Origin of the sequence: Gemmobacter aquaticus (assembly GCF_007859075.1) — a bacterium.
Lineage (GTDB): Bacteria > Pseudomonadota > Alphaproteobacteria > Rhodobacterales > Rhodobacteraceae > Gemmobacter > Gemmobacter aquaticus.
Window position 1 is genome coordinate 1 of sequence record NZ_VOAK01000004.1, and the last position, 55,735, is coordinate 55,735.

Consider the following 55,735-nt stretch of genomic DNA (forward strand, 5'->3'; position numbering starts at 1 on the left):
ATGCTCGGCACCGGCATGCCGGCAATCGAAAGGAACTGGTCATGGGGCATCACAGGACTGGGCATGCGAAAGCCCTCCTCTTCATTGGGTATGTCGATGTGGGGAAAGTCGTCAGCTGCCGGCGCGGGAAGAGGCGGGGGCAGGGCGGGCGCGGGTCAGGCGTCGAAAGGTTGGGGCGCCGCAAACTCGGCGGGCAGGGGCGCCGGAACATGGTCCGGCGCATAGTCCGGCAGCGTCAGAAGCCGGAGGAACTGCTTGCGGAACGCCCGCAGCAGCGCGCGCGACCGCTCGGCCCGCGGCCCCGGACCCGGCACAGTCCAGAACAGGCGCTCACGCAGCAAGCCGAGCGCGAGCCGGTTGTAGCGACCGCCGTCATCCGTCAGCAGCAGCGCCTCGAAATTGAGCGCGACACCGCGAAAGCGCAGATCCGCAGGCGTCTCCGTCCAGGCGAGGATCACCGCCTCTGCCGCCGCCATGGCCGCCTCCCGCGCCAGCTCAGCCTCGGAAAGCCAGGCATCAAACGCAGGATCGCCATCCGGCAGCCCCACCACGTCCCGCTCCGCCGCACAGAGTTCACCAAGGCGCGCGAGGAGGACGGTGAAGGCGGCTTCGGCAGGGCTGTGCCCTTCCGAAACAAAGATCGAGATGCTATCTCCGAAATTAGTCATGCCGGTCTCCCTGTAGATTGGCGTGATAGACCGGGGTGAGAGTTGCAGCTCTTGCCCCGGTTGCCCCAATGTAGTTTAATGCCATTACGATGTCAACATCATAATGGTAAATTGCAGATGGCACCCCCCAAGAAAGATACAGAAGCGCTTACACTGAGGCTATCGCGCGACCTCATAGATGCAATCGATCAGCGGCGCCGCGAGGCCGCCGACTTGCCCACTAGACCTGAAATGATACGCCGAGCGCTCGTCGAATGGCTCAAACTGACGAAGAAAGGCTGAACCCAGCAGCTCGGTGAGCATGCCATTGGCTCCGCTCGGAGTGAAGTGACGGGTCACATCTCTGGTCGAAGATCAAGCTTCGGAGACAGCCAGGAAGTCTGCTGGCTGCGACGAACCCGAACGTCGATGCGGGCCCTGAGCGGCCGGTCAGCAGCCCGAAGTGCTGGATGGCCGCATTCTGCAAAGCTGTCATCCAGGCGCAGTGCGGCGCGCGGTCGGGCTCGATCATTATCCTGCCACTCTACGTCTAGCCGCTATTCACTCCCCTGTCAGACCCCACACAAACCAGCTAACAAGTATCTGTTCAGGCACGGGAAGGGCATGGAATGCGCAAGGCTGTTGTGCTGGGGGGATACGGGCTGATCGGTGCAGCCTGTATGCGGGCTCTGGCTGCGGATGGCTTTGCCGTTAGCGGCATCGGACGGTCGCGACGCTCGGCGCTTGCTTCGAACCCGGAAGCTAACTGGGTGATCCGCGACATTCCCCTGATCGACGTTGCCGAATGGAAAGAGCTGCTTGCCGATGCGGATGTTGTCGTGAATGCCGCAGGCGCCTTGCAAGACGGCGGGCGCGACGATCTGGAGGCGATCCATGTCACAGTGTTGTCCCGGCTTGTTGAGGCGACAAGGGACTTGCCGATGCGCATCGTGCAGATCTCGGCGGCAGGGGTTAGTCCCGGGGCATCTACGGAATTCTTCCGATCCAAAGCCCGTGGCGATGCGATTCTGTCGGAGGGCGCGCAGAACTGGGTGATCCTTCGGCCGGTGCTGGTTCTCTCGCCTGAGGCCTATGGCGGCACGGCGCTGCTGCGAGGAGTGGCGGGTCTGCCGTTGATCCTGCCGCGCGTTCTGCCCGAGGCGCAGGTGCAGACTGTCCATATCGACGATCTTGCCGCGGCCGTCGTCGCGGCGGCGAGAGGGGAGGTGCCGTCCGGCCTTGTCGCCGATCTTTGCGAGCCGGATGAGCAGAGTTTCGCAATGCTCCTTGACCGGATCAGACTTTGGCAAGGTTTCCCGGCACCGTGTTTCCGCCCGGCATTCCCCGATGCGATGCTGCGTTTGGTTGGATGGTGTGCCGATGTCCTGGGGCATCTGGGGTGGCGCTCGCCGCTGCGCAGTACAGCCCTGCGAGCGCTGTCGGACGGGGTCCGGGGTGATCCTGCCGCTTGGCATGGGGCTGGGGGTAAGCCCTGCCGGCCTCTTGCGGCGACATTGGAAAGCCTGCCTGCAAACCGCCAAGAGAGGCTCTTCGCCCGGTTCTATTTCCTTTTGCCGCTGGCCATTGCCATGCTGGCCCTGTTCTGGTGCGCCTCGGGGGCGATCACCTTGATAGACCCGGCCCGCGCCATGATGATCCTTGGGGGGCGAGATATCCAGGCATGGATCGCGGTACCGACGGTGCTCGGCGGGGCGCTGGCCGATATCCTGCTTGGGGTGATGATCCTGTGGCGCCCGAGCGCAAGGATGGCGGCGATTGGGATGATCGGGCTGTCGGTGGTCTATCTTATCGGTAGCCTGATGGTGGCACCCGATCTCTGGCTGGACCCGCTGGGACCGATGGTGAAGGTGATCCCCAGCGTGGTGCTGGCGGCCATGGTCGCGCTTACGCTGGAGGAGCGATGAGCTATTACGAGATCCTGCGCTTCCTGCACGTGATCGGGGCGACGGTGCTTCTGGGCACTGGCGCGGGCATCGCATTTTTCATGGTCATCTCGAACCGCTCGGGCGATCCGCGCCTGATCGCGCATGTTGCAGGCATCGTGGTTCTGGCCGACACGGTCTTTACCGCGACCGCCGCGACCATCCAACCGATTACCGGCTATCTGCTGGCGCGTGATGTGGGCTGGCCGTTGCTGTCCGGCTGGGTTTCATTGTCGCTGACCCTCTATGTCTTTGTTGGGCTGTTCTGGCTACCCGTGGTCTGGATGCAGATCCGTCTGCGCGATATGGCGCGCCTCGCCGCCGCGCAGCGCGAGCCACTGCCAGAGGCCTATCACCGGCTTTATCGCTGGTGGTTGACCTTCGGCTTTCCGGCCTTCGCCGCAGTGCTGGCAATCATCTGGTTGATGCTGACAAAGCCGTCATTCTGATGACGTGAGCGGCCCTTTGCAGTCGGTCGGCCACGCTCCATGCTACACGGCAGCGTCGCCTAAATCTGACATTCGGCTGGCATCGCAGCAAAGCACCGGTAACCACTGCACCGTCCTGATTAGTCAGATGGGGTATTCGGCTTGTGCCCCGTTCACTGCGATGGCGTTCATGCAGGTGCTGCGCTTCGAACTGATGGCAAACGTGGTCTGCGTTGAATCTGCCACAAGTATCAGGGAGGAAGTGTGGGCCATGAAACACTATGACGGGTTGGATGTTTCGGTGAAAGAGACGGCCATCTGCATCGTCGAAGAGAGGGGGCGGATTTGCCGGGAGCCCCGTTACTGAAGTCCTGATCCCAGCGTAACGGCATGCTTGGGAATACTGCGATACTACCCATCAGTCACCAAAATGCTTAGATTTTCTAAGTGTTCATAGTGATATTCTAAATTGAGCTAATCAATCCCTCGCCGTAACCTTCATCAAGGCCGCATGGGAGGCGGCCGCGAGAGGTCGCAGCCGGGCTGCGGACCCTGGGGGAACAAAGGACAGCTACATGCCACAGACCTACGGAGCGATCCGTGGGGCGGAGGCGGACTGTTCCGGTGTGACCCGGGCCGCAATGACGGATGCCAGGTCAAGGATACGAAACATGAACCTTTACACCCTACTGCAAAAGCGCGCCGAGCAGGGGCGGCCCGTCCGCGTCGGGTTGATCGGGGCCGGGAAATTCGGCTCTATGGTGCTGGCACAGGCGCAGCGCATTCACGGGATGCATATGGTCGGCGTGGCCGACCTGAATATCGGCAAGGCGCGCGAGTCGCTGAACCGCGTGGGTTGGCCCGCCGAACGCTACTCGGCCCGCAACTGCGGCGAGGCGTTGAAGCAGGGCACCACCTTTGTCACCGGCAGCGCACAGGATCTGTTCGACTGCGACGAGATCGACTGCATCATCGAGGCGACGGGACACCCGCTGTTCGGCACCCGCCACGCGCTTGGCGCGCTGGACAGCAACAAGCATGTGATCATGGTCAACGTCGAGGCTGACGTGATGGTCGGCCCGCTCCTGGCGCAGATGGCGCGGGAAAAGGGGCTGATCTATTCGATGGCTTACGGCGACCAACCCGCGCTGATCTGCGAACTTGTGGATTGGGCGCGCGCGTCCGGGTTTGAGGTGACGTCAGCGGGCAAAGGCATGAACTTCGAGCCGCGCTATCGCTACTCAACTCCGGATACCGTATGGGGCTTTTTCGGCTGGAGCGAAGAGTTCGTGGCCAAGGGCGACTTCAATCCCAAGATGTATAACTCCTTCACCGATGGCACCAAGGCCGCGATCGAGATGGCGGCTGTTGCCAACGGTACCGGCCTTGATTGCCCCGATGATGGTCTGGCCTTCCCTCCCGCCGGTCTGCACGATCTGGCCCGCGTGTTCCGCCCGGCCGCGGATGGCGGGCGGATGTCGCGCAGCGGTCTGGTCGACATTGCCGCCAGCCAGGAACCCGATGGCCGTGAGGTGGTCAACAACATCAGATATGGTGTGTTCGTCACCTTCAAGGCGCACAATGACTATGCCCGCGAATGCTTCAAACAATATGGACTGCTGACAGATCCGTCGGGTTGGTATGCTTCGATGTGGCGGCCGTTCCATATCATCGGCCTGGAAACCTCGGTCAGTGTATTGTCGGCGGTGCTGCGCAACGAACCCACCGGCACATCCAAGGAATTCCGCGGCGATGCGGTGGCGGTCGCCAAGAAGGATATGCAGCCGGGCGAGATGCTGGACGGTGAGGGTGGTTATGCTGTTTGGGCCAATGCGATCCCAGCCTCGCGAAGCCTCGAACTGCGCGCTCTGCCGATGGGGCTGGCGCATAACGTGAAGCTGAAACGTGCGATCAAGAAGGACCAGATCGTCAGCTATGACGATGTTGAGATGGTCGACGATCTGGATGTGCTGGCGGTGCGACGCAAGATGGAAGACACCTTCCGTCCCGCCTCCATCGTTGCGGCCTGACCGAGGGCGCCATGACCAGCCCCGCCTTTGTTGTCATCGCGGAATTCCGCGTAAAGCCCGACCGCATCGAGGCTTTCCTTGCCGCCGCGCAGGATGATGCCGCCCATTCCGTCGCGGATGAACCGGGCTGCCGTCAGTTCGATGTCATCCGCCCGGATGCCGAAGCCAATGTCGTGGTGTTCTATGAGGTGTATGACAGCCGCGCTGCCTTTGACGCGCATCTGGAGACGCCCCATCTGGCCCGGTTCCGTGCCGCCTTTCCGGCACTGATTACGGAGGAGCGGCCTGTCCGCTTCTTTTCTCGGGTCTGCCCATGACGGAGGGCGCGCGTGTCACCGTCCTTGGCACCGGCATCATGGGGGCGCCGATGGCGGCCCGGCTGGCCGATGCAGGGATGACGGTCACCACATGGAACCGTACGGCCGCCAAGGCTGCCGTTCCGGGCACCATCTCGGCGTCGGACGCGATTGCCGCCGTCCGAGTTGCCGATGTGGTGGTCTGCATGCTTAGTTCCGGTCCGGTCTGCGATGCGGTCCTGCTGGGGAATGCGGGCGTCATCGCCGCCATGCAATCAGGCGCGGTTCTGGTGGTGATGAGCTCGATCCCCGTCGAAACCGCCCGCGCCCAGGCCGAAGCAGCCCGTGCCTGCGGCGTCGATTACGTCGATGCTCCGGTTTCGGGCGGCGAGGCGGGGGCCAAGGCCGGAACCCTGTCGATCATGGCGGGGGGCGATACGGCGGTGGTGGAACGCTTGATGCCGGTGTTCACGGCCTTGGGGCGCCCCACCCATGTCGGCCCGGTCGGCTGCGGACAATTGGCCAAGCTGGCCAATCAGTTGATTGTGGCCACCACAATCTGCGCCGTGGCCGAGGCTTTGACCCTGGCTGCCGCAGGCGGTGCCGATCCGGGCAAAGTGCGGGAGGCACTTCTGGGCGGATTTGCAGATTCAACCATCCTTAAACTGCATGGTTTGCGGATGGTTGAGCGACGGTTTGCGCCGGGTGGTCCGGCGCGATATCAGCTGAAGGACACGTCAACCGCCCTGGGCCTTGCCCGGGATCTGGGATTGACGCTGCCCGTCGCTGCGCAGGTCGATCAGCTCTTCGGGGCCATGGTCGAATACGGGGATGGCGACCTGGATCACAGCGCCGTCATCCTGGAGCTTGCCCGGCTCAACCAGCGCGTTGAGGAGCGCGCCTGAGCCGGAACGACAACGAAATCAAGGGAGGATGAAATGAATCAATATTCCATGCGCGGCCTGATCGCAGCAGCTGCAATGATAACAACCAGCCTTGTTGGCAGCCTTGTGGTTGCCGAGACACTGACCCTGTCCACCCCCGATCCGGACAATTCCGAAATCACCGTGGCAGCCAACCACTTTGCCGAACTGGTGGCGGAAAAAACGGGGGGCGAACTGGAGATCAAAGTATTCCCGAACGGCACGCTTTATGGTGGCGACCCCTCGGGCGCGGTCAAGCAGCTGGCGGGAGGATCGATGGACATGCTGGTGCTTGCAACCTCGCTCTATGCCAACTTCAACCCGAAATTCTCGGCCATCTCGGTGCCTTACCTGTTCGACGATACCGAACAACTGCGTAGCTATCTGGCGGGTGAGCCGGGGCAGGAACTGATCGCCGATCTGGATGGCATCGGGGTGAAGGGGCTGTCACTGTGGCCGCGTCCGTTCCGGCAGATGACCAACTCCAAGCTGGCGATCGAGAAGCCTGCCGACCTTCAGGGCCTGAAGTTCCGCGTGCCGAACAACCCCCTTTGGGTGGAATTCTTCGGCAAGATGGGCGCCGCCCCCACCCCGATGGCTTTTGCCGAGGTGTATAACGCCCTGCAACTGAAGGTGGTCGATGGTCAAGAAAACCCGATCAATGTTCCCCTCAGCGCAAAGTTCTACGAGGTACAAAGCCACGTCTCGATCACCAACCACATGGCCGACGGCTGGGTGGTGGGGATCAACCCGGCCAGATTCGCCGGTCTGAGCGAGGCACACCAGAAGGCGCTGACCGAAGCTGCGGTCGAGACCGAAGCGTGGAAGGCCGAGAATGATGCGGCGTCGGCCGAGGCGACCATTGCCGAACTGGAGAAGAACGGCATGAAGGTGAACCGCCTGACGCCCGAACAGCAGGCAGCCTTCGTTGCGGTGTCGAAAGAGCTTTACGGCGTCTTTGCCGGGCTGGTGAAGGATCAGGAATTCTTTGACAAGACGGTTGCCTTCGTCGGCAAGCAGTAAATCCTGCCATGGGGGCGGCCCCGGATGGTCCGCCCCTGTGCCTGCCGGAAAGGGAATGCCATGAAACCCCACGATACGATCTTGGACCGGATCGCTCGCCTGTTCACCGATGTGGCCGCCGGGCTAGCTGCCTTTGCCATCCTCGTGGTCGTCCTTTTGCAGGTCAGCAGCCGCCTTCTGGGCCACCCTGTCCCCTGGACCGAGGAAGCCACGCGCTATCTGTTCGTCTGGATGATCTTCTTAGGCCTTGCGGGAGGCTTCCGCAACGCCGAGGCCGCGCGCGTCACCGTGATGATTTCGGCGCTGCCCGAGGTTCTGCGGCGGCTGGCACTGGGGGTCTATGTGCTATCCTCGGTGCTGTTCTTCGCGCTGATGGGCTGGACCGGCCTTGGCCTTGTGCGCCTGCAGTTCATGATGAACGAGACCGCCGCCACGCTGATCGTTCCCATGTGGGTGATGGGCACCATCATGCCACTAAGTGCGGCACTGGCGATCCTGTGCGTCTTTCTGTCGCTGCGCACACACCGCGACGTGATCTCCCCCTCTTATCCCGTGGCCGCGCCGCATGAGGCGCCAGAGCCTTGGAGCCCTAAATGAGCCTGACCCTTCTTGCCTTGTTCCTGATCCTGGGGGCCATCGGTGTGCCGCTGGCGGCCGCCCTTGGTCTGGCCAGCGTGGCGGCAATCGTACTCTACACCTCGACACCCATCGACCTGCTGGCGCAAAGCATGTTCTCCGCCATGAACTCGTTCCTTCTGGTGGCGGTGCCGCTGTTCATCCTTGTCGGTGTTCTGATGGAGCGCGGGAAGGTTGCCGAAAAGCTGTTCGACTTTGCCGAGGCGATGGTGGGCTGGCTGCCCGGCGGTCTGGGCCACGTGAACGTCGCCTCCTCGGTGATCTTCGGCGGCGTTTCGGGATCGTCGGTCGCCGACATCGCCTCCATCGGGGCCATCGAGATCAAGGCGATGGAGCGACATGGTTTCCCCAAGGGCTACGCAGTGGGAATGACGCTTTGCACATCCACGCTGTCGTCAATCATCCCGCCGTCGATCCTGATCGTGATCGCCGGGTCCATCGCCAGTGCCTCGATCGGGACGCTTCTGGTGGCGGGGCTGGTGCCGGGGCTGTTCATCGCCTTCCTGTTCATGGTGTTCAACCACTTCTACGCCGTGCATTATGGCTTCAACCCACCCACGCCGATCAACCTTCGCCGCATCGTCACCACCGGTCTGGCTGCCATCCTGCCGATGTTGACGCCGGTAATCATGCTGATCGGGATCGTCGACGGCTTCTTTACACCGACCGAGGCTGCTGGGATTGCGGTGCTGTATACCCTGTTCCTGTCGGTGATCCTGTATCGCACGATCCGGCCCGGCGAACTGCCGGGCATCTTCATCGAAACCGCCCGCACCTCCGGCACCATCCTGTTCATCGCAGCCACGGCCAAGCTGGCGGCATGGGTTTTTACCTATGACGGGCTGCCTACCCAGGTGGCGGAGTTTCTGGGCGCGATTGCCACAGGGCCGACGATGGTCCTTCTGTTGATCTTCTTCTTCCTGATCATCGTCGGCATGTTCATGGATGCGATTGCCGCCATGTTCATCCTGATCCCGGTGCTGCTGCCGCCTGCCGTCTCGCTGGGTGTGGATCCGATCCACTTCCTGATCGTGCTGGTCATCACCCTGACCCTCGGCCTGATCACGCCGCCCGTCGGTATCTGCCTGTTTGCCGTGGCACAGGTGGCGAAAATGCCCATCGAGCAAGTGATCCGCGGATCTCTGGTCCCCATGACCATCCTTGTGCTGGCCATCCTTGCGCTGGTGCTGTTCCCCGTGCTGACGCTAGGCCCGGTGCGCCTGCTGGGGATGTATTGATGCCTAGCCGCTGCGTTCTGGTGATGGGGGTGGCAGGCAGTGGGAAGTCTGCGGTGGCCGGGCGTTTGGCGCAGGCAATCGGCGGCAGCTTTGTCGAGGCGGATGACCATCACCCCGCTGCCAACGTCGCCCGGATGGCGGCGGGCCTACCGCTGACCGACGAAATGCGCTGGCCATGGTTGGAAGCCGTGGCCAGCGCTGCCCTTGCCGCCCCGCCGGGTCCTGTGGTGGTGGCCTGCTCGGCCCTGCGTCGCAGCTACCGCGACCTGCTGCGCGAAAGGCTTGGCGCCCTGCCTATCCTGCACCTGCACGGCACCTCCGCGTTGCTTGCCGAACGACTGCAATCCCGCCAGGGCCATTTCGCCGGGGTGGGTCTGCTGGACAGCCAGCTCGCCACACTGGAGCCGCCCGGTGTGGATGAAAAGGCGTTGGTTCTGGACATTGCCTTGCACCCTGACACGCTTTGCCATCTGGCCCATTCGCATCTGCAAACACTCGCCACGGCAGGGCAGGCGATGCTATGACCAAGGGCAGGCGGCCCGAGGATGATCAGCGAAACCCGGCGTCCGCCGTTCAGGAAGCGCGCGCCATGCAACTGCCGATCAAGGCGATCTGGGTCTTTCACACCGCCGCCCGCGCTGGCAGCGTTGCCCGTGCCGCCGAACAACTCAGCGTCACGCCCTCCGCCGTCAGCCAGCAGATTCAGGCGCTTGAGGTGCAGCTGGGTGTCACATTGGTCAACCGCGTCGGCCGAGGCCTTGCTCTGACCGAGGCAGGAGAGCGGTATTTCGCCATGATCGGCGATGAGCTGGAGCGGGTGGCCGAGGCCACCAGCATCATCCGCGGCCAGCGCGCGATCACCAGCCTGAAGGTGCGGGCGACGCCTACCCTTTCGAACAAATGGCTGCTGCCCCGGCTGGGCCGCTTCCTTGACACCCATCCCGAACTGGAGGTGCGGCTGGACGGGACTAACGAGCCCACCGATTTCAACCGCGAACTGGTCGATGTCGAGATCCGCCACGGCGATGGCCGTTGGCCCGGCCTGTTCGTCGAGGGGCTGGGGCCGGAGAACTTCGTGCCGGTCTGTGCCCCGTCACTGGCCGCCCCGGCCAGCCTGACGCCTGAGCAGGTGATGCAGTTCCGCCTGATCCGGTCCGTCAAGTCACAGGCGCAATGGCCGCGCTGGCTGTCGGACGCCGGGGTGCAGCATGATTTCGACTGGAAGGCAGTGCTGTTCGACCGCAGTCACATGGCCATCGACGCCGCCTGCGACGGCATGGGCATCGCGCTGGAAAGCAACCTAATGATGTGGCGCGAACTGCGCGACGGCCTGCTGGTGAACCCGGTCCGGGGCGCGCCCGGCATCCGGCTGACGACACAGTGGATCGTCTGCCCCACCGACCATCTACGGCTGAAACGGGTGCGCGTCTTCTTGGACTGGTTGCGCGAGGAATACCGTCGCTGGTCCGAGACCGAAGCAATCCTGCCCTGAGACGAACATCCTCAGCGTCCTGCGATGGTGGGGCGGATCGGCACGCAGGGACGCTCCGTGATCGAAACCGGCAAGGCGGTCTGGATGCGGAACGGCGGTCCGCCCGAAGAGTGCCCACGAAGCTACGGCGGGGTTTTTTACCGGTAGGATGTTCGGGTGCCTACGGCGGCCTGCGTGTCGATGATGCTATCGAGGAGGCATTGCTGCGGGTGGTCGAACCCGGAGCTATCGCTGCCGCCACGGAGGCCGAGGCGCAGGCTGCCAGCCGCCGAGATCAAGTTCGCGAAGCCCTGATGCGCGATCTCGAGGCTACCCGCTACCATGCCGATCGGGCATTCCGGTAATACGATGCCGCCGATCCTGCGAACAGGCTGGTGGCCGGAGAGTTGGAGACGCGGTGGAACCGTGCCCTCACGCAAGCTGCAACGGTCGAGGCCAGGATTGCGGAGCACGATGCCGCCGCCCCAGGATCATCTTCCCTGGCGGCACTCGACACCACCAAAATTGGGACGAACCTACGGGCGGTCTGGGCTGCACCGACGACGGATGCCCGGCTCAAGAAGCGAATCGTCCGCACCGTTATCCAGGAGGTGGTTGCCGATCTCGACGACACAGCCTCCGAGATCGTTCTGCTGGTCCACTGGATCGGCGGTGCGCATACAGAGCTTCGCCTGACGAAGCGACGCCGGGGTCAGCGTAACAGCACCGCTTCCGAGACCATCGCCGCGGTGCGCCAGCTGGTGCTCATTGCCTCCGACGATCTGATTGCCGGCATCCTCAACCGAAACGGCCTGCTGACAGGCCATGGCAACCGCTGGACACGCGAGCGGGTCACGTCCCTCCGCTCGCATCACAAGATCCCGGTCTTCCGCCCGGCTCCCGATGGTATCGAACCGTGGCTCAATCTAACCGACGCTGCGCGCCTGCTCGGCGTATCGGCGAAGAACTTGAGGATCGCGGCCGAGACCCGAGTGGTCAAAGGCGATCATCCCCTTCCTGACGGACCGTGGCTCTTCAGTCGGTCCGAACTTGCCCCACCACAGGCACAACACGTCGCTTTCGAGGCCAAGCAAAGGGCAAAACACCCCGCAGGACCGTATCCCGACCAGAAGAGCCTATTCCCCTCAACAACACAGAGAGATGGGTGTTATGCAGCAGCGTTGTAGTTGCGGCGCCATTTCTCGATGAGGATTTGGGCTTTGCGCAAGGAGTAGAAGACTTCGCTGTCGAGGAGCTCATCGCGGGAGCGGGCGTTGAAGCTTTCGCAGTAGCCATTCTCCCAGGGTGAGCCGGGCTCGAAGAAGGCAGTCCTTGAACTGATGGGGTGGATAGCGGAACACGGGGACACTGGCCACGATGAGAGCAGGGCAGCGGCTGATGTAAGTGCCGATCCAGGGGGAGGGACCTTTGATCGGCGCGATATGATCGACGCACCCGGCCCTATGCGGACACTCGCCGGTCTGACTTGCTGCAGAGCAGCGGCTGGCGAAGCGGCCGCTGATCCTCAGCGCAGCATTTCCTTCCAACGACGGTAGAAGGGTGCCTCACTCCGCTTATTCAGTTTGACGCTTCAAGAGCCACGGTTGCATCGAAGCACTCGGGCCGACTAGTATCTTACCGCCAGTTGAACTGCTGCGAGGGACCATGAGCGACGATGTATTGATCAAGAGTATTCTGGGTAAGAATAAGCCCCGCTATGGTGCCAACCTCAGCGATGCCGATGCGTTCGAATATTTTTGCGCCGAGACGGTACTGAGGAGGTTTGCGCTGACATTCGACCAGATCGACAAGGGCGTGGTCGACGGGAAGAACGACGGCGGCATAGACAGCGTGTATTTCTTCGTAAACCGCTCGCTGATCGAGATCGACACCGAGATGGACACGTTTAAGTCGCCAGTGATCGTCGACCTGTTCATCATCCAGTCGAAGATCGAAGGCGGATTCTCCGAGACCGCCATGACGAAGCTGCTGACCTCAGTTCCGGAGTTGATCAGGCTCGATGCCGACACCGCGACGCTTGCAACGCTGTACAACAGCAACGTCCTCGAAATCTTCGAGAAGTATCGCGACGGCCTGCGCGAACTCGCCGCTCAGTTCCCTACGGTCAACGTGCACGTCATTTACGCCACCTTGGCGGCTGTCGGTAATGCCAAGGTCGATGCCATGAGATCGGGCTTGAGCAATGCGATTGCAAATCGATTCCCGAAATCGACCTGCAACGTCGAGCTCTGGAACGCGGCCAAGCTCTACGAAGAAGCGCAGAAGCAGAATGTTCTGGTCAAGCAACTCCCGTTCGTGAAGTCGGCCATCTCGCATGGCAAGGGTTACGTGCTGCTGTCGAAGCTCAAGGACTACTACGAATTCATCACGGATGACGGGCAGATAATTGACGCCCTTTTTGAGTTCAATGTCCGCGACTACCAGACCAGCGCTTCGGTCAACAAGGATATTGCAGCAACGTTGCAAGCTGCCGAGGACGAGGCGGATTTCTGGTGGCTGAACAACGGCGTCACGATCCTAGCCGAGGAAGCTCAGTCTCAAGACAACAAGCTCACAGTCAAGAACCCGCTGGTGGTGAATGGCTTGCAAACCTCGCATGAGATCCACCGCTTCTTTTCTGGAGGTGGTGTCGATGCGAAGGAGCGTTCCGTCCAGGTTCGGGTGCTCGAGATCGACGACGAGGCTCGTCGCGACCGCGTAATCAAGGCGACAAATTCTCAGACCAGCATCAAGCCGGCATCGCTGTATGCGACGGAACCATTCCAGCGCAAGATCGAGGATTACCTAGTCCAGCTCGAGATGTTCTACGATCGGCGCAAGGATTATTGGCGAAACAAGGGCAAGCCTTCGGACAAGATCATCGGCATCGAGCGATTGGCGCAGGCAGTCATCGCCATCGGCTTGGAGCGACCTCATGACGCGCGCGCACGTCCGACGACGATCATGAAGGACGATGCCATGTACCAGTCGCTATTCTCCGAGATGACCGATCTCAAGATCTATGAGGTGTGCGCCGGCCTCTATTTCGCCGTCGACGCATATTTCCGGAAGGAAAGTGCCAACATCGACTCAAAGTATCGGAACAACCTTCGCTACCATATGATGATGCAGCTGGCTTGGAAGCTTAACGGTTCGCGTCCGGTTCACACTGCGGCATTGCGAGGCCTGAAGGTGGCCAATCTGACAGATGCTGACATTAAGACCGTGCTCGACCATACGATAGAGATCTTCGATGCTGAGGGCGCGCGGGACAAGGTCGCCAAGGGTGAGGCGTTCACCAGCACATTGAAGCAGAAATCTCTCGTTGTCAGCTCCACTCTGGCCACGCCGACCACCATGGCATCCGTAGCCGCTGCTGCACCGGTGCCGGCGGCTATCGCCGCGCCAGTACCCGGGGGCCACTGATCGTTTGTTCGCGGCTGAACGTTGACGAACCCCGCAGCAGGGCTGGAAGTCAGCGGTGAACCATGCATAATGAAACGAAACATAAACGACCTTCGGGTATGATGCATGCTAGTGTAACGGGGGTCAGATGACCGAAACCGGCAAGACGACATTCTACGAGTTCTTCGCTGGTGGGGGCATGGCACGCGCAGGCCTCGGCTCCAGTTGGCGGTGTGTCTTCGCGAACGACTTCGATTTCAAGAAGGGCGTCGCGTATCAGACCAACTGGGACAAGGACGGCCAGACCGTTCTGAAGGTCGGCGACATACGAAAAGTTGAAACCATCGAACTGCCGGGAGCGGCTGATCTCGCATGGGCATCATTTCCATGCCAGGATCTCTCTCTTGCTGGTGGTGGCGCAGGCCTGCGCGGCGAGCGTTCGGGCACGTTCTATCCGTTCTGGGACATTGTGAAGCTGCTGATCGCGGAGGGACGTGCCCCACGAGTCGTCGCACTTGAGAACGTCACCGGCACGCTGACCAGCCATGGCGGCAAGGACTTCGAGGCAATTTGCCAGACCTTCGCCGAGAACGGGTACAAGTACGGCGCACTGGTGATCGACGCAGCGCTCTTTGTTCCGCATTCCCGGCCGCGATTGTTCGTGGTTGGTGTGCGCGATGACATCCACGTCGAGGGCGCCATGGTGTCCCCAGGTCCCATCGAGCCGTTCCACACTCGTGGTCTGCAGGCGGCCTATGATCGCATCAACGACGATGCCAAGGCTAAATGGCTGTGGTGGAATATGCCGACGCCGCCCCACCGGAATACCGTCTTCGCCGATCTGATTGAGGACGAGCCGGACAGCGTGAATTGGCACACCGCAGCCGAGACGGCTAAGCTGCTCGGGCAGATGTCGCCTATCAATTTGGCAAAGGTCGAAGCCGCCAAGCGCGCTGGCCGTCGTATGGTTGGCGCCGTCTACAAGCGCACCCGCATCGAGGAAGGGGTGAAACACCAGCGCGCAGAGGTGAGGTTCGACGACCTTGCCGGTTGCCTTCGTACGCCAGCGGGTGGTTCGTCGCGCCAGGTGATCGTCGTCGTCGACGGCAACCGCATCCGCTCGCGCCTGATCTCGTCGCGAGAGACTGCGCGTCTCATGGGCCTCAGCGAAGACTACATCCTGCCGAAAAACTACAACGAGGCTTACCACCTCACCGGTGACGGCGTGGTCGTGCCGGTGGTTCGGCATTTGGCCCAACACGTCATTGAGCCGTTGCTCGAGCGCCTGATGGCGAAGGACGCCGCTGCGGCATGAGCGTCGTACCTTGCGAGCAGAATGCTGGTCTGCGCGATCAAATCGAGAAGTTCGCAGAGGTGCTCAAAACCCAAGCCCATCTTCTTGGTGATCATGGCCTCGACGAGAGAGAGTTCTACAACTCCGGCCTGTTCAGAGGCACGATCGAACGAATCCGCGGGCAGTACTCGGCGACGCTTCGGCCGAAGCGCGAATTCGTGCAGCACGTCCTCAATCACATGGAGGACGCCAAGTTCATAGAAGGTTGGGACCTGACCGAGGCCGCCGAGCGCAGCGACTACTGGGTGCGGCTACCCCAAGGTCGAAATGCCGTCATCGCATTAACGGGTGCCATGGACGGCAACAATGTCACGCTGTTCGAACGCCCGGACACGGCCGACGAATTTATCATCTGGTCCATCATGACCAACGCTGCAGGTGACCCGCGACGCAACGCATGGTCTGGCATCCACACACGGCTATCGGCCGAGATGATCGCTCGCGACCAGCAGATCGACGGCGTGATTGTCTGGGATATGGTGTGCAGCACGGTTGGGCGACCATGCCCCAAGATTGTAAATGAAGACGGGCATAGGCTGACTGACGTTGGCCCGTTCCGGGTGCCGCCGCCGTGCATTTACATGTTCCCCGCTATTGTGCCTGGCAGCGCCGTGACCAAGGCGGTGGCGCAGCAGATTGGTGACGTGACGCTGCTGCAGGCGTTCTATGCCTGTTTCCGCGGACGCGAAGACGAGGTCAATTATGTGGACTTCGAGATCCAACTCGTCGGCGTAGAGACGTTGCGAATGACCACGATCAGGCGAGGCGGTATAGTCCAGGTCGAATCGGAGATGACGCCGATCCGGAGGGGCTGAATGGCGGGAGAGAACAAGCCGGACGATATCAACGTCCCGCCATTCGAGACAGAAGACCTACGACGAAACCTCGTTACCTTCCTCGACAGCGATTTTTTCGATCCAATTGTAGGCGGGAAACGTCGCGTCGGCAATTTCCGCTGGGGCGTCTATATTTTCTACGACTATGATGGAGAGCCGATCTACGTCGGACAGACCAACGAAATGCTCCGCACACGCATCCGGCGGCATCTCACGAACCAGCGCACCGACGCGGTGGCGATGAGCGTGCTCGACCCATTCGAGGTCTACGAGATCGAGGTTTTTCCACTGCCTCAGTTCCAAGCCATCAGCAGTGCCGCTGATCGCGCTGCCGCCCGTGCGTATCTCAATGCTCTGGAGCACGCGGTCTACGGCAAGGCCATCGCTGGAAGCCAGTTCAAGGCAATTCTCAACGAGAAGGATCCGCCAGCGCCTGTAGCCAACATCGAGATCCCGCCATCGTTTCGCATGTGCGTTGTCTCGGACGAGGTCGCTAAGATCCGTTCACACCCCGACTTCCGAATTGCCCGCCGGTCGCTTATCATTTCCCGTCTTGCGCAGGTGATATCGGAGCGCAAGGTTCAGGGTGGCTTGAGACGCGTCCTGTTGACCCAAGCCAAACGCCTGCAGTGGCTCGCCGATCGGCGCTACCAGGCTCTCGGCGGTGCCGCGTCCGTCGAGACCGAGACTGGCGATGAAAGCGACAACGACTGATCCTGTCCGTAGCGCGACGATGCGGGCGGTCAAGTCCAAGGACACGACGCCCGAGATGAAAGTGCGCCGGTTGGTCCATGGTCTCGGCTGTCGGTACCGGCTCCATCGCAAGGATCTCCCGGGAAAGCCTGATCTGGTGTTCGGCAGCCGTCGCAAGGTTATCATGGTCAACGGTTGTTTTTGGCACGGCCACGATTGCGCCCGTGGCGCTCGACAGCCCAAATCCAATAGCGACTACTGGAAGCCGAAGATTGGCCGCAACGTCGCGCGCGATGCCACCAACTTGGCCGCCCTACAAGATGCCGGATGGGATGTGCTTACCATCTGGGAGTGCGAGACCAAGGCCGCTGACAGGCCTGCTCTCGAGAAGCGGCTGCGCGAGTTTCTCACGGCGGCCTAATCGCCTTGGTCGACGTTTCCTGGCGGCCGGCCCAGAGCAGTCGTTCTTCCTAGCAGGTACCTCGCTCGCCGCGCGCTGCATGAGCGACCGCTTTGCCAATGTCGCCGCGTTTATCATGCTGCACCGCCGTCCGGCCGCTCACTGCCCTTAGCGTCACGCATACCCGTTGTTGTCGCGCATCAATCTCCTGATACGATTTCTGCAAGCCTGCGGGTATCTTGAATGCTGATTTCTCCATATCGAAGCGCGCAGATCCCATCGGACACAAACTCTCCCAATGCTTGGTTGACGGTTTGGCGCGACATGCAGCTGGTCAGCGCAAGTTCGTCTTGCGAAATCGGAATGCTGACCGAGACCGGCGGCGGCTGGCGCACTCGACGTCCCGCGAACGTCAGGAGGCGGGAACACATCCGTTTTCTCGGGTTTTGTATCAGCAGATCAAGGCCATGCAGCATGTGCTCTTCCGTGTTGTTGGCCATCAGGTCAAACAGAGACGTCGCTACCTGAGGCAGGTTCTTCAACTCCTCGACCACGGCAGTGAAGGATACTGCGACAAGGGTGCTGCTCTTGCGCGCCAAGACACTTCCAAGTCGGGGACGCTGGCTCAGGGCGGCCGGCTCGCCAAACCATTGACCCGGATGATTGACCTGCCCGTGGACAGCGCCAACCAGAGGATGAACGCCTGATGTGATCAGGACACCTGCAGCAACAAAGAAGAAGTCGTCGGCCTTGTCTCCGACATGGAAGAGTTACTCATTGAAGACCCTTGGCGATAGATGTTCGCCCGCCACCGTACATTGGAAGCCTCACTGCGCATCTGACACCACAAGTATCGTTAAATTTTGTAGGGAAAAGGGGGGCGTCAGCCCCCCAGTATCAGATCAGGCAAGAAGGTGACGAAGCCGGGGAAGATCGCCAAGAAGATTACAAAGCCCATCATGATCAAGAGATAGGGAAATGTAACTTTCGCGATATAGCCCGTGCTGCGCCCCGTGATGTTCTGGATAACCGCGAAGTTGAAGGCGACGGGCGGCGTGATCTGAGCCATCTCGACGACCAGTACCATGAAGATGCCGAACCAGACCTTGTCGAACCCGGCCGCCTCGACGATCGGCAGCACGACGGGCAGCGTTGTCGCGATCATCGAGAACCCCTCAAGAGCGGTACCAAGGATCAGATAGAGCAGCATCAGCGCAATGATCAGCGCGACAGGCGAAAGGTTCCAGTCCGACACAATGCCGGCCACGGCATCCGGAACGCCCAGCACCGCCGTCACGTTACCCAGAACCGAGGCGCCAAAGATGATGATCCCCATCACCGAGCAGGTCTGGACGGTGCCCAGCAGAACGTCGCGGATGATCTGGCGGTTCAATGCCTTCTGGCTTGCCGCGACAATGAAGGCGCCGACAACACCGAGGGCCGCAGCCTCGGACGGCGTGGCGAGGCCGCCATACATGGAGCCCAGTACGCAGACGATCAGAAAGAGCGCCGGCCAAAGATCGCCAAGGGCGGCAAAGCGTTGTGCGAGTGGCATATGGCGCAGTGCCCGCTCGCTTTCCGGCACCAGATCACGGCGGATCGTGGTGTGGATCATGATCCAAGCACTGAAGACACCAGCCAGCATCACCCCAGGCAAGAAGCCTGCCGTGAACAGCCGCAGGACCGACTCTTCCGCCAGCACGCCATAGATGATCATCACGGTCGAGGGCGGGATGAGAAAGCCCAGTGTGCCGGCGCCCGCGAGGCTGCCAATGGCGACATCCGGCGAGTAACCCCGGCGCAGCAACTCTTTGAGGGTCATGCGCCCCACAACCTGGGTCGTCGCCGCCGAAGAGCCCGAAATCGCGGCGAATATCGAACAGCCAATGACGTTGACATGCAGAAGGCGACCCGGAATCAAACCTGCCCAGGGGGCAAGCCCATTGAAAAGCGCAGCAGAAAGCTTGGTGCGGAACAGGAATTCGCCCATCAGCACAAAAAGCGGCAGAGCGACCAGATCGGGCGTGGTCAGGATGTTGAAGGCATACTGGCCCAACAACCTTTCCATAGGTAGCGATGTGAACATGAGGCCAAGCAAGACCGCCACCGCCAGAAGGGCGACGCCGATCCACACTCCGACCGAGAGGAATGCAAAGAGAAGGCCGAACAGGCCACCAAAGATCGCGGACATGTCAGGCTCCGATCAAAACGAGGGAAGGGACGGGCGATGTGGGAGCAAGGCTAGGTCTGGCCAGCACATGCACATCACCCTTCGATTGCGGTTGCGGCGCCAAGTTCCGGACGTTCGGCCGGCTGCCGAAGCAGATTGGCAAGCATGCGTACGACCATCTGCAAGGCCAGAAGGCACGCTCCTAGGGCAAGACCCGCCTGTGGTACCCAAAGCGGCGTAAGGCTGTCCTGCGACACCTCGCCATGTCCATAGGTGCGAATTGTCAGGCTGATCATTGCCACCGCGAGGTAGATCGTGGTGGCTGCCCCGGCAACGCTCGAGAGCGTGTCGAACAGGGCGTGAAAGCGCCCGCCCCAGGCCCGCAGAAGAAGTTCGACGCGGATTTGCTGCCCGGCTCGCAGCGTCATGCCCGCGCCAAGCATGAAGGCGCCACCCATCAGATATGCGCTGTACTCCCATGCGATCCCGATGCCCGATGGCATCAACGGAATGATCCTTGCCAGCATGGCGACGGCAATCTCTGCAAGGATAAGTCCTGTCAGCAAGATCACGCAGAGCGCGGCGAGATAGCCGGCCAGAAGGGACAGACCGTCCGCAATGCCTTCCAGCATTGCGAACAGGCCATTCTTGCGGGACCCTTCCGAAGTTTGAGGTCCGCCGGTCATCTTATTTGGCCGCCTTGAAGGCTTCGACGATCGGGGCGGCCGCAGGGACACGCGTTACGAAGTCGGCTTGCAACGGCATGGCCCGTTCGACCATCGCGGCACGGAGCGTTTCGGGGATTTCGACCACGGTCATTCCCTGGTCGGCCATAGCCTTGATGCTGGCGACGTCACCATCGCGCGAGACATCCCAGAACTCGGGCTCAAGCCGCGCGGCGGTCTCTTCGATGGCCTTTTGCTGCTCGGAGGTCAGCGTGTTCCAAACATCTAGGTTCACGGTCACCATGTTCGACCCCCAAGTGTGGTTGGTCGGGTAGATGTAGTCCATGAACTCCCAGAATTTTCCGTCGACGCCAGAGGTCGCGGATGTGGCCACACCCTTGACACGACCCGACGCCAGCGCCGGGATCAACTCACCCCAGGGCATCGCCACGCCAGCCATGCCCATGGCAGTGACTACGTCCACGGTGTTCTTGTCCGCCCCGCGCACAGGGATGCCCTTGAGGTCTTCGATATCGTCGGCGAGCACGTTCAGATAAAGGTACTGCGCGGGCGAAGGTACCACATAGAGGATCTTCTGGTTGTTCTTGGCGGCAAGCTCTTCATAGACCGGCCGAACGAAGCCGTGATACTTCTTCAGCTCATCCATCGATGACACGAGGAAGGGAATACCTTCGACGCCGAACAAAGGGTCGACCCCGACCTGTTGGCTGATGTTGATATCGGCCATTTCGACCAGACCGTCGCGCACTGCCGTCAGCTGATCTGGGCCCTTGAAGCCCATCGATCCGCCGGCCTTGACTGCGATCACAACCTCGCCATTGGTTGCAGCCTTAACTTCTTCGGCAAAGCGCATGGCATTTGCGACCATAAAGTTCGACTCCGGCAACACATCCGAGAGGTTGAGCGTGGTCTGGGCCATCACGGGCACCGCGGAGAGCGTCGCGACAGACATCGCGGCACCGACCAGGACAGCGTTGAGACGTTGGTGGATTGCACAGAGCATTTCTGTTCCTTTCCCATTGGTTGATTGTGGCAAGGGGTTATGTGTCCCCTGTCTTTTTTGCGCCGGGATCTCAGGCCGAACCGCCGAGGAGAACCCGCAGGAATTTCAGCCTGCCGTCATACTGCTGTTTCAGACTACGCAGCACCTACACCCACGGACAAACAGCAGTTACGTCTGATGTAATCGGCAATTCTTATGGATTGCGGCAGATAGCCGCCCGTAGGCGGCTTACTTGTTCCCGGTCAGGATAACGTCGTCACCAACGCGTTTGGCCGTGCGCAGACCTCCAGGGACCTGCAAGGTCGGGAGCAGTTCGATCAGGCCGATGTTCACGTATTGCGGCGCCCCGATCGCATATTCGACAGCATCAGCGATATCAGAGGTTTGCGGCATTTCGAAACCGTCGAAGTACTTGCGCTTGGCTTCGGCTGGATCGATCTTTTCGACATGAGCGAAGATGTCGGTCTCTACCCGGCCGGGGCTGATCTCGGTCACGCGCACCCTACGTCCAAAGGCATCGACGCGCAGCTGCCGTGATACTGTGTGCATGGCAGCCTTGGTGGCGTGATAGGCGATATGCCCCCCGAATTCATAGTGACCGGCCATCGACGTGATGTTGACGATATGGCCGCGATCGCGCTGCATCATGCCGGGAAGCACAAGGCGTGACAGGTGCAGGGCCGCCCGCAGGTTCACATCGATCTGTTCGTCAATGTCGAAGGCGTCGGACGTAAGCAGGCTGCCGGGTCGTGACACACCCGCATTGTTGACAAGGACGTCAATCTCCAGATCGGCCAGCAAGGCCGTCACGGCGCCGGTATCGGTCACGTCGATGGCATGGGGCACCGCGCCACAAGCCGCCTGCAGCTCGGCGAGTTTTGACGCGTTTCGTGCCAGTGCGTGGACCGTCAATCCCTTGGCACAGAGCCGTTCGGCGATGGCTCGTCCCATGCCACCGGATGCGCCGGTGACAAGTGCATTCCGGTAATCGGCGAATGCCATGTGTCTAATCCTTTTTGTCTGGCTTGCAGTCGCGTGTCAGATGTGACGCGAAATCGGTGTCGGAGAGATGCCCTCGGCGATGAGGGCAGCCTTAAGCTGCTGTGCCAGGGTCAATGCCCCGGCAGTATCGGAATGGATGAGGACTGACTGCACCGGCATCGCGATGTCGGGGCCGTCAAGCGTCTCGATGCGCGCATCTCGCAGTACACGCAGGACGCGCGCGATCACCGCGCCGACGTCATGGATCACGGCACCAGGCTGTCCACGCGGGGCAAGCTGGCCATTCGAGAGGTAGCCACGGTCCGCAAGAAACAAGCGCACCACGCGGCCGCCACGGTCCTTGACCGCACGCTCCAGCGCACTGCCGGGGAGAACCAGAAAGGCAAGCGACGGATCAAACGCCATGGTTGCTGATGCGACTGCCTCGGCGGTTGCAGGGTCGCTGCTGGCAAGGTTGCCCAGGGCGCCGTGCGGGTTCATGTGGGTGATGCGATGGCCGGCCCGGCGGGCAAGACCCTCAAGCGCCCCAAGTTGATAAAGGACATGCGCCTCGATCTCGGCCATCGGCATGTCGATCTTGCGTCTGCCGAAACCCATCCGGTCTGGAAAGCTGACATGGGCCCCCAGATCGACGCCATGATCGCGAGCGAGCCGGATGGTTCGGTCCATGATCAGGGGATCGCCCGCGTGATACCCGCAAGCGACATTTGCCGAAGTGACATGCGCCATCAGTGCGGCATCATCGGCAATCACATAGGGCCCGAAGCCTTCACCCATGTCGGAGTTGATATCAATGTTCATAGCGTGTTCCGGATTTGGAGGACGGGATCGCCATGACCAAGCAAGGTATCCTCATCAGGCCCGAGGTCGACCAATTCGCCATCCGCTGGCGCGGCGACTGGCCAAAGCACCAGGGCGTGCTGCACATACCCCAGGATCTCACCCGCCATGACGCTGTCGCCGACCGAGAGGGGGGAGAGCCCGTCTCCCAGTCCACGTCTTTGCCAAAAGCCGATGGCCGGGCTGCGGGCGACGTCAACAGCGGTGGGGGGGATCGGGGCGCCTTCCGCGCGAACAGGAAGGGGTGCAAGTCCGAATTCGAGCAGATCGGACCCCGATGTGACCCGAAGTTCGGTGGTACCGGTCGCGCGCATCGCGTCGAGCAGCCGGTCAAGATCGGTGTGCGACAGCATGATCCCCCCATTTCTCATGTAGTTCAGAGGCGTGTCTTAGTGCCGTCCGCAGGTTGTCGATCTCGTTATCTGCCTTACGCTCGGCTTCTGCGGCCTGAGCCAGGTCAACCCGGACGAAGCGCAGACGATCACCGGGTCGGGCCTGTGCGACGCGCCATAGATCAGCCTCGATGACAGCTGCGATCTTCGGGTATCCGCCCATGGTCGCGCTGTCAGCCAGCTGGATGATTGGCTGCCCCCCGCCTGGCACTTGCACGATGCCGGGCACAATGCCGTGCGAGCGCAGCTCGCCGGTCGTTGCCCGCTCCAGCGTCGGCCCTGAAAGCCGATACCCCATGCGGTTCACTTCCCGGCTAACCTCCCATTCTGAAGACCAGAATTCGGTGCGGGAGGCTTCGGTAAAGCCCGGCTCTTCCGCAGAGGGCAGGGCGCGCAGCTGGATTGCGGTTTCACCGATTTCTCGCAGTGGTGGAATAACAATGCTCAACCCTGCCGCTGGCAGGGCGAGGGCATCTCTGCGGGCTCCGCACAGGATATCGCCCGGAGCCAGTACCCGCCCGTCATATCCACCAAATGCCTCACGCAACTGGGTGCTGTGCGAGCCGAGTACCTTCGGCACGTCCATACCGCCGGGAAGCGCCAGATAGACCAGTGCGCCCGTCGTCATGCTGCCAAGCTCCAGCAGCGCATCCTCTTCGGCAAACCCGACCCAGACCGCGGGCAGAGGGCGGCCCGAAAGGCGTGCGCAACAGGCGGCACCCACCAGGGCAAAGGCTGTACGCTTCGTGAAGCGGAGCCGCGCCGGTGTCAGTGGGATCTCCAGCGCGGGCGCGTTTGGCGCGTTGCCAAGCAGAAGATTTGAGATGGCGAGTGCGCGCCGGTCCATCGCTCCGGCACGGCCAAGCCCCTGCGACCAGTAGCCTTCGCGCCCAAGATCCTGCACGGTCGCCAGCGGCGGTATTGCGAGAATTTCGATCATGCCAAGACCTCGACAGGACGGAACCGGATGCGATCACCCGGCTTCAGCAGGGCAGCCGGTTGCCGGCCAGGGTCGAAAAAGACCACATCTGCCTTTCCAATGGTGTTCCAGCCACTCGGCCCCGCCGAGGCGGAAACCCCAGTCTGCAAACCCGCGAGTGACAACGACCCCCCCGGCAGCCTTGTCAGCGGCACCTTGCGCCGCGGCGTCTGCAACCGGGGGTCCAGACCGCCCAGATAGCAATAGCCGGCGTGGCTGCCGACGGCATAGACAGTGTACTCGGGCGCGGTGTGAAGGTTGATCACCTTGTCAATCGATAGGTCGGTCATCGCGGCAACCTCGGCCAGATGCGGCCCGCCTGCACCGCCGAATGTGACGTCGACCAGCAGAAGTTGCCCGTCGATCTCTTGCCGCCGACCCGAATGCCAGAGAGCGGCCAGCGCTTGCCAGAGGCGGTTCAGATCTGTCGGCACCTGATCAAGAAGCAGAGTCAGGTTGGTCATTCCCGGTACAGCCTCACGAACCCCTGTCCATGTTGCTGCTTCGGTCGCCATGGCCCAGAACCTTTGCTGATGATCCAGATCAAAGGGGCAATTCGCCTCGAACAGAACTGCTCTGCTGCCGATGATTGAAAGCCTGGTGTCAGACATCCTGCGCCTCGCGTGCTTTCAGCCAGTGTTCCAGATGGTGAATGCTGACACCGCCGCCGACGAAGCCATGTTCGGCAAGCATCTGACGATGCAGGGGGATGTTGGTCTTGATCCCTTCCACACACAATTCCTGTAGCGCTGTTCGAAGCCGCGAAAGTGCCTCGGCCCGTGTCGCGCCATGGGCGATGACCTTTGCGATCATCGAGTCGTAGTGCGGAGGGATGGTGTAGCCCGGCACAACATGGCTGTCGACGCGGATGCCCGGCCCACCCGGCAGGTGGAGCGCGGTGATCTGGCCCGGATGCGGGGCAAAGTTCTCCGGGTCTTCAGCATTGATCCGGCACTCGATCGCGTGACCCGCGAGGCCGACTTCAGATTGGAGCAGGGCGAGCGATGCCCCGCGCGCGACGTCAATCTGCAAGGCGACAATGTCGAGCCCTGTCACCAGCTCGGTGACAGGGTGTTCGACCTGAATGCGGGTGTTCATCTCGATGAAATAGAACTGGCCGTCTTCGTAGAGAAATTCGAAGGTGCCCGCCCCCACATAGCCGATCTCGCGGCAGGCAGCCGCGCAGCGTTCACCCACCGCCGCAATCAATGCGCGATCGATACCGGGGGCTGGGGCTTCCTCGATCAGTTTCTGGTGGCGGCGCTGCATCGAGCAGTCCCGGTCGCCCAGCCACAGTGCATTCCCATGGCTGTCGGCGATGATCTGGATTTCGACGTGCCGCGGGCGTTCCAGGAACTTTTCCATGTAGATGTCGGGATTGCCGAAAAAGCGGGATGCCTCTTGCCGGGTCAGCAGAAAGGCCTCGTCCAGATCTGTCCTCTGACGCACGACCCGCATCCCGCGCCCGCCGCCACCGCCTGCGGCCTTCAGTATCACCGGATACCCGATCGCCTCGGCCGCATTGGCAACGGCCTGTGGATCGTCGGGCAAGACCGAGTCTGGCCCCGGCACGCAAGGAACCCCCGCGCGGAGCAACGCCTTCTTTGCCTCGACCTTGTCACCCATCTTGCGCATTACATCCGCGCGCGGGCCGATAAGACGCAATCCGGCCTCGGCCACCGCGGCCGCGAACTCTGCGCGCTCGGACAGGAAACCATAGCCTGGGTGGATCAGATCTGCTCCGGTTGCCTTTGCTGCGGCAAGGATTGCTGGGATGTGGAGATAGCTTGCCTGCGCTGGGGCAGGGCCGATGCAGAGGGCGCTATCCGCAAGTGCAAGCCAGGGAGCACCACGGTCTGCCTCGGAGTGAACGCAGATTGCGCGCAGGCCAAGCCTACGACAGGCACGGATGATCCGCAGTGCAATCTCGCCGCGGTTGGCGATCAGGACAGTTTCTTGTATCATGCGCGCATCCTGAAAAGCGGCGTTCCGGCCTCGACCATTGTGCCGTCGCCGACTAGGACTGCATCGATCACGCCCGCTTCGGCGGCGGTAACAGATGTCATCACCTTCATCGCCTCAATCAGGCAAAGAGTCTGCCCGGCTGCCACGGTCATGCCGGGTTCGGCAAATGGGGCGGCGCCGGGGGCCGACGCCAACTGGCAGAGACCTGCAAGTGGCGCATCGATGGTTGTTGCCTTTGGAGCAGGGACGCGTTGGTGTGATGCCAAGGGTATGTCCTGGGTCGCGCATGGCGCTGCGTTAATCGCGTCTTCCCCGGTTCCGCGCACCAGCGAGAGCCGGAAGGTGTCGGTGGCAACGGCGAAGGTGCTCAGGCCCCGCGCTGCCGCCCATTCTAGTCTCGCTATGATCTGATCAACATCGATGGTCATACCGGCATGGATCCCACTTTCATCCTGACCTTTGGAAAAGCCTAGCATCTGCAAAACCTGATGATGTCAGAGCGGTTTCGGATGATATGTGCCCGCCGCGCAATCGCCTGCGCAGCCATTGTGAAAGCCGATTACGTCAGATGGATCGGCTGTTATCCCCGTCCTGAAGGCCAGCCTATGATTGTCGCCAATCCCCAGTGATCGCGAGCAGGTCAAAACTTGCCGCGCAAACCGAGAGCGAGAGGCCGACATGCCCCATATTATAACCAGAATCGCCCGCGCTGCTGCCGAGGATGTGGCCGAACTGGCCCGTTTTGGCTCGGCCACAATCCATGAGGCGCAGGGGCGTCTCGGCGCAGTCAGCTCGCGCATCAAACCGATCGACCGTGCCATGTCGGTCTGCGGTCCGGCCTTTACTGTGCAAAGCGCGCCCCGCGACAACATCATGCTGCAACTGGCGATCAATTACGCCCAAAAGGGCGATGTCATCGTGGTATCTGCCGGGGAATATGAAGAGGCGGGCAGCTTTGGCGACGTTTTGGGCAATGCCTGTCTTGCCAAGGGCATCGCGGGCGTGGTCACAGACACCGGTGTGCGCGACACGCTGGAGCTGATAAAGCTGGGCCTGCCGGTCTTTTCGCTCAGCGTCTGCATCAAGGGCACCGTCAAGGAGACTCTCGGGCAGATCAATGGCGACATCGTCTTTGGTGGGCAGCTGGTACGTCCGGGCGACGTAATCCGTGGCGATGCGGATGGACTTGTGGTGGTGCGCCGCGAGGATGCAGCGGCGGTTGCCGCGAAGTCGGCGGCGCGTGAAGAGGCCGAGGCCGGCTACATCACGGCCTACAAGTCGGGCCGCAGTGTGATTGACGTCAGCAACCTTGAAGCGGTGCTGAAGGCCAAGGGCCTGACGACCGACCTTTGATCTGAAACACCGCAACCCACCAGAATCGGACTTCGTCATGACCAGCCTCAAACTTGCCCGTCGCGTCACCGACATCCGCGTCTCTCCCAGCACTGCCGCCGCGCAACGGGCGCGCGACCTGCGGGCACAGGGGCGCGACATCGTCGACTTGACGGTTGGAGAGCCTGATTTCGATACGCCGGACCCGATCAAGGAGGTGGCGATTGCCGCGATCCGTTCGGGCGACACCAAATACACCCCGGTGAACGGGACGCCCGCATTGCGGAAGGCGATCCGGCAGGATTATGCCACGCGCCTCTCGATCGATTGCGCAGACGACCAGATTTGCGTCGGCGGCGGCGCCAAGCAGATCATCTTCCTCGGCCTTATGGCGACGGTAGAGCCCGGGGATGAAGTCATCATCCCGGCGCCCTATTGGGTATCTTACCCAGATATGGTGATCGCAAACGGTGGAACCCCGGTCATCGTTCCCTGCGTAGAGGCCGACCGGTTCAAACTGACCCCGGCATCGCTTGAAGCAGCGATCACACCGGCAACCCGGTGGCTGGTACTCAACTCTCCCTCCAACCCGACCGGGGTTGCCTATACGGCGGATGAGCTGCGCGGACTTGCGGACGTTTTGCGCCGCCATCCGCAGGTCTTTGTTCTGAGCGACGAGATCTACGACCGGATCTGGTATGCGGATTTTTCCGCAGCCAGCATCGCGACCGTTGCCCCGGATCTAGCGGACCGAACCCTTGTTGTGAACGGTGTGTCGAAATCCTACGCGATGACAGGGTGGCGGATCGGCTATGCGGTGGGTCCGAAAGCTTTGATCGCCGCAATCAACAAGCTGCAGTCGCAGATGTCATCCTGTCCGTCCTCGATCAGCCAGGCGGCGGCTGCCTTTGCGTTGACGGCCGATCAGTCGCAGGTTGCGGAAACCGTCAAGGTCTATCGCGCCCGCTGCGAGGCGACCTGCGCCAGCCTGAACGCCATTCCCGGCATCAGCTGTCTGCAGCCGGATGGGGCCTTCTACCTCTATCCAAACATCTCGGGCCTGATCGGAAAAAGGACACCCGCAGGAAAGCAGATTACATGTGATCTGGATTTCGTCCTCTATCTGCTCGACTCCGAAGGGGTTGCGGCCATCCACGGGGCGGCCTACGGGCTCGAGCCACATTTCCGTATCTCTACCGCCACCTCCATGGAAATTCTGGAGGATGCCTGCATCCGGATCGCCCGCGCCTGCGGGAATCTGACATGATTGATTGATAGGGCGTGACGCAACCAACTCTAGAATTCCCTGTGCCAGAGTGGTGTGATGAGGTGCGGTAAATCCAGGGAATGGGGGTGATGCATGGACGTCAAGCGGCTTCATGCCTTTGTCCGGGTCGTTGACATCGGCAGCATCACACGCGCCTCGACCATGTTGCGCATTGCTCAGCCTGCACTCAGTCAACAGATCACCGCGCTCGAGCAGCACTTTGGCAAGCCGCTGCTCTTGCGCTCCAAGCGCGGGGTGGTTCCAACCGAGGCGGGGCGGATCCTTTACACGCACTGTCAGCGCATCCTGAAGCAGATGGAGCAGGCCGAGCTTGACATCTCGGCCACCTCGGAAGCTGTGACTGGGTTCGTCTCGGTTGCGCTCGCACCGCTGAGCCTTGGCTCGCTCATTGCCGTGCAGCTTATGGCTGCGATCCGCAGCCGCTATCCGGGCATCGTTCTGCACATCAACGAAAATGTCGGCGGCGTCATCAGTGAGCAGGTAATGACCGGCAAGACCGATGTCGCACTTATCTTCGATCCGGGGAACGTCCCGAGCCTGTCATTCCAACCTGTCACAACCGAAGAGCTCTACTTTGTGAAGCGAGGGGGCGATGGCGTCCAGATGCCGGACGGAAGGGAAGCAGAGGTAACCTTTGCCGAAGCGGTTGCCGGCCCGCTTGTCCTGCCTCGCCGGATCCACACCATCCGGCAGGTGATTGACACAACGCTCTCCCGTGCCGGGTTAAGCGCGACGGTCATCGTTGAGACAGAGTCGATTTCGCTTCTCGCCGGGGCTCTTGCAGAGGGTCTGGGCGCGACGATCCTGCCGCGCTCGGCTGCGTTCGCCGTTCTTCGTCGAGTCCCCGACGCAAAGCTTATGCGGATCCGCAAGCCCAACATGAAGATCAGCATGGCGATCTGCGTGTCGGGCCAACTTCCGCTCTCAGAACCGGCTGCCGTGGTTCGCGATCACCTGATGCGTCTGGCGCAAGAGTTCACCCAACGCGATTGACACTAGCTCTGAATACCGATCGCCTTTTCAATCTGCCACGACCGTTTCCAAACGTTTGCTTGAGGTGCTCACTTCAATGACGCCGTCCGCAGACTTACAAGACCTCGACCTCCGAATGTCATCTCTGCCCAAGCTCATCCTGTGTCCGGCGCCGTATCGAGATGGAACTGTCGGGACTGGCCCGCGAGGCCCTTACCATCAGTGACTGAACCCATGGAGAAGGACTTGAAAATGACAAGCCAACTTCTTACCGCACCGACCTTGACCGCGTCGAAAGGGGCGTGGCCCCTGATGGACAGCTTTGCGGGCTTCTTGGCGCGTCGCCAGACCGCGCGCGACATTGGCCGGCTCGATCCGCGCCTTTTGCGTGACGTCGGCCTACCTGAGGATCTCGCGCATCTGGCGCCCGCAGACTTGCGGGATTGGCTGAAGGAGGAAGGGCAATGACGGTCCGCTCCGAACGCTTGGCACGGTGGGCGCAAGGCATGATAGCGGCACCTTTCCTGATCCTTGGCAGCTGGTGCCTGCTCTTTCCCGGTCAGGTCGAGGCCTTGGGCTTCTTGCCAGAGCACTATATCGGTACCCAGGCCTCGCGGATCCTGATGGGCTGCTTCGGCGCACAGGCCATTCTCTCTGGCATCTTCGCTACATTCAGTCGGTTCACACGGGCGACCTTCCTCGCCTATGGCCTCGCGCTCTTGCCGTTCTTCTGGTTCAACGCCCAGTTCACGTTGATAGAGCCTGTCTTCAGCAGGCTTATGCTGATCGACTTTCTCGCAAACGTCGTGATGCTCGGCTTCTGCATGGTCGGATGGTGGGCACTTTCGCCGTGCAAGACCAATCGCTGAGCCAAATGCAGCGCAAATGACCGCCCGAGGCCGCTTGATCGGGCGATCAACCGACAATCACCGGATTGGACAAGATGAACCAAAGCCTTCCGATCATTGGCCTGCTTTTCGTCTCGGCATGTTGGACCTGTCGCGTATTTGTGCCGCTGGCCATCTGTAGCTCCGCGACATCGCTGCCGAGCTGACAGCAAGCGGAATTCGAACCCGACGTGGCGGGAGGTGACAGGTCTCGAATGTGAAGGCGCTGCTGGAGAGGGGGAAGGGGTGAGGTGCCACTGACGTTGCCCGACCGGCTGTGTTGACGCAGGGCAAGCCCCTTACTACTCTTTCCACAGCGAGGGCGATCATCGATCGCATTGAGAGAGCCGAAGGCCGATCAAGTCTGCAGCAGTCAAGCGGCAGGTTTCGTTACCCGGACTGCGAAGCCACGAAGCATCGGGCCTCGCGCGAGCAGAGAGCTTCCCGCCGGGGGGAGTGCGACCCACTGGGGCACTGCGCATTCGCTTCTCACGAAGTCGAATGGAGTATGTGTGCCATGAAAGCACTGAAGAAGATCCGTCATCGGAAAATGCTCGCACAGGAGGGCCGCTGCTACTACTGCGGACTGCCGATGTGGGATGAAGCCAATGGTTATTCCCTGCTGGCCGCTGGTCGTAAAGGCAGGCCGCCGAGGGCCTTGCAATGCACCGCCGAGCACCTGCTGCCGCGCTCGGAGGGCGGTGCGGATACTTCCGAGAACATTGTTGCCGCTTGCCTTTTCTGCAACAACGCACGGCATCGACGGAAGCAGCCGCCGTCACCAGAGATATACCGTATGCATGTGCAGCGACGGATGGCGGCAGGGCGTTGGTTGGCGGCGTACCTGCCTGGAACAGGGCAGGGGGGATCTCGCTAGAGACTGCTACTCGGCAGGCCTAGCCTCAGGAACCCTTTCTGCGCCGCAGCTTCGCATCGGCAGTGCGTACACCCTCGACTTCTTTGCCTTCCCGGTACAGGTCGGATATCGGACGCAGCCGAGGAACTTGCCAAAGCTGCCGCTGCGTTCGACCAGCCAGCCATCTTCGCATTCGGGGCATGTCGGATAGCTGGCCCCGCACCTGCGGCGGAGAAACAGGGCGAGCCGGACCAGAAATACCAGCGCCGGAACCTCAACCAAGTGGCCAATCACAGCAGCAAAGGATACAGGCGAGTCCAGCCTGAACGAGGCGATGGCGACGGCCAGTTCAAAATTGCTGCCTGCCGCGTGAAGGCTTCGGCGGTAGTTCGCCGATAGTCGGCTGCAAATATCCACCCCATCAGGAAGCTGAGGCCGAACTGGAGGATGAAGCGCAGTGCAAGCGGAATGGCGATGCGGAGGGCAAGAACGATCAAGTTGAGACCGATCATATACTTGGGCTGATCACGCAGGAAGACCAAGGCGAGCGCGAACATAAACACCGGGCCCATCAGCCAGTTCTGTACCAGGGACAATGCCAGTACCCGGCGGTCGGCGAGCACACGCGGCAGTTCCTCGTACCGCACCTTGGCCAGCGGCAGGTACATCATGACAAGCAAGCCAATGGCGATGGGCAGGTTGGTGGTTCCGACGGACAGTGAATCCAGCGCGGCAGGCAGGCCAGTAATGACGGAGCCAAGCAGGATCCCAGGCGCCATCGTGGCGAAGATCCACAGTGTCAGTCAGCGATCGAGAAACGACAGGTGGGTCGGATGGGCACAAGCGGGATTAGGTCAGCTGTCCGTGGAGGGTGTCGCGGGCTTCGGGACCCAGCAGGCATCGGATGGCGCTGCGTCAGAGAGGCGCAACGCGAATTAGGCAAGGGGGCAGAGGGCATCCGGGTTCAGGGCATAGCAGACGCTGGCGCCGTCGAACTCTCCGCGGATAGCCTTGGCAGATCTAAGGATGCGCAGGTGTTCGGAAACGGTCGATTGCGCCAATCCGACCGCTTCGACGAATCGCCACCAATGCATCCGGGTGTGATATGCAGAAGCAGCAGGATTCGCAGTCGCGCCTGATCGCCAAGCGCCTCGGCCATAGCAGCTAAAGCCACTTCTACGTCGGGGAAAATTTGTGGCATGGCGGATACATCGACGTTTGACGATATGCGCCGTCAAGGCATCCGCATTCGTTAACCTTCCGGGTTGATTGTCAGAAGAGAAGGAACCTATTCTGTCCGCGGGGAGTGACTATGGACCGACGCCGCTTTTTAGGCCTTGCGGCTGCCTTCACGGCAGCGCCAGCCCTGCTGAGCGGGGCAGAGCCGATCCGACTAGGTCTGACCCCTGTGTTCCTTGACAACGAAGCCGAGGTCATCACCCGCCTGCGAGACGCCGTCGGGCAGGGAACCGGACGCCCGATCGACTTGATCCAACGCCGTACGTACCAAGAGGTCACGGGCCTATTGCTGGAAGGCGGCGTGGATGCTGCTTGGCTCTGTGGCTTTCCCTTCCTGCAGCACGAGGCAGCGCTTGCGCTTCTTGGGGTACCTGTTTGGCGGGGCGCGCCGCTCTACCGGTCCTATCTTATCGTAGCGGCGGAAGAAAATGCGACCGATCTTGCCGGGCTTGAGGGCGGGACCCACGCGTTTTCAGACCCAGACAGCAATTCAGGCTGGCTGGTCACCGCCTCGGATCTGGCGCGAATGGGGCGGAAACCGGAGACCTTTTTCCAGCGCGCGCTGTTCACTTATGGGCACCGGAACGTGGTGCGGGCCGTCGCGGGCGGGCTGACGCGGTCGGGCAGCGTTGACGGCTATGTCTGGGAGGCACTAGCGCAGGTGGAACCGGAGCTGAGCGCGCGCACGAAGGTCATCGCCCGGTCGGAGCAACTGGGCTTTCCACCCTTCGTCGCGCGCCGCGAACGGATAGGCGACGAGACGATGCTTGCCCTGCAAACAGCACTTCTGTCGCTGTCCGCCACCCCGCCGGGCCGGGCTGCACTGAATCTTCTGCAATTGGATGGCATCATCCCTGGCGACCTCACGCTATTCGACGGCATCCGCCAGCGTATGCGGGATGTGACGGGATGACCCGGCCGACAAGTCTGCCGCTTTCCCTGCGCGTGCCGCTGATCACAGCCGGGATGATGGTTCTTGTGGGCATCGTCGCCTCGCAACAGGTGATGGCAACCCTCGGGGCCGTGCAGGAGGAAAGGCTGCGCGAACTGGCTCGGCTACATGTGGATGGGCTGACAGTGGCACTTGGCCCGGCAGTCCTGCGCCGCGATGTGTGGGAAGTCTACGACACACTGGACCGCGCCAAGCAGGCGATGGCGGGACAACGTCTGGTGTTGACCGTTGTCGCCGATGAAGCCGGGCAGGTCATTGCCGCCTCCAACCCGTTACGCGCACCGGTGGACAGCCTGATCGAACCGCTCCGCCAAGGCGCACAGCCCGTCGAGACGATCCGCCTGACAGGAGAAGAGCCCCATGTGCGGGTACTGTCGGGCCTTGTCTTTCAGGGACGGGAAGTCGGAACGATCCTGTCCGAACTCGATGTATCGGACCTCGTGGCCGAACGGCGCCGGGTGCTCCTTTGGCTTCTGGCTGGGAACGCGGCAGCAACGCTGATCCTTGCCCTCGGCGGCTATATTGCGGTGCGGCGGATGCTGCACCCGGTGGCTGAACTGGCAGCCCACATGGCGCGGGCTGACGGTGCGCCCGAGGCGATCCCGGAGCACCGGATTCCAGCGGGGGACACCGAACTGGCGCGGCTGTTCCAGACGTACAACGCCATGATTGGCGCCGCTGCCGCCAAGGCCGAGGCGGAACGCCGACTGGCCGAGCGGGAGCGATTCGTCAGCCTTGGCCGCCTGTCATCCTCGCTGGCGCACGAGATCAACAATCCGTTGGGCGGGCTTCTGAATGCGGCGGACACCATCCGCACCTATGCCGACCGGCCCGAGGTGGTGCGGGACTCGGTCGACCTGCTCGATCGCGGATTGCGCCATTTGCGCGACGTGACCCGTGCCACGCTGGAGCAGAACCGGTTGGACCGGCACGGCCTGCCGCTGAAGCCCGAGGATTTCGACGACCTGAAGCTGCTCTTTGCGCCCGAGACAGCGCGGCTTCGCCAGACGCTGGACTGGCAGGTCGATGCCGCTGCCGCCGCGCTTGCGACCCTTTCTGCGGCATCCGTCCGCCAGATCGCGCTGAACCTGCTTCTCAATGCCTCGACCGCAGCAGGCGAAGGCGGGGCGGTCGGCTGCACGGTAGAATTTCGACCCGAGGGCCTGTGCATTGCCGTCTCGGACAGCGGCCCAGGCTTGCCCCCCGAGGCGCGAAGGCGGCTGCTGTCGGATGATGCGCTCCTGCCCGGTACCGGTGTCGGGCTGCGGCTGGTGCGCGACCTTGTCGCCGGCCTGAGAGGGCGGATCGATTACTCCCGAATGCCCAACCGATCTGTCGTGCAGGTGACGCTGCCGATTGGGGGTGACACATGCTGACGGGCCGCCGGATTGCTCTGGTCGAGGATGACGAGATCATGGGCAGCTCGATCGAACAGCGGCTTCGGCTTGAGGGGGCCGAGGTGGTCTGGCTCAAACTGATGCAGCGTGCGGTGGGCGCCCTGCGCACGCCCCGTGCGCCGATCGACGCAGTGGTCTGTGACATCCGTCTGCCGGACGGCACTGGCGAAGAGCTGTTCGCTACGCTCTGCCGCACCACCTCGCCACCGCCGTTTCTGTTCATCACTGGCCAAGGGGGGATCGAGCAGGCCGTGCGGCTTTTGCAGGCCGGGGCGGCAGACTATGTGACCAAGCCCTTCGAGATGGGGCAGTTTCTTCACCGCCTCGCGCATCTACTGCGGCCAAAGGGAACTGCCGTTGATCAGCCCTTTGGCATCTCACCCGCCGCACGCCGGATCGGTAATCTTGTGACGCAGGCCGCAGGAATGGACCGCCCCGTTTTGGTGCGCGGCGAGGCGGGCACCGGAAAGGCGCTGGTCGCCCGGCGCATCCATGCGCTGTCCGACCGCTCTGCCGCCCCATTTGTCGTCGTCGCCCTGTCGCGAGCCGAAAGCATGGCCGAGCTGGAACGCGGGTTGACCGAAGTCGGGGAAGGTACGCTCTTCCTCGACGCGTTGGAACGGCTACCGCCCGAGGGTCAGGACTTCCTGATGGAATGGCTAGACGGCGCCCCCCCTCCCAGGCTGATTGCCGCCTGCAGCACCGACATGACCGAGGCCCTGCGCAACGGCAGTTTCCGGTCCGACCTATTCTACCGGCTCGACCTTTTCGCAGTGCCGATCCCGCCCCTGTCCGAACGCCCCGAAGACGCGCTCTGGCTGTTCCACCGCCTGTTCGAGGCCATGAATGCCCGCCGGACACCGCCGTTGCGCGGTGTGTCTGCCCTGACTGAGCAGGTGGTGCGCGATTACGACTGGCCCGGAAACGGACGCGAACTGCGCGCGAGGCTCGTTCAGGCGATGGCGACGGTCGAGGGTGAAACGCTGTTCCCTGCGGACCTCTTTCCCGAACGCCGGGCCGAGGCAGATGGCAAGCTGCCCTCGCTAGCCGAGGCGCGCGATTCCGCTGAACGGGCCCATATCCTGCGTGCGTTGGAACGTTCAAGCGGACAGATCAGCGAGGCGGCAAAGCTCTTGCAGGTTTCTCGTACCACCTTGTGGGAAAAGATGCAGAAGCTGGGCCTTTGAAACCCCTGCGTCGTGTTCGGATTTCCGAACGCGCAAAAAACCCCATTCAGACCAACGCTTAGCCGCGCCGCGGCGACGGTCAGGAGCCGGTCGAAACCACTGGCCCGATGGCCTTACCCTTGATCCAGAGCACAGCAAGGGGAGGAGCCCAGCCATGAAATGCAACCGTCTGGTCGATGTGGGCCGACGCCAGTTCCTGCGCGGGGGTGTACTCGGTGCGGCAGGAGCAGCTGCGGCGACTGTTCTGCCCGCAGGGCAGGTGCAGGCACAGGCACTGGCCCGGGTGGAGTTTCCAGCCAACCGGCTGGCCAATGTCGGGGACTTGAAGGTAAACGAGCCCTTCGACGTGGCCTATCCTGACGCCGACAGCCCCGGCGTCCTTCTTAAACTCGGCACGACCGTTCATGGCGGTGTTGGCGCGGACGGAGATATAGTGGCATTTTCGGTCCTGTGCCCGCACAAGGGTTGGCCGCTGTCCTATAACGCCGGGGACAAGACGCTAAACTGCCCTGGCCATTTCAGCCGCTTCGACTGTGAAGCGGGCGGCCAGCAGATCTGGGGACATGCGACCCAGAATCTGCCGCAGTTCAAGCTGCGCGTGGACGACAAGGGTGACATCTATGCCGATGGTGTGGACGAGCTGATCTACGGCCGTCTTTCCAACGTTCTGTCGGCCTAAGGGGGGTGAAAGATGGCTTTCAAACGTCAGGTCGACCGTTTGCCGATCATTCCGGCCAACGCACGGGTACACAACGCCACTTGCCACTACTGCATCGTCGGATGCGGCTACAAGGCCTACACTTGGCCCGTCAATCAGCAGGGCACCTTTGCCGAAAACTGGTCAGGCCAAGACTTGTCCAAGCAACAACCGATGGAGACCGATGCGTGGTATGCACCGTCGATGTATAACGTGGTGCATCAGGACGGGCGGCCCGTACATCTGGTTTTAAAGCCGGATGTCGACTGCGTGGTGAACAGCGGCCTCGGTTCCGTCCGCGGGGCGCGCATGGCCGAAAACCGGCGCTCCGACATCACCGGCACACAGACGCAGCGACTGACCGAACCGATGGTCTGGCGCTATGGCACCTGGCAGCCGACGAGTTGGGACGATGCACTGGACCTCGTGGCCCGCGTCACGGCGCGCGTGATCGACAAGGACGACGAGAACGATCTCTACGTCTCGATGTTTGACCACGGCGGCTCAGCCGGCGGGTATGAAAACACTTGGGGCACCGGCAAGCTCTATTTCGGCTCGATGAAGGTGAAGCACTGCCGAATCCACAACCGCCCCGCCTACAACTCCGAGGTCCATTCCACCCGCGACATGGGCGTGGACGAGCTGAACTACTGCTACGAGGACTACCAGCTCACCGACACGATCATGCTGGTCGGCACCAACCCAATGGAATGTCAGACCAACCTGTTCCTGAACCACATGGTAAAAGGGATGCAGAACGGGGCGAAAGTGGTTATTGTCGACCCACGCCGCACCGTCACGGTGGACGCCTGCGAGCAGGTGGCGAGCGCCGAGAACGTGCTGCACCTGCAGATCGCCAGTGGCTCGGACCTTGCGCTGTTCAACACCCTCTTCACCTACATTGCGGATCAGGGCTGGGTGGATGCCGACTTCATCGCCAAATCGACCTTTCAGGGTGATGTCGCGGTTGCCGAAGATGCGGCACATCCGGCATCGCTCGGCTCGTATGAGGCTGCACGCGCGGCCTGCAAGATGAGCCTTGCCGAAGGGGCCGCCGTCACTGGACTGACCGAGGCGCAAATCATTCAGGCCGCGGAGTGGATCGCCAAGCCCAAGGACGACGGCAGCCGTCGCAAGACGGTGACCGGCTATGAGAAAGGCATCATCTGGGGCAATGACAACTACCGTGTCATCGGTGCCCTGGTGAACATCGGCCTTGCCACCGGCAACATCGGCCGCGACGGCGGTGGCGTCTGTCGTCTGGGCGGGCACCAGGAAGGCTACTTCCGTCCCTCGGACGCCCATGTCGGCCGCCCAGCCCCCTATATCGACCAGCTGATCATCTCTGGCGGTGGCAAGGTCCACCATATCTGGGCCAACGATCACTACAAGACCACGCTTAACGCTGCCGAATTCAAGCGCGTCTACAACCGCCGTTCGAACATGGTGAAAGAAGCGATGGACGCCCGTGCCGGGGCCACGCGTGAGGAACTGGTGGAAGCCATCGTCGGTGCGATCAACGCAGGCGGCATCTTCAGTGTCTGCGTCGACATCATCCACAGTCAGATCGGCCAGGCCGCACACGTGATCCTGCCGGCGGTGGAATCGGGCGAGATGAACCTGACCTCGATGAACGGCGAGCGGCGGCTGCGGCTGGTCGAAAAGTACATGGACGCCCCTGGCTCGGCCCAGCCCGACTGCATCATCGCGGCCCGACTGGCCAACCACATGGAACGTGTACTGCGTGAGGAGGGTCGCGCCGAATATGCCGACCAGTTCAAGGGGTTCGACTGGACGACCGAGGAAGACGCCTTCATGGACGGTTACAATTCCGGCAATCCAGAACTGACCTATGAACGCCTCCGCGCTGCCGGGAACAACGGCGTGCAGGAGCCAGTGAAGGGGTATGATAACGGCATCCTCGTTGGCACCAAACGGCTGTACGAGGACGGCGTCTTCACCCGCCACGGTCGCGAGGACGGCAAAGCACTTTTCTGCATGGGCGCTTGGCGCGGGCTGCAGGCCCCCGGCAAGGCCCAGCAGCGGGCGAATCACCGCTTCCTGATCAATAACGGGCGCGCCAACCTGAACTGGCAGAACTGGTTCCTTGACCAGAAAAACGACTTTGTCATGGATCGCCTGCCGGTGCCCTTCATCCAGATCCACCCTGACGACATGGCCGACCTGGGGCTGAAGCCGGGTGACATGGTCGAAGTCTTCAATGACGTCGGCGCAACGCAGGCGCTGGCCTATCCCGAACCGACCGCCCGCCGTAACGAGACCTTCATGGTCTTCGGTGCCCCGAACGGGGCGCAGGGGAACGTGATCAATGCGGGCACAAACGAACTGATCCTGCCGAACTACAAGCAGACTTGGGCGAACATCCGCAAGATCTCGGACGCCACCCCGGCGGCGGCGCGGGTGTCATTCAAATCCTGGGAAGTCGAACTGTAAGACACTGGCCCGCCCAGATGCACTGAGCGGGCCCCTGGTTTAGTGAGGGAAGTGATGCGCATTGCCTATGTCAGCCTGCAGGGACGCGGCCAGACGGACGCTCTTATCGCCGAGGTGGCGGGCCGCCTTGCCGTGCTCGGGATGCGGCTGGCGGGAACAGTGCAATCCAACCACGAGCGTCCTGACCGCCGCAAATGCGACATGGACCTACGCGTCCTGCCCGACGGCCCCACCCTGCGCATCAGCGAAGACCGGGGTGATCTGGCGCGCGGCTGCACCTTGGACAGCGGCGCGCTGGAACAGGCGGTGTTCGAGGTGGAGCGCCGCCTCGACGGGGCCGACATCCTGCTTGTCAATAAGTACGGCAAGCGTGAGGCCGAGGGCCGCGGTCTCGTCCCCATCATTGCAGAGGCGCTGCATCGCGGAATACCGGTACTGGTCGGGGTAAACGGACTAAATCTTGCGGCCCTTCTCGCCTTTGCCGGAGAAGCGATAGAGGGCCTGCCAACCAATGCCGAAGTCGTCGCCAACTGGTGCGTCGCGGCGATCCAGCCCCAGTTCGCCTGAAGCGCATCAGGTCAGCGCCAACAGCCTCGGAATGCCAACGGGCGGCTCGGCCGCAAACGGCAGAAGATACATCCTCTGTGCCAATCCACCCTTGATGCGGGCGATCTGCGCCGCCTCTCCGGCGATGCGGCGCAGCAACAGGGGATCGCGCGTCACTGTCTGCGCCAGCGACCTGTTCACCACCCAGGCCCATGGTTCGATCTGCGCCCGGCGGAGATCCTCCTGCAGGCTGGCTGCCTCAGAGACCGGCGTCGTCTCGGGCAGCGCCACAAGGATAATCCGGGTATAGTCCGGGTCCTGCAATCGCATCAGTGGCGTGATGATCCGCCCCTGTACCTTGCCCATGTCCTGCGCCATCTGCCGGTGATAGGCTCCGGTCGCATCCAGAAGGAGCAGTGTGTGCCCGGTGGGCGCGGTGTCCATGACGACAAAGGCCGCCCGCGCCTCGGCCACGATGCGCGAGAAGGCGTGGAACACGGCTACCTCCTCGGTGCAGGGCGAGGCGAGGTCTTCGCGCAGCAGAGCCCGGTCGGCCTCGTCCATGTCGCGGCCCTTGGTGGCGATGACCTTCTCGACATAGCGCGCGGTTTCCGTGGCCGGGTCGATCCGGTCGACCACCAGTCCCTCAAGGCTGCCATCCACCACCAGTGCAACATGGGCCGCCGGGTCGGTTGTCGTCAGATGCACTTTGTGGCCGCGCTTCACCAGACCCACTGCCACGGCAGCGGCTACTGTTGTCTTACCGACACCGCCCTTGCCCATCAGCATGATCAATCCGCGCCCGGCCTTGGCCAAGTCATCGACCATTGCGTCCAGCCCCGCGACTTCGATCGCTTGCGGTCTCTCGATGGCCGCCGCCGGGACCTCGTCACAGAACAGCGCCCGCAGCGCCGGAAGGCCTACCATATCAAAGGACCGGAGCGGCACCTCGTCCCGCAGCAGGTCGGCCAAGCTCTCCGGCAAGGCCGCAATCACTGCCGCATGGTCACGCGCAAGACCCTCGGCTACCGGGTCGCCAGCAACAGAGGCACGGAAGACCCCGTTGATGACCAGCCGCTGATTCCCCAGCCCAAGGCTGCGCAGCTCGTCAGAAGTCCGCGCCGCCTCGCGCACGGCGCCGCGATCGGCCCGTGTTACCAGGACAATCGAGGTCTGATCGGGATCAGCCAGCGCGCGCAATGCCGCGCGGAACCGCTCCTCCTGCATCTTCAGTCCAGAGTGCGGGCCCAGACAAGAGGCACCCCGGTCATTGCCCTGCAGGAACCCCGTCCAGGCCCGAGGCAGGCTCAAGAGCCGAAGGGTGTGGCCGGTCGGCGCCGTGTCGAAAATCACATGGTCAAAGCCATCCGCATCCCCTACCAGAAGCCCCACGAACTCATCAAACGCCGCAATCTCGCTGGTGCAGGCGCCCGACAGTTGCTCACGCACCGTGGCTCGCTCCGCTTCATCAGCAGCGGATCCAAGCTGGTCGATCACGCGTAGTCGATAGTCTTCGGCTGATTTGTCCGGATCAATGTTCAGCGCAAAGAGGCCAGGAGCGCCCGGTATCGCGGTCGGTTGATCGCAAAGTGCAACGGCGAGCATCTCGTCCAGATTCGAGGCCGGGTCGGTGCTGACCAGAAGAACGCGTTTGCCGCTATCCGCCAGCGAAACGGCAACCGCGCAGCTGAGCGACGTCTTCCCGACCCCGCCCTTGCCCGTGAAGAACAAGTAGTGTGTCGGATCATGCATCAGACTGAAATTCATAACAGCCCTTCCCAAATGGCTATGGCACAGCTCGCACAAAGGCGGCAGCGCATCGATGACTTGGATCAATACCCGGATTAATTTCTGAAGTCGTGTCTACCGGCGTCGGGGGGGCAGCTTCGAAACCACACGAAACTAAGCGACCGCGCGGCCGGTAGGCTGGCCAGTCCCAAAGCGCCTGTTCGGTGCAATTGACTGAAGAGCACATCCTACGCGGCCCGCCGACCGTCCGTTCTCCGCCCCTTGCGCTGGTGGAGCTCACTTCGACGCACCCCGGCCCATTGCTGCCTCTCGCGTCAGTAATTGCCGCCCTCCGAAGCGGCCATCAAGTCTGATGTCCGGGAAAGTGAAGAGTGATAGATGACCAAATAGGCCATGTTCCGATGTTCCCCGCACTCGCGGGGATGAACCCTCGACGCCAATTTCTTCAGATTTACCGGGGTCTCGGGTCTATATCAGTTCTGGCGCTCAGCCGATCGCCCTTTGCACGTCAGAATCCCGGCCCATCCATGTCACGGGCTGCCGCGATGCGGCTCAAACGTGCGATCTGGTCGGGATTGAGGCTGTCGCGCAGGTTCGCCAGAAACGCGGCATCATCGGCGATTGCGCGACGCTCTTTCCTGACCATTGCTTCGAGAGCCGCTGAAACGGTGTCGGCAAAGCGCTTCAAGAGGGGCAGCACCGGATTGAGGCGCGCCTCATTCCGGTGCTGCTGCGGCAAGTCCCTTGCTCGCGCCGTCCAGACCAGCCTGAGGTTGCTGCCGGTTTCGTTGTCCGCAAAAGTAAACATCCCCTCTGCGAACAAGCGGAGACCCAGGGTCAGGCTCCCCACGATTCCCTTGGCTTTTGCCTGTGCCTCCCGGGCGGCGGCGTTGGCGAGGCGGTATCGCTTCACCGCCTGATCGGCATCTTCTTTCGCCTCGGCGGCCCGACCCCGCTCAGCGTCGGCGCTTTTCCGGAGGTGGAGCAACGCCGCGTCCTGCGCCGCCCTCTCGGATTTGAGCCGCCCGATCTGTGCGAGGGTCGCAGCAAGCCGACGCTGCGCCTCGTCACCATCGCGGGCAAGTTCCGCGGCAGACCTCCGCGCCGCATCAACAATGCCTGCCGCCTTTGCCTCTGCTGCCGAAACGAGCCGCTGCGCCTCGGCTCGACCTCGGGCGATCTCGGCCTGCCGATACTGCGATGGTGGCACGTGGCGCCGTGGTTCAGGCGCGGGCCGACCTGCAGCCCTGGCGGCGCGGCGCTGTTCGGCGCGGTGCGCGCCGCGACGGATGCCAAGATGGTGGAAGGCCGCGCCAACCAGATCTTGCGCATACTCGTACCGGGCCAGCAACGGGTTCGCCGAGGCCTGCAGCAGGATCTGACGCCCTCGATTCAGGGTGGTGCGGACCGTCCAGACGAGGACGATGAAGTGGATGTGAAACGCTTCTTCATCGCGGTGTGCGCTGGCATAACACAGCTGATCGCCCGGAAAGTACGTTCTCAGGAAGGTCAGGGCGGTCCGGGTGAACGCCTTGATCCTCTCTGGATCCCAGAGCGATTGACCCGCTCCCCCGAACCAGGCCTTGTTGACGGTCAGAAGGCCTTCCCGCATCGGGCCACCCTTGCAGGGCCACCATGGATCACGGGGGCCTGCGGCCTCCACCTCGGCAGCCTCCCTCTGGCGGGATTTCGCTTTCAGAGCGGCGATGTGTTCCTTGTAGTTGGTCGCGCGGGCAGCCCGTATCTTCTCCCGGACGGTGTCGATCCACTGCGGCCCACCATGCAGAACCTCATTCATCGCGCTCAGCCGGGTGTTAATATGGGAGAGGTCGCCGCCCCGCCGCTTATCGTGCATGGCGAACTTGCCCAGGTCCTTCGGATGCAGGCCTTTGAAGTTCAGCACTGCGGGGTGCTGGGTCTGAATTGCAGATGCAGCGGTATCGAAGGTCGGAAGGGTGGACATGGGGAAACCTGAAGATCTTGTCGTCTCGCATCAGGATGCAGGACGACCAGGAAAACCCCGGTACGGGTTTGGCAAGATTCTTGGTGTGCGCCTCGGTTTTTTGCAGGACGAATACTCATTAGGGTATCTGCAGATTTCCGATGTTTGGCCCCGCCGTCGTGACCGCGGCCGGAGGGGTGACACCGCCGGCATTTGGTCTCTTGCAGCGCCGGAATCTCGGATTTCAGGATTGGCGGTTTGGATTTTCTTCAGCTTCGGCAAGACTTTGTCGAGGCAGGAGATCTCGATGGACACCACCACAACATCCGCTCTTTTCGATGATATCGCCCTGGCGGATCGCTATGCGCCGCTGTGTGATGGCCGGATTGGAACGCGGACGCCAAGCGGAGAGGCGGTTCTCTTCGATGACATTCAGGCGTTTGGCCCTGTCGCCGGGATGCGACCTGACGCCGACTGCAATGCTGTTTCAACCCCCGCGAAGGACAGCGGATCCGAACCGATCGATCGGGACCCGCAGCGGAGCGATGGTCAAGAGCGCCGGCCTCCTTGTCGCGCGGGCGCACGGCCGGGGCAGGGCGGTAACAGTATCCGCGGCTCGCGGATATCTGCTCGGAACCTGTTTGCAACGGCCAGGGTGGTGATCGACTGGCGCGCCATCGGATGCACGCCTCGTGCCGGTCCGGCCCGCCTGCAGCTTGTGCGACTCCGTACACACGCCGCCCCCTGCCGTGGGCCACCCGCAAGACCGCGCAGGCCGATCCCAAATCTAGCCATGCGATTGGGGTCATCAGGAACTGGGACGCGCTCGTGCGTCCTTTGACACACTGCAATCCTGGACTGACGCTGCACCGTCTACATCCCGCGGCCTGAGCGGGCGTGCGTCAGCATGGCCGGGTCCGCCGCGCAGAGTTCCCAGTTGAGTCCGGCCAAGAACGCCAGCCCCTCTCTGGCAATGGGGCTCGGCAGATGTTCATTCGGTGCGTGCTGGGAACAGGCGGCATAGGAATGTAGCACCCATATCGTCGGCAGGGCCGGCACCTCGGAGAATGCATCATTCGGCCATTCAACGCCGAGGCGGGGCGGGATGGCCGGCATTTGGCCTGAGGTCCGCGCGATCGAGGTTGCGCACCAGTGAACCCAAGGGTCGTCCGGATCGAGCCGCGTCGCCCGAAACATTTAGCCGAGTGCGGGCGCGATCCGGACCTGCGCAAAACCACGTTCATCGAGATGTCGACGCAGCGCTGGCATGATGGCCTCCTCTGCCAAACCGACGACGAATAGCAATTGTCAGCGCGCCCATGCCCGGTGCGGAATGCCCGACTGCCCAGGCTGCTGGCAGCATGACGATGAGAAGCCGCGTCAGGCACGCATGCCGTATGCGCCCAAGGACCGAAAACAAACGCAGCCGGTTGCGCCGAACGAAAACCGTTCCGTCCCGCAGACTTCTTCAGCACCCTGTTAGAGGCATCAAGCTGCACGTTGCCTCTCGAAAGCCGCAGGGCATGCGGTAAGGTAGGGGCTCAGTAGCCGTAAGGCCCTGCATTCCTTGCGAATGCCCGGGATTCGCGGTCATTTGCGGGGACGCCGTATGAAACTGATAAGAAACAGTGGGCAAGAGCGCGTGATTGACGCTCTGCGGGAATGGATATCGCCCGGCTCAGCTGTCGATATGATGACGTCGGGCTTCTCGATCCATGCATTCGGCGAGTCACGCGACGTGCTGTCGAAAGTCGAGAAGTGCCGTGTTATTCTAGGTGCTTCATCCGCCGATCCGCTTGCGCTGTCCGGAGGCGAAAGTGATCGGGTTTTCCGTAGCAGGCTTCAGGGGCGTTGGCTTTCGAAGCAGGCGGCGGACTGGATGGCACGAAGTGTCGAGGTGCGCTTCACACCTTTGGAGCCGCCACAAAGCTTGGTGCTTGCCGCAAATGGCACGAAGCGTCGCTCACTTTCTGGAACCTGCGCCTTTACAACGTCAGGCTTGGGGATAACACCGTCTGGGCAGCTGGGCCTCGTGCAACTTTCAGACACTGAAGATGAGGTGCAAGCGTTCTCGGATTGGTTTGCTGCGAATTGGAACGCCCTGCGATCCGATGACCAAAAGAGTGACGGCCTCCTGCAGAAGCTTGCATCTATGGCGGCGCATCGGCCGCCTTCGCAGCTCTACTTCCAGACGCTCTACCAGCTCTTCAAGGACCTTGGTGATGAGTTGGACGAGGAAAAGATCGTCAAATCCGCCACCGGGATTAGAAGATCGGTGGTTTGGAACAAGCTGTTCAAGTTCCAGCGCGACGGCGTTGTTGGCGCGATCGACAAGCTGGAAAGGATCGGCGGCTGCATCATCGCGGATAGCGTTGGCCTCGGCAAAACCTTTGAGGCTTTGGCGGTCATCAAGTATTACGAGCTACGGAACGATCGTGTGCTGGTGCTTTGCCCTAAGCGCCTCAGAGACAACTGGACCCTCTATAAGGCGAACGATCGCCGAAATATTCTCGCCACCGACCGCTTCAATTATGACGTCTTGAACCACACCGACCTGTCACGAGACGGGGGGCATTCAGGGGATATCGATCTTTCGCACGTGAACTGGGGGAATTACGACCTCGTTGTGATCGACGAGTCGCACAACTTTCGAAACAAGGCGACGCACCGGGATCGCGACACCCGGTACGACCAGCTGATGAACAAGATCATCCGTGCCGGGGTGAAGACCAAGGTGCTGATGTTGTCGGCCACCCCAGTCAACAATCGTCTGGCCGACCTGAAGAACCAGATCGCCTTCATGACGGAAGGTGACGATTTCGCGCTGGCGAAGTATGGGATTTCCAGCATCGAGGCCACGATCCGCAAGGCGCAGGGCCAGTTCAACCGCTGGCTCGAACTGCCAGATCAGCAGCGCCGCCCAGCGCGCCTCATGGACATGCTTGGGTTCGACTACTTCAAGCTTCTGGATTTGTTGACGATTGCGCGGTCGCGTAAGCACGTCGAACGCTACTATGGCACGGCTGAGACGGGCCACTTTCCCGACCGGCTGAAGCCCGCGAACATCAAGGCCGATGTTGATCTGCTCGGTGAGTTCCGCCCGATCCGGGAAATCAACAACGAAATCAGGCGCCTGAAACTTGGTGCCTATGCGCCACTCCGATATGTGCTGCCGCACAAGCAGCGAGCCTATGACGAAAAATACAGCACCAAGGTGCGCGGCGGGGAGAGCATATTCCGCCAGGTCGATCGCGAAGAGAGCCTCATCCACCTGCTTCGGGTCAACATCTTGAAACGAATGGAAAGTTCGGTTGCATCCTTTGCGTTGACGATCAAGCGACAGCTCGAGGATGTCGATGCGATCCTCGGCAAGATCGACGCTCATGCCGACGGCATAGAGGAGCTGGGGATCGACGATGTTGACATCGATGATCCGGCCTCCGAGCCGCTCATGGTTGGTCGCAAGGTCCGCGTGCTTCTCCAGGACGTCGATCGGGTGAAGTGGCGGCAAGACCTCGTCGAAGACCGTAACCGGCTTGCGACGCTTCTATCAGCCGCACGTGCGGTTAGTGCCGATCGAGATGCGAAACTGGAACGGCTGAAGGAAGTCATCGCGGCGAAGGTCGCCAACCCGATTAACCCTGAGAACAAAAAGGTGCTCCTCTTCACGGCCTTCGCCGATACCGCCGAATACCTCTATCGGGAACTGGCGCGCTGGGCGCAGGAAACGCTGGGTATATACGCCGCGCTTGTCACCGGTGGGGGCACGAACAAGTCGACCCTCGGCGGCCTGCGTGGCGACATGAGCACGATCCTGAGCGCCTTCTCGCCCCGTTCGAAAGAACGGCCGCAGGAACTGCGTGAGGAGGGCGAGATCGACCTCCTGATTGCGACCGACTGTATCTCCGAAGGCCAGAACCTTCAGGACTGCGACTTCCTGATCAACTATGACATCCACTGGAACCCGGTGCGCATTATCCAGCGGTTTGGCCGCGTGGACCGGATCGGCTCGCCAAACGAACGCATCCAGTTGGTCAATTTCTGGCCCAATATGGAACTGGACGAATACCTCGACCTCGAAAGCCGGGTCAGCGGCCGGATGGTTCTTCTCGATGTTTCTGCAACCGGCGAAGAAAACGTCATCGAGTTCCAGGCGAACAACCAGATGAACGACCTCGAGTATCGCCGGGCGCAGCTGCAAAAGCTGCAAGACACGGTGATCGATCTTGAAGACCTATCGAACGGGGTGTCGATCGCGGACTTGACCCTGAACGACTTCAGGATCGATCTCTCTGGCTATCTTCATGAAAACAGGGAGGCACTGGACCAGCTTCCCTTCGCGACCTACGCGGTCACGTCAGCGCCGCCGGACCACGGCGACAATGGCATCCCCCCCGGCGCGATCTTCTGCCTTCGCGCGGTGGGTGAGGCGGCGGAGAAGGCGGCAGAGCCTGGCTATCCGCTGGCACCGCACTTTATCGTCCATGTGGGAGACGATGGCGAAGTCCTGCTGCCCTATACGCAGGCCAAGCAAGTGCTGGATCGGCTCAAGAAGCTCTGCATCGGCAAGGACCTGCCTGACGCAGAGGCCTGCCAGCGCTTTGACAAGGCCACCAAGGGCGGCAGGGACATGGAGCCCTATCAGAAGCTCCTAGCCCGCGCGATTTCGTCGATCGTCGGCAAAAGCGAGGAGCGGGCCGTCGCCAGCCTCTTCTCCCCCGGCGGCACTCATGCCCGAAAGGGGGAGTTCGCCGGGGCCAATGACTTCGAGGTGGTGGCCTTCATCATCGTCTTGCCCAACACCGAGGGCGCTGCATGACGGCAGGCGCCGATTTCGAAACCGTTGTCCAGGTGCTGGGCCTGCCGCCTGAAGCCCGCGTGGAAATGCGGGTGCCGAAGAAGCTGCTGATCGAACAAGGCGCGCCGACGGCGGCCGACAAGCGGGTGATCGGCGATGGGATCGAGGAGCTGCAATGGTTCGCGACCTGCAAGCCCACGACCATTGGTGTGCCCGATTATCGAGACGAGGTCCGTGAATACCTCGAAATTGCAGTTGTCGGTTGCGACCTCCGGCCGGGCGCCAAGGCCCAGCGCCTGACCGAATTGATCCACCGCGCCATACCCTATCCCGTGCTTCTGATCACCCGTGATCCGGGCGGCCTTGCCCTGTCGCTTGCCCACAAGCGCTGGGCGGAACGTGAGGCGGGCAGGATCGTGATCGAGGATGTCGAAGCCACCGGCCCCCTGACAAAAGCTGTCGTGGATCAAGCATTTATCCACGACCTTTCGCTTGCGAACCTGCCGCACCGTAGCCTATTCACGGTCTATCAGGGCTGGATAACCCGGGTTCAGGCGTTACACGCCGCGCGATTGTCGGGCGCTTACGCCGCAACCGATGAACAATCCGTGCTGGACCGGCGGCGAGCGGCACTGGACACCATTTACCGGCTGACGCGCGAAGGGGCGACCTTGCGGGCGAAGGCTGCCAAAGAGAAACAGTTGAACCGGCGAGTCGATCTGAACTTGCAGATCCAGCGCCTGGAAGCCGCCTTGGATGCGGCACGTAAAGACCTTTGAAGGTGAGACAGACATGACCGAGATCGAAAAGCTGAATGCAGGCCACCCCGATACCCAAAGCGTCGATATCGTCGCGGGCAATATCGAGGCGCTGCGGGCGCTGTTCCCCGAAGCCTTCACCGAGGGAAAGATCGATTTCGAGGTTTTGAAGCAGTGCCTTGGCGGCACGGTGGAGGAGCGGGAAGAGAAGTATGGCCTGAACTGGCACGGCAAGCGCCGGGCACGGCAGATCGCGCTGACGCCGTCGACCGGAACGCTGCTGCCTTGCCCCGAGGACAGCGTCGACTGGGACACGACGCAGAACTTGATGATCGAGGGGGATAACCTTGAGGTGCTGAAGCTCCTCAAGAAAAGCTATGCCCGAAAGATTAAACTGATTTATATCGATCCGCCCTACAACACGGGGAGTGACTTTATTTATTCCGACAAGTTTTCCGACGGCTTGGAGACATATCTTGAGGCCACTGGACAACTGGAGAACGGTGTAAGGCGGACTTCTAATCCTGAGACGTCGGGTCGCTACCACACTGCTTGGTTGTCGATGATGTATCCTCGATTGAAACTTGCCAGAGACCTTTTGTCAGATGAGGGGCTGATTTTCATTAGTATTGATGATCATGAGCTACACAATCTGATCCAGATCGGCGATGAGATTTTTGGACAAGAGAATAGGATTGAAGTGTTCTGCTGGCAAAAGACGACAACGCCTGCAAATCTGTCTAACAGCACAAAGAAGTCGATTGAATATATCGTCTGCTATGCACGAAATAGGACCTTGCCTCTTGTTGGCGCATCAAAGCCTAGCGTTAGCACAAATGGGTTAATGAACCAACCAAATGCGGTTGGAACGCTACACTTTCCGCGCGGTGTGGTTAGGACATCTCTTCCCGATGGCGTGTATGCCGCAGGAAAATATGGAACAGCAGCATATGATATCCAGCTTCTTGCAGACACGGAAGTAAAGGGCGGAATATTTGTCAACGAAGTCGTTTTGTCTGGGCGGTTTAAGTGGGCGCAGCCATACCTTAATGAGCAAATCAATTCTGGCGTAAAGATATACATAAAGACAAAAGCGTTCTCGCCTTCATACGAAAAAGAAGAGTATGATCCGGAAAAACCTTGGAACATTATCAACAAGTCTTACGATGTTGGGACAAATGAAAACGCTTCTTCAGAGCTGGATGCACTGTTTTCACCAAATTTTTCTGAGAATATTTATCCGAAGCCTACTAGTCTGCTGAAGTTTGTTATCTCGATGTCAGTGGATGACGGGGACATGATTCTCGATTTTTTCGCTGGTAGCGGTTCCTTTGGACATGCCGCGATGCTCCATTCTGTTGAGAAAGGAAAGAAGGTCCGATGGGCGCTTGTGCAGTTGCCAGAAGAGATTCCTGAAGACTTCAACGCGAGGAAAGCAGGATTCAAAACCATATCCGCACTTGCCGCAGAAAGGCTCAAACGCGTTCGCGTCGCTCTTGGGGCAAGACCGGAGTTAGACACGGGCTTTAGATTTTTCAAATTGGCGCCCTCAAACGTCAGAGCGTGGGAACCAAGCGTCGCTGACCTCGAAGGCACACTCCTCGCCCACGCCGAACACCTCGTCCCCGGCCGCTCCGAAGCCGATATCCTGACCGAGCTTCTTCTGAAGCTGGGCCTCGACCTCTGCGTGCCGATCGAGACGAAGGACATCGCAGGCAAGTCCGTGCATTCCGTTGGCGCAGGCGCGCTGATCGTCTGCCTGTCTGATGGCATCACCCGCGAGACGGTTGAAGGTCTGGCAAAAGGCATCATCGCATGGTGGCAGGCCCTCGCCCCCGCTGGCGACACGCGCGTTGTCTTCAAGGATTCCGCCTTCGCCGATGACGTCGCCAAGACCAACATGGCCGCGATCCTGAACCAGGCTGGCATCAAAGACATGCGGAGCCTGTGATGGTCAGTGATCATATTGTCACCTTCGCCTACGGTTCCAACATGCCGACTTCCCGCATTCGCGAGCGCTGTCCTTCTGCGACGGCGATGGGAGTTGCTGAATTGCGTGGGTACGAAGTTCGCTGGCACAAGGCGAGCAAAGATGGCTCGGGCAAGGCTGACATCGTCCAAAGTGACAAGCCCGGCAGTTCTGTCTTTGGTGTTCTTTACAGGATTGCTCTCGGTGAGAAACCTGCCCTCGATCGTGCTGAAGGCCTGGGCCATGGCTACAAGGAAGTGCAGTTGACCGTGCTTTTGCATGGTCAAGACGTGTCCGTAACAGCTTACAAGGCAACGGATATCGATCCGCAGCTGACGCCGTACTCTTGGTACAAGGCACTGGCTGTTGCAGGTGCAAAACAGCACAAACTTCCCGTTGCCTACATCGAACAACTGGAAGCAGCACCAGCAATCGAGGACCCGGATACAGAGCGTCACAAGACGAACATGGCGCTCGTGGACGCGACGGCAGGTTCAACCCCGATCACGGCCTCTCCGCGGAGACCTGGCGTCGTATCAAGCCAAGGCATGCGGCTCCATTTCGAACCCGACCTCGACTATCAGCAACAGGCGATCGAGGCCGTCTGCGACCTCTTCCGCGGGCAGGAAATCAATCGCACCGAGTTCACCGTGACCCGCGCCGCCGCCGGTGGCGGTCAAGGTGAGCTGGGGCTGGAAGAGAATGCCCTCGGCATCGGCAACCGGCTGACCCTGCTGGACGACGAGATCGTATCGAACCTGCGCGACATTCAGTTGCGCAACGGCCTGCCGCCCTCGGCCACCGTTTCCTCCGGCGATTTCACGGTGGAAATGGAGACGGGGACGGGCAAGACCTATGTCTATCTGAGGACGATCTTCGAGCTGAACAAGCGGTTCGGCTTCACCAAGTTCATGATTGTCGTACCTTCGGTCGCGATCAAGGAAGGCGTCTACAAGACGCTGGAAATCACCGAGGCGCATTTCAAGAGCCTCTATTCCGGCCAGCCCTTCGACTATTTCCTTTATGATTCCAGCAAGCCGGGGGACATCCGTAGCTTCGCGACCAGTTCGACAATCCAGATCATGGTCGTCACTGTCGGTGCAATCAACAAGAAGGACGTCAACAACCTCTATAAGCCGAACGAAAAGGTCGGAGGTGAAATGCCGGTTGATTTGATCCGCGCAACCCGGCCGGTGCTGATCGTGGACGAGCCGCAAAGCGTGGACGGCGGCCTGGAAGGTCAAGGGAAGAAGGCGCTGGATGCTATGCACCCGCTTTGCACGCTGCGCTATTCGGCGACCCATGTGGACAAGCACAACATGGTCTACCGCCTGGACGCGGTGGATGCCTATGAGCGCAAGCTGGTGAAGCAGATCGAGGTTGCCTCGATGGAGGTGGAGGGCGGCCACAACAAGGCGTTCGTCCGCTTCCTGTCGGCCAGTAACACGCGCGGATCGATCACCGCGAAGGTGGAACTGGACGTACAGCGGAACGGCAAGGTCAGGCGGGAAACTGTCACGGTGCAGGATGGCGACCACTTGGAGGAAACGACCGGACGCGAGATCTATCGTGACGTCCGGATCGGCGAAATCCGGGTGGGGGGTGACGCGTTGCTGGAAGTAAAGACACCGGGTTCCGAGGAGTTCCTGCGCCCAGGCCAGGCAATCGGTGACGTGGACCCGGACGGCATCAAGCGCCTGATGATCCGCAAGACCATCATCGAACATCTGGAAAAGGAAAAGCGGCTGGCTCCGCTGGGGATCAAGGTGCTCAGCCTGTTCTTCATCGACGCCGTGCAGCACTACCGGTCCTATGACGAGGACGGAAACCCCGTGAAGGGCAAGTATGCCCTTATGTTCGAAGAGGAATACCGGCGGGCGGCCAAGCTGCCGGACTTCAAGAGCCTGTTTGAGGGGATCGATCTGATCTCCGACGCGGAAGAAGTCCATGACGGGTATTTCTCGATCGACAAGAGCCGCCGGTGGACAGACACGGCCGAGAACAACCAGGCCAACCGTGACAATGCCGAGCGCGCTTACAACTTGATCATGAAGGAGAAGGAGAAGCTGCTGAGCTTCGATAAGAAGCTGAAGTTCATCTTCTCGCACTCGGCCCTGAAGGAGGGCTGGGACAATCCGAACGTGTTTCAGATTTGCACCCTGCGTGACATCGGCACAGAGCGTGAGCGGCGGCAGACGATCGGCCGCGGCCTGCGCCTGGCCGTGAAGTCAAAGGGCGAAGACAAGGGGCACCGGGTCAGGGGCTTCGAGATCAACACGCTTACGGTGATCGCCACAGAGAGCTACGAAGAGTTCGCCGAGAACCTGCAAAAGGAGATCGAAAAGGACACCGGTATCCGTTTCGGTATTGTCGAAAAGCATCAGTTCGCTTCTATCCCGATCACCAAAGAGGATGGTTCCACGGCGCAACTGGGCTTTGAAGAGTCTGCTGCGATTTTCCAGCATCTTGAGGCCAAAGGCTATGTCGACGCCAAGGGCCAGGTCCAAGACGCGCTGAAGACAGCGCTGAAGTCAGGCAAGGTTGAGTTGCCGGAAGCGTTCCAGGCGCAGCACGTGGCCATCAAGGACATTCTCCGCAAGCTGGCGGGCAAACTGGATATCAAGAATGCAGCAGAGCGGGTGAAGGTGAACACTCGAGCCGCTGTGTTGTCCGGCGACGAGTTCAGATCGCTTTGGGATCGGATCAAGCACAAGACGACTTATCGGGTTCAGTTCGACAACGAAAAGCTGATCCAGGACTGCACGAAGGCCATCTCCGAAGCCGCCCCCATCAGCAAGGCGCGGATTCGTATTCGTAAGGCTGGTCTATCCATTGGGCAAAGCGGCGTCGAAGCCAAAGAGCGTGACAAGAACAGCAGTTCGATCGTGACGATCGAGGAGGGCGACATCGTCCTTCCGGACGTTATCACAGACCTTCAGGATCGAACGCAGCTGACCCGTCGGAGCATCGTGGAAATTCTGCGCAAATCGAACCGATTGGCCGACTTCAAACGCAATCCGCAAGCCTTCATCGAATTGGTGGGCGAAACCATAAACCGGACCAAGCGCCAGGCGCTTGTCGACGGCATTAGGTATCAGCGCATCGGTGAGGAAGCTTACTATGCCCAAGAGCTTTTCGAACAAGAGGAGCTTATGGGCTACATGAAGAACATGGTGACCGATACGACCAAGTCCGTTTACGAGCATGTTGTCTATGACTCGGGCGTGGAGCGGACCTTCGCTGAGCAGCTTGAAAAGAACACCGCAGTGAAGGTGTTCGCAAAGCTACCGGGCTGGTTCAAGGTGCCGACGCCTCTGGGCTCATACAACCCGGATTGGGCGATCCTTGTGGAGGAAGAGGGTGCCGAAAGGCTTTACTTCGTGGTTGAGACCAAAGACAGCCTGTTCACCGACGATCTTCGCAGCAGCGAAGCCGCGAAGATCGACTGCGGGAAGGCGCACTTCCGGGCCCTTTCTGAAGGCAACGATGGCGTGCGCTACATCAAGGCTAGGACGGTCGACAATATCTTCGAAGGGGCAAACTGAGAACGGGTCAACAATAGGTCAAACTGCGGATCTACCTCGTTCACCGTTTAGGCTACAGCCGCATCTGCCTGTTGCGGTTGAGAGCGGTAAGGTAATCAAGAGAGATCAATGGGTTGGCGCGTCAGTTGTGGAAATCCAAGGGTCGGGCGTTCTCCTTTTGGTCTAGTTCATAACCTGAAGGCCGCAAGTTAGACAGCGCAGCGGAGTTCAGGTAGGCTACGGCGGTTTTGTGCCCCCGCAACCAATATTGCGACGGCACCATGACCGTCACGATTACGATCCAAAGCGACCGGCTTCCAGCGATCACCATGGATCGCAGTGCCGCGCGGGCGGGGCAGAGGCCGAATGTCACAGTTCGACCGACCCGAAATTGATACGAACTGTTCGAGGAATATCGGTAAGATGGTCTACGATTTTGATCGTCTCTTGCCACACATAGTGCTACACATCTTGCTCGTTGAGCTCAAGTTAACTGTCTGTATATAAAGCGATATTCTATTTTACTATCCATGTATGGCGGACACCGCGTCCGCCAGTGCCGACTGCTTCGCGAAAGACCTCGCCCCCGTCCTCGCCGCTGAACTGACAGCGCGCGGGATCCGGACACGGCGCGGTAGAAGGTGGAGGGCGGGTAATCCTCCCCATGGTTAAGGGGATGCGGAAGTAGAATTTTCTCGGCCGGATGGACGAGGAGATTCCGATGAAGAAGAGCCGTTTCACCGAAGCCCAGATCATGGGCGTGCTGCGTCAGGCGGAGGGCGGGATGCCTGTTCCCGAGCTGTGCCGCGAGCACGGCATCAGCAGTGC

Annotated in this window: 50 protein-coding genes and 4 pseudogenes; 35 read left to right on the forward strand and 19 right to left on the reverse strand. The window is 61.1% G+C overall.

The annotated features are described in order from the left end of the window. Positions 1–155 precede the first annotated feature (155 nt). Positions 156–668, reverse strand: a complete 513-nt coding sequence (locus tag FQU74_RS01070) for a hypothetical protein (RefSeq protein ID WP_146284540.1) — start codon at positions 666–668, stop codon at positions 156–158. Positions 669–785: 117 nt separating this feature from the next. On the opposite strand from FQU74_RS01070, the gene FQU74_RS01075 reads away from it, so the two are divergent. From FQU74_RS01075 to FQU74_RS01130, 13 genes are all read left to right on the forward strand, one after another. Then, a complete protein-coding gene (locus FQU74_RS01075) occupies positions 786–950 on the forward strand; it encodes a ribbon-helix-helix protein, CopG family (RefSeq protein ID WP_146284542.1) in 165 nt (54 codons plus the stop codon). A 326-nt stretch (positions 951–1,276) separates the two neighbouring features. Next, a complete protein-coding gene (locus tag FQU74_RS01080) occupies positions 1,277–2,572 on the forward strand; it encodes an SDR family oxidoreductase (RefSeq protein WP_146284544.1) in 1,296 nt (431 codons plus the stop codon). Further along, entirely contained in the window at positions 2,569–3,039 is a 471-nt protein-coding gene (locus tag FQU74_RS01085; RefSeq protein ID WP_146284546.1) for a DUF2269 family protein, read from the forward strand. The genes FQU74_RS01080 and FQU74_RS01085 overlap by 4 nt, the downstream gene beginning before the upstream one ends. A gap of 169 nt (positions 3,040–3,208) precedes the next feature. Further along, entirely contained in the window at positions 3,209–3,385 is a 177-nt protein-coding gene (locus FQU74_RS19195; protein WP_158635499.1) for a hypothetical protein, read from the forward strand. A 304-nt stretch (positions 3,386–3,689) separates the two neighbouring features. After that, complete coding sequence (locus FQU74_RS01090) at positions 3,690–5,048, forward strand: NAD(P)H-dependent oxidoreductase (RefSeq protein ID WP_146284548.1); 1,359 nt, start codon at positions 3,690–3,692, stop codon at positions 5,046–5,048. 11 nt (positions 5,049–5,059) lie between these two features. Then, complete coding sequence (locus tag FQU74_RS01095; RefSeq protein WP_146284550.1) at positions 5,060–5,365, forward strand: putative quinol monooxygenase; 306 nt, start codon at positions 5,060–5,062, stop codon at positions 5,363–5,365. After that, positions 5,362–6,249 (forward strand): NAD(P)-dependent oxidoreductase, encoded by an 888-nt coding sequence (locus FQU74_RS01100; protein WP_146284552.1) that lies wholly within the window; start codon positions 5,362–5,364, stop codon positions 6,247–6,249. Before FQU74_RS01095 ends, FQU74_RS01100 begins: the two co-directional genes overlap by 4 nt. Positions 6,250–6,282: 33 nt before the next feature. After that, positions 6,283–7,290: a DctP family TRAP transporter solute-binding subunit gene (locus FQU74_RS01105; RefSeq protein WP_146284554.1), complete on the forward strand. Its 1,008-nt coding sequence runs from the start codon at positions 6,283–6,285 to the stop codon at positions 7,288–7,290. A 60-nt stretch (positions 7,291–7,350) separates the two neighbouring features. Beyond that, positions 7,351–7,887 (forward strand): TRAP transporter small permease, encoded by a 537-nt coding sequence (locus FQU74_RS01110; RefSeq protein WP_146284556.1) that lies wholly within the window; start codon positions 7,351–7,353, stop codon positions 7,885–7,887. Continuing rightward, positions 7,884–9,164 carry a TRAP transporter large permease gene (locus tag FQU74_RS01115; protein ID WP_146284558.1) on the forward strand — a complete coding sequence of 427 codons (1,281 nt, stop codon included), beginning with the start codon at positions 7,884–7,886 and terminating at the stop codon, positions 9,162–9,164. The genes FQU74_RS01110 and FQU74_RS01115 overlap by 4 nt, the downstream gene beginning before the upstream one ends. Next, on the forward strand, positions 9,164–9,688 hold the full coding sequence (locus tag FQU74_RS01120) for a gluconokinase (RefSeq protein ID WP_146284560.1): 525 nt from the start codon (positions 9,164–9,166) through the stop codon (positions 9,686–9,688). Before FQU74_RS01115 ends, FQU74_RS01120 begins: the two co-directional genes overlap by 1 nt. Continuing rightward, the gene (locus FQU74_RS01125; protein ID WP_229704475.1) at positions 9,685–10,656 is read left to right on the forward strand and encodes a LysR substrate-binding domain-containing protein; all 972 of its coding nucleotides are present in this window, start codon (positions 9,685–9,687) and stop codon (positions 10,654–10,656) included. Before FQU74_RS01120 ends, FQU74_RS01125 begins: the two co-directional genes overlap by 4 nt. Before the next feature lie 374 nt (positions 10,657–11,030). After that, positions 11,031–11,822, forward strand: a complete 792-nt coding sequence (locus FQU74_RS01130) for a hypothetical protein (protein WP_229704476.1) — start codon at positions 11,031–11,033, stop codon at positions 11,820–11,822. Here the strand turns inward: FQU74_RS01130 and FQU74_RS01135 are convergent. Beyond that, positions 11,816–11,968: pseudogene (locus FQU74_RS01135) on the reverse strand (integrase core domain-containing protein); the annotation flags it as partial. The gene FQU74_RS01130 and the pseudogene FQU74_RS01135 sit on opposite strands and share 7 nt — an antisense overlap. Positions 11,969–12,300: 332 nt before the next feature. Here FQU74_RS01135 and FQU74_RS01140 point away from each other — a divergent pair. From FQU74_RS01140 to FQU74_RS01160, 5 genes are all read left to right on the forward strand, one after another. Then, positions 12,301–14,061, forward strand: coding sequence for an AIPR family protein (locus FQU74_RS01140; RefSeq protein ID WP_146284566.1), 1,761 nt, complete (start codon positions 12,301–12,303; stop codon positions 14,059–14,061). Between the two features lie 127 nt (positions 14,062–14,188). Then, the gene (locus tag FQU74_RS01145) at positions 14,189–15,355 is read left to right on the forward strand and encodes a DNA cytosine methyltransferase (RefSeq protein WP_146284567.1); all 1,167 of its coding nucleotides are present in this window, start codon (positions 14,189–14,191) and stop codon (positions 15,353–15,355) included. Further along, on the forward strand, positions 15,352–16,209 hold the full coding sequence (locus tag FQU74_RS01150; RefSeq protein WP_146284569.1) for a hypothetical protein: 858 nt from the start codon (positions 15,352–15,354) through the stop codon (positions 16,207–16,209). The genes FQU74_RS01145 and FQU74_RS01150 overlap by 4 nt, the downstream gene beginning before the upstream one ends. After that, positions 16,210–16,944 (forward strand): GIY-YIG nuclease family protein, encoded by a 735-nt coding sequence (locus FQU74_RS01155; RefSeq protein WP_146284571.1) that lies wholly within the window; start codon positions 16,210–16,212, stop codon positions 16,942–16,944. Further along, on the forward strand, positions 16,925–17,344 hold the full coding sequence (locus tag FQU74_RS01160) for a very short patch repair endonuclease (RefSeq protein WP_146284573.1): 420 nt from the start codon (positions 16,925–16,927) through the stop codon (positions 17,342–17,344). The genes FQU74_RS01155 and FQU74_RS01160 overlap by 20 nt, the downstream gene beginning before the upstream one ends. A 179-nt stretch (positions 17,345–17,523) precedes the next feature. Here FQU74_RS01160 and FQU74_RS01165 read toward each other — a convergent pair whose 3' ends face one another. From FQU74_RS01165 to FQU74_RS01215, 12 genes and pseudogenes are all read right to left on the reverse strand, one after another. Next, positions 17,524–17,823, reverse strand: a complete 300-nt coding sequence (locus FQU74_RS01165) for a helix-turn-helix domain-containing protein (protein WP_308423089.1) — start codon at positions 17,821–17,823, stop codon at positions 17,524–17,526. A gap of 63 nt (positions 17,824–17,886) precedes the next feature. Beyond that, positions 17,887–18,081, reverse strand: a pseudogene (locus FQU74_RS19750) (hypothetical protein); the annotation flags it as partial. Positions 18,082–18,206: 125 nt separating this feature from the next. Continuing rightward, positions 18,207–19,514 carry a TRAP transporter large permease gene (locus tag FQU74_RS01170; protein ID WP_146284576.1) on the reverse strand — a complete coding sequence of 436 codons (1,308 nt, stop codon included), beginning with the start codon at positions 19,512–19,514 and terminating at the stop codon, positions 18,207–18,209. Between the two features lie 74 nt (positions 19,515–19,588). Continuing rightward, on the reverse strand, positions 19,589–20,125 hold the full coding sequence (locus FQU74_RS01175; RefSeq protein WP_229704477.1) for a TRAP transporter small permease subunit: 537 nt from the start codon (positions 20,123–20,125) through the stop codon (positions 19,589–19,591). Positions 20,126–20,180: 55 nt separating this feature from the next. Then, positions 20,181–21,098, reverse strand: coding sequence for a TRAP transporter substrate-binding protein (locus FQU74_RS01180; RefSeq protein WP_229704478.1), 918 nt, complete (start codon positions 21,096–21,098; stop codon positions 20,181–20,183). Positions 21,099–21,410: 312 nt separating this feature from the next. Beyond that, entirely contained in the window at positions 21,411–22,184 is a 774-nt protein-coding gene (locus tag FQU74_RS01185; protein WP_146284583.1) for an SDR family oxidoreductase, read from the reverse strand. A 36-nt stretch (positions 22,185–22,220) separates the two neighbouring features. Then, positions 22,221–22,985 carry a LamB/YcsF family protein gene (locus tag FQU74_RS01190; protein ID WP_146284585.1) on the reverse strand — a complete coding sequence of 255 codons (765 nt, stop codon included), beginning with the start codon at positions 22,983–22,985 and terminating at the stop codon, positions 22,221–22,223. Then, the gene (locus tag FQU74_RS01195) at positions 22,982–23,377 is read right to left on the reverse strand and encodes a hypothetical protein (protein ID WP_146284587.1); all 396 of its coding nucleotides are present in this window, start codon (positions 23,375–23,377) and stop codon (positions 22,982–22,984) included. The genes FQU74_RS01190 and FQU74_RS01195 overlap by 4 nt, the downstream gene beginning before the upstream one ends. Beyond that, positions 23,355–24,356, reverse strand: a complete 1,002-nt coding sequence (locus FQU74_RS01200; protein ID WP_146284589.1) for a 5-oxoprolinase subunit C family protein — start codon at positions 24,354–24,356, stop codon at positions 23,355–23,357. The genes FQU74_RS01195 and FQU74_RS01200 overlap by 23 nt, the downstream gene beginning before the upstream one ends. Further along, positions 24,353–25,006, reverse strand: a complete 654-nt coding sequence (pxpB, locus tag FQU74_RS01205; RefSeq protein ID WP_146284591.1) for a 5-oxoprolinase subunit PxpB — start codon at positions 25,004–25,006, stop codon at positions 24,353–24,355. Before pxpB ends, FQU74_RS01200 begins: the two co-directional genes overlap by 4 nt. Further along, positions 24,999–26,360: an acetyl-CoA carboxylase biotin carboxylase subunit gene (accC, locus tag FQU74_RS01210; RefSeq protein WP_146284593.1), complete on the reverse strand. Its 1,362-nt coding sequence runs from the start codon at positions 26,358–26,360 to the stop codon at positions 24,999–25,001. Before accC ends, pxpB begins: the two co-directional genes overlap by 8 nt. Next, positions 26,357–26,788: an acetyl-CoA carboxylase biotin carboxyl carrier protein gene (locus FQU74_RS01215; RefSeq protein WP_158635500.1), complete on the reverse strand. Its 432-nt coding sequence runs from the start codon at positions 26,786–26,788 to the stop codon at positions 26,357–26,359. Before FQU74_RS01215 ends, accC begins: the two co-directional genes overlap by 4 nt. Positions 26,789–27,038: 250 nt before the next feature. Here FQU74_RS01215 and FQU74_RS01220 point away from each other — a divergent pair, with 250 nt between their 5' ends. The 6 genes from FQU74_RS01220 to FQU74_RS01245 all read left to right on the forward strand — a co-directional run bounded on the left by FQU74_RS01220 (position 27,039) and on the right by FQU74_RS01245 (position 31,716). Further along, positions 27,039–27,713, forward strand: a complete 675-nt coding sequence (locus FQU74_RS01220) for a 4-carboxy-4-hydroxy-2-oxoadipate aldolase/oxaloacetate decarboxylase (RefSeq protein WP_146284597.1) — start codon at positions 27,039–27,041, stop codon at positions 27,711–27,713. A gap of 37 nt (positions 27,714–27,750) precedes the next feature. Then, positions 27,751–28,959, forward strand: coding sequence for an aspartate transaminase (locus FQU74_RS01225; protein ID WP_146284599.1), 1,209 nt, complete (start codon positions 27,751–27,753; stop codon positions 28,957–28,959). A 93-nt stretch (positions 28,960–29,052) separates the two neighbouring features. Further along, a complete protein-coding gene (locus FQU74_RS01230; protein WP_146284601.1) occupies positions 29,053–29,973 on the forward strand; it encodes a LysR substrate-binding domain-containing protein in 921 nt (306 codons plus the stop codon). Between the two features lie 231 nt (positions 29,974–30,204). Next, on the forward strand, positions 30,205–30,420 hold the full coding sequence (locus FQU74_RS01235) for a YjiS-like domain-containing protein (RefSeq protein WP_158635501.1): 216 nt from the start codon (positions 30,205–30,207) through the stop codon (positions 30,418–30,420). Further along, the gene (locus FQU74_RS01240; RefSeq protein ID WP_146284604.1) at positions 30,417–30,821 is read left to right on the forward strand and encodes a hypothetical protein; all 405 of its coding nucleotides are present in this window, start codon (positions 30,417–30,419) and stop codon (positions 30,819–30,821) included. The genes FQU74_RS01235 and FQU74_RS01240 overlap by 4 nt, the downstream gene beginning before the upstream one ends. Before the next feature lie 535 nt (positions 30,822–31,356). After that, positions 31,357–31,716, forward strand: a complete 360-nt coding sequence (locus FQU74_RS01245; RefSeq protein WP_146284606.1) for an HNH endonuclease — start codon at positions 31,357–31,359, stop codon at positions 31,714–31,716. 6 nt (positions 31,717–31,722) lie between these two features. Here the strand turns inward: FQU74_RS01245 and FQU74_RS19480 are convergent. The 3 genes and pseudogenes from FQU74_RS19480 to FQU74_RS19535 all read right to left on the reverse strand — a co-directional run. Continuing rightward, a pseudogene (locus FQU74_RS19480) lies at positions 31,723–31,917 on the reverse strand (topoisomerase DNA-binding C4 zinc finger domain-containing protein); the annotation flags it as partial. Next, positions 31,918–32,474 (reverse strand): annotated as a pseudogene (locus tag FQU74_RS01250) (arsenic resistance protein); the annotation flags it as partial. It lies immediately after the preceding pseudogene. Between the two features lie 156 nt (positions 32,475–32,630). Then, entirely contained in the window at positions 32,631–32,789 is a 159-nt protein-coding gene (locus tag FQU74_RS19535) for an ArsR/SmtB family transcription factor (protein WP_229704479.1), read from the reverse strand. A gap of 218 nt (positions 32,790–33,007) precedes the next feature. Here FQU74_RS19535 and FQU74_RS01260 point away from each other — a divergent pair, with 218 nt between their 5' ends. The 6 genes from FQU74_RS01260 to FQU74_RS01285 all read left to right on the forward strand — a co-directional run bounded on the left by FQU74_RS01260 (position 33,008) and on the right by FQU74_RS01285 (position 40,188). After that, on the forward strand, positions 33,008–33,847 hold the full coding sequence (locus FQU74_RS01260; RefSeq protein WP_146284609.1) for a substrate-binding domain-containing protein: 840 nt from the start codon (positions 33,008–33,010) through the stop codon (positions 33,845–33,847). Then, positions 33,844–35,262: a sensor histidine kinase gene (locus FQU74_RS01265; RefSeq protein WP_146284611.1), complete on the forward strand. Its 1,419-nt coding sequence runs from the start codon at positions 33,844–33,846 to the stop codon at positions 35,260–35,262. Before FQU74_RS01260 ends, FQU74_RS01265 begins: the two co-directional genes overlap by 4 nt. Beyond that, positions 35,256–36,470 carry a sigma-54-dependent transcriptional regulator gene (locus FQU74_RS01270; protein WP_146284613.1) on the forward strand — a complete coding sequence of 405 codons (1,215 nt, stop codon included), beginning with the start codon at positions 35,256–35,258 and terminating at the stop codon, positions 36,468–36,470. Before FQU74_RS01265 ends, FQU74_RS01270 begins: the two co-directional genes overlap by 7 nt. 154 nt (positions 36,471–36,624) lie before the next feature. Next, positions 36,625–37,149: an arsenate reductase (azurin) small subunit gene (locus FQU74_RS01275; RefSeq protein WP_146284615.1), complete on the forward strand. Its 525-nt coding sequence runs from the start codon at positions 36,625–36,627 to the stop codon at positions 37,147–37,149. 12 nt (positions 37,150–37,161) lie between these two features. After that, a complete protein-coding gene (locus FQU74_RS01280) occupies positions 37,162–39,621 on the forward strand; it encodes an arsenate reductase (azurin) large subunit (protein ID WP_146284617.1) in 2,460 nt (819 codons plus the stop codon). Positions 39,622–39,675: 54 nt separating this feature from the next. Then, positions 39,676–40,188 (forward strand): DUF2478 domain-containing protein, encoded by a 513-nt coding sequence (locus FQU74_RS01285; RefSeq protein WP_146284619.1) that lies wholly within the window; start codon positions 39,676–39,678, stop codon positions 40,186–40,188. A 6-nt stretch (positions 40,189–40,194) separates the two neighbouring features. Here the strand turns inward: FQU74_RS01285 and arsA are convergent, their stop codons facing one another. Together arsA and FQU74_RS01295 are read right to left on the reverse strand one after the other, a co-directional pair. Then, a complete protein-coding gene (gene arsA / locus FQU74_RS01290; protein WP_170246181.1) occupies positions 40,195–41,919 on the reverse strand; it encodes an arsenical pump-driving ATPase in 1,725 nt (574 codons plus the stop codon). Between the two features lie 505 nt (positions 41,920–42,424). After that, positions 42,425–43,879 carry a plasmid recombination protein gene (locus FQU74_RS01295; protein WP_146284629.1) on the reverse strand — a complete coding sequence of 485 codons (1,455 nt, stop codon included), beginning with the start codon at positions 43,877–43,879 and terminating at the stop codon, positions 42,425–42,427. Between the two features lie 1,588 nt (positions 43,880–45,467). Between FQU74_RS01295 and FQU74_RS01300 the strand changes: the two genes are divergently transcribed. The 5 genes from FQU74_RS01300 to FQU74_RS01320 all read left to right on the forward strand — a co-directional run. Beyond that, positions 45,468–48,677, forward strand: a complete 3,210-nt coding sequence (locus tag FQU74_RS01300; RefSeq protein ID WP_146284631.1) for a helicase-related protein — start codon at positions 45,468–45,470, stop codon at positions 48,675–48,677. Next, positions 48,674–49,435: a DUF4391 domain-containing protein gene (locus FQU74_RS01305; protein ID WP_146284633.1), complete on the forward strand. Its 762-nt coding sequence runs from the start codon at positions 48,674–48,676 to the stop codon at positions 49,433–49,435. The genes FQU74_RS01300 and FQU74_RS01305 overlap by 4 nt, the downstream gene beginning before the upstream one ends. Positions 49,436–49,448: 13 nt before the next feature. Beyond that, the gene (locus FQU74_RS01310; RefSeq protein ID WP_146284635.1) at positions 49,449–51,365 is read left to right on the forward strand and encodes a site-specific DNA-methyltransferase; all 1,917 of its coding nucleotides are present in this window, start codon (positions 49,449–49,451) and stop codon (positions 51,363–51,365) included. After that, positions 51,365–54,928 carry a restriction endonuclease gene (locus tag FQU74_RS01315; RefSeq protein ID WP_146284637.1) on the forward strand — a complete coding sequence of 1,188 codons (3,564 nt, stop codon included), beginning with the start codon at positions 51,365–51,367 and terminating at the stop codon, positions 54,926–54,928. Before FQU74_RS01310 ends, FQU74_RS01315 begins: the two co-directional genes overlap by 1 nt. Before the next feature lie 700 nt (positions 54,929–55,628). Beyond that, positions 55,629–55,735: transposase (locus FQU74_RS01320; RefSeq protein ID WP_146284639.1), on the forward strand; the 107-nt coding region annotated here is incomplete at its 3' end.

Bases quoted from the DNA above. Each gene is read 5' to 3' on its own strand.
- FQU74_RS01070 (WP_146284540.1), bottom strand. From the start codon at position 668: ATGACTAATTTCGGAGATAGCATCTCGATCTTTGTTTCGGAAGGGCAC.
- FQU74_RS01075 (WP_146284542.1), top strand. From the start codon at position 786: ATGGCACCCCCCAAGAAAGATACAGAAGCGCTTACACTGAGGCTATCG.
- FQU74_RS01080 (WP_146284544.1), top strand. From the start codon at position 1,277: ATGCGCAAGGCTGTTGTGCTGGGGGGATACGGGCTGATCGGTGCAGCC.
- FQU74_RS01085 (WP_146284546.1), top strand. From the start codon at position 2,569: ATGAGCTATTACGAGATCCTGCGCTTCCTGCACGTGATCGGGGCGACG.
- FQU74_RS19195 (WP_158635499.1), top strand. From the start codon at position 3,209: ATGCAGGTGCTGCGCTTCGAACTGATGGCAAACGTGGTCTGCGTTGAA.
- FQU74_RS01090 (WP_146284548.1), top strand. From the start codon at position 3,690: ATGAACCTTTACACCCTACTGCAAAAGCGCGCCGAGCAGGGGCGGCCC.
- FQU74_RS01095 (WP_146284550.1), top strand. From the start codon at position 5,060: ATGACCAGCCCCGCCTTTGTTGTCATCGCGGAATTCCGCGTAAAGCCC.
- FQU74_RS01100 (WP_146284552.1), top strand. From the start codon at position 5,362: ATGACGGAGGGCGCGCGTGTCACCGTCCTTGGCACCGGCATCATGGGG.
- FQU74_RS01105 (WP_146284554.1), top strand. From the start codon at position 6,283: ATGAATCAATATTCCATGCGCGGCCTGATCGCAGCAGCTGCAATGATA.
- FQU74_RS01110 (WP_146284556.1), top strand. From the start codon at position 7,351: ATGAAACCCCACGATACGATCTTGGACCGGATCGCTCGCCTGTTCACC.
- FQU74_RS01115 (WP_146284558.1), top strand. From the start codon at position 7,884: ATGAGCCTGACCCTTCTTGCCTTGTTCCTGATCCTGGGGGCCATCGGT.
- FQU74_RS01120 (WP_146284560.1), top strand. From the start codon at position 9,164: ATGCCTAGCCGCTGCGTTCTGGTGATGGGGGTGGCAGGCAGTGGGAAG.
- FQU74_RS01125 (WP_229704475.1), top strand. From the start codon at position 9,685: ATGACCAAGGGCAGGCGGCCCGAGGATGATCAGCGAAACCCGGCGTCC.
- FQU74_RS01140 (WP_146284566.1), top strand. From the start codon at position 12,301: ATGAGCGACGATGTATTGATCAAGAGTATTCTGGGTAAGAATAAGCCC.
- FQU74_RS01145 (WP_146284567.1), top strand. From the start codon at position 14,189: ATGACCGAAACCGGCAAGACGACATTCTACGAGTTCTTCGCTGGTGGG.
- FQU74_RS01150 (WP_146284569.1), top strand. From the start codon at position 15,352: ATGAGCGTCGTACCTTGCGAGCAGAATGCTGGTCTGCGCGATCAAATC.
- FQU74_RS01155 (WP_146284571.1), top strand. From the start codon at position 16,210: ATGGCGGGAGAGAACAAGCCGGACGATATCAACGTCCCGCCATTCGAG.
- FQU74_RS01160 (WP_146284573.1), top strand. From the start codon at position 16,925: ATGAAAGCGACAACGACTGATCCTGTCCGTAGCGCGACGATGCGGGCG.
- FQU74_RS01165 (WP_308423089.1), bottom strand. From the start codon at position 17,823: ATGGCCAACAACACGGAAGAGCACATGCTGCATGGCCTTGATCTGCTG.
- FQU74_RS01170 (WP_146284576.1), bottom strand. From the start codon at position 19,514: ATGTCCGCGATCTTTGGTGGCCTGTTCGGCCTTCTCTTTGCATTCCTC.
- FQU74_RS01175 (WP_229704477.1), bottom strand. From the start codon at position 20,125: ATGCTGGAAGGCATTGCGGACGGTCTGTCCCTTCTGGCCGGCTATCTC.
- FQU74_RS01180 (WP_229704478.1), bottom strand. From the start codon at position 21,098: ATGGCCCAGACCACGCTCAACCTCTCGGATGTGTTGCCGGAGTCGAAC.
- FQU74_RS01185 (WP_146284583.1), bottom strand. From the start codon at position 22,184: ATGGCATTCGCCGATTACCGGAATGCACTTGTCACCGGCGCATCCGGT.
- FQU74_RS01190 (WP_146284585.1), bottom strand. From the start codon at position 22,985: ATGAACATTGATATCAACTCCGACATGGGTGAAGGCTTCGGGCCCTAT.
- FQU74_RS01195 (WP_146284587.1), bottom strand. From the start codon at position 23,377: ATGCTGTCGCACACCGATCTTGACCGGCTGCTCGACGCGATGCGCGCG.
- FQU74_RS01200 (WP_146284589.1), bottom strand. From the start codon at position 24,356: ATGATCGAAATTCTCGCAATACCGCCGCTGGCGACCGTGCAGGATCTT.
- pxpB (WP_146284591.1), bottom strand. From the start codon at position 25,006: ATGTCTGACACCAGGCTTTCAATCATCGGCAGCAGAGCAGTTCTGTTC.
- accC (WP_146284593.1), bottom strand. From the start codon at position 26,360: ATGATACAAGAAACTGTCCTGATCGCCAACCGCGGCGAGATTGCACTG.
- FQU74_RS01215 (WP_158635500.1), bottom strand. From the start codon at position 26,788: ATGACCATCGATGTTGATCAGATCATAGCGAGACTAGAATGGGCGGCA.
- FQU74_RS01220 (WP_146284597.1), top strand. From the start codon at position 27,039: ATGCCCCATATTATAACCAGAATCGCCCGCGCTGCTGCCGAGGATGTG.
- FQU74_RS01225 (WP_146284599.1), top strand. From the start codon at position 27,751: ATGACCAGCCTCAAACTTGCCCGTCGCGTCACCGACATCCGCGTCTCT.
- FQU74_RS01230 (WP_146284601.1), top strand. From the start codon at position 29,053: ATGGACGTCAAGCGGCTTCATGCCTTTGTCCGGGTCGTTGACATCGGC.
- FQU74_RS01235 (WP_158635501.1), top strand. From the start codon at position 30,205: ATGACAAGCCAACTTCTTACCGCACCGACCTTGACCGCGTCGAAAGGG.
- FQU74_RS01240 (WP_146284604.1), top strand. From the start codon at position 30,417: ATGACGGTCCGCTCCGAACGCTTGGCACGGTGGGCGCAAGGCATGATA.
- FQU74_RS01245 (WP_146284606.1), top strand. From the start codon at position 31,357: ATGAAAGCACTGAAGAAGATCCGTCATCGGAAAATGCTCGCACAGGAG.
- FQU74_RS19535 (WP_229704479.1), bottom strand. From the start codon at position 32,789: ATGCATTGGTGGCGATTCGTCGAAGCGGTCGGATTGGCGCAATCGACC.
- FQU74_RS01260 (WP_146284609.1), top strand. From the start codon at position 33,008: ATGGACCGACGCCGCTTTTTAGGCCTTGCGGCTGCCTTCACGGCAGCG.
- FQU74_RS01265 (WP_146284611.1), top strand. From the start codon at position 33,844: ATGACCCGGCCGACAAGTCTGCCGCTTTCCCTGCGCGTGCCGCTGATC.
- FQU74_RS01270 (WP_146284613.1), top strand. From the start codon at position 35,256: ATGCTGACGGGCCGCCGGATTGCTCTGGTCGAGGATGACGAGATCATG.
- FQU74_RS01275 (WP_146284615.1), top strand. From the start codon at position 36,625: ATGAAATGCAACCGTCTGGTCGATGTGGGCCGACGCCAGTTCCTGCGC.
- FQU74_RS01280 (WP_146284617.1), top strand. From the start codon at position 37,162: ATGGCTTTCAAACGTCAGGTCGACCGTTTGCCGATCATTCCGGCCAAC.
- FQU74_RS01285 (WP_146284619.1), top strand. From the start codon at position 39,676: ATGCGCATTGCCTATGTCAGCCTGCAGGGACGCGGCCAGACGGACGCT.
- arsA (WP_170246181.1), bottom strand. From the start codon at position 41,919: ATGCATGATCCGACACACTACTTGTTCTTCACGGGCAAGGGCGGGGTC.
- FQU74_RS01295 (WP_146284629.1), bottom strand. From the start codon at position 43,879: ATGTCCACCCTTCCGACCTTCGATACCGCTGCATCTGCAATTCAGACC.
- FQU74_RS01300 (WP_146284631.1), top strand. From the start codon at position 45,468: ATGAAACTGATAAGAAACAGTGGGCAAGAGCGCGTGATTGACGCTCTG.
- FQU74_RS01305 (WP_146284633.1), top strand. From the start codon at position 48,674: ATGACGGCAGGCGCCGATTTCGAAACCGTTGTCCAGGTGCTGGGCCTG.
- FQU74_RS01310 (WP_146284635.1), top strand. From the start codon at position 49,449: ATGACCGAGATCGAAAAGCTGAATGCAGGCCACCCCGATACCCAAAGC.
- FQU74_RS01315 (WP_146284637.1), top strand. From the start codon at position 51,365: ATGGTCAGTGATCATATTGTCACCTTCGCCTACGGTTCCAACATGCCG.